The sequence below is a fragment of the Citrobacter sp. wls706 genome, from assembly GCF_005281305.1.
In the GTDB taxonomy this organism is placed as follows: Bacteria; Pseudomonadota; Gammaproteobacteria; order Enterobacterales; family Enterobacteriaceae; genus Citrobacter; species Citrobacter werkmanii.
The window spans coordinates 296666-353633 of sequence record NZ_SZXG01000040.1 but is presented as its reverse complement, the minus strand read 5'-3'; the positions used below and the strand labels follow the sequence as shown (position 1 = coordinate 353633).

Annotated in this window: 56 protein-coding genes and 1 pseudogene (2 of these 57 cut by a window edge); 16 read left to right on the top strand and 41 right to left on the bottom strand. The window is 53.6% G+C overall.

The features are described from left to right. On the top strand, nt 1–317 hold the 3' portion of the coding sequence (gene yhgN / locus FDW92_RS21775; protein ID WP_003023480.1) for an NAAT family transporter YhgN. Its footprint begins 277 nt before the window's first position; only the last 317 of its 594 coding nucleotides appear in the window; its start codon lies off the left edge, out of view; the stop codon is at nt 315–317. 98 nt (nt 318–415) lie between these two features. Here the strand turns inward: yhgN and gntU are convergent, their stop codons facing one another. The 5 genes from gntU to FDW92_RS21750 all read right to left on the bottom strand — a co-directional run bounded on the left by gntU (nt 416) and on the right by FDW92_RS21750 (nt 5409). Next, nucleotides 416–1756, bottom strand: coding sequence for a gluconate transporter (gntU, locus tag FDW92_RS21770; RefSeq protein ID WP_032940610.1), 1341 nt, complete (start codon nt 1754–1756; stop codon nt 416–418). Further along, entirely contained in the window at nt 1756–2286 is a 531-nt protein-coding gene (gene gntK, locus FDW92_RS21765; RefSeq protein WP_003023475.1) for a gluconokinase, read from the bottom strand. Before gntK ends, gntU begins: the two co-directional genes overlap by 1 nt. A gap of 141 nt (nt 2287–2427) precedes the next feature. Continuing rightward, nucleotides 2428–3423 carry a gluconate operon transcriptional repressor GntR gene (gntR, locus tag FDW92_RS21760; protein ID WP_038634949.1) on the bottom strand — a complete coding sequence of 332 codons (996 nt, stop codon included), beginning with the start codon at nt 3421–3423 and terminating at the stop codon, nt 2428–2430. Between the two features lie 129 nt (nt 3424–3552). Next, complete coding sequence (gene yhhW, locus FDW92_RS21755) at nt 3553–4248, bottom strand: quercetin 2,3-dioxygenase (protein ID WP_005121602.1); 696 nt, start codon at nt 4246–4248, stop codon at nt 3553–3555. A gap of 123 nt (nt 4249–4371) precedes the next feature. After that, complete coding sequence (locus FDW92_RS21750; RefSeq protein WP_042311868.1) at nt 4372–5409, bottom strand: oxidoreductase; 1038 nt, start codon at nt 5407–5409, stop codon at nt 4372–4374. Between the two features lie 463 nt (nt 5410–5872). On the opposite strand from FDW92_RS21750, the gene yhhY reads away from it, so the two are divergent. The 3 genes and pseudogenes from yhhY (at nt 5873) to tssD (ending at nt 8700) form a co-directional block, all read left to right on the top strand. Then, on the top strand, nt 5873–6361 hold the full coding sequence (yhhY, locus tag FDW92_RS21745; protein ID WP_006687445.1) for an N-acetyltransferase: 489 nt from the start codon (nt 5873–5875) through the stop codon (nt 6359–6361). Between the two features lie 46 nt (nt 6362–6407). Then, entirely contained in the window at nt 6408–7292 is an 885-nt protein-coding gene (locus FDW92_RS21740; RefSeq protein WP_042311863.1) for a hypothetical protein, read from the top strand. 269 nt (nt 7293–7561) lie between these two features. Further along, nucleotides 7562–8700: pseudogene (tssD, locus tag FDW92_RS21735) on the top strand (type VI secretion system tube protein TssD). A 310-nt stretch (nt 8701–9010) separates the two neighbouring features. Here the strand turns inward: tssD and ggt are convergent. Beyond that, on the bottom strand, nt 9011–10756 hold the full coding sequence (gene ggt / locus FDW92_RS21725; protein ID WP_042311859.1) for a gamma-glutamyltransferase: 1746 nt from the start codon (nt 10754–10756) through the stop codon (nt 9011–9013). Between the two features lie 117 nt (nt 10757–10873). Here ggt and FDW92_RS21720 point away from each other — a divergent pair, with 117 nt between their 5' ends. Further along, nucleotides 10874–11317, top strand: a complete 444-nt coding sequence (locus tag FDW92_RS21720; protein WP_042311856.1) for a DUF2756 family protein — start codon at nt 10874–10876, stop codon at nt 11315–11317. Here FDW92_RS21720 and ugpQ read toward each other — a convergent pair. The 12 genes from ugpQ to livK all read right to left on the bottom strand — a co-directional run bounded on the left by ugpQ (nt 11314) and on the right by livK (nt 22305). Next, entirely contained in the window at nt 11314–12057 is a 744-nt protein-coding gene (ugpQ, locus tag FDW92_RS21715; protein WP_042311855.1) for a glycerophosphodiester phosphodiesterase, read from the bottom strand. The genes FDW92_RS21720 and ugpQ overlap by 4 nt on opposite strands. Beyond that, the gene (locus FDW92_RS21710) at nt 12054–13124 is read right to left on the bottom strand and encodes a sn-glycerol-3-phosphate import ATP-binding protein UgpC (protein ID WP_042311854.1); all 1071 of its coding nucleotides are present in this window, start codon (nt 13122–13124) and stop codon (nt 12054–12056) included. Before FDW92_RS21710 ends, ugpQ begins: the two co-directional genes overlap by 4 nt. A 1-nt stretch (nt 13125) precedes the next feature. Beyond that, on the bottom strand, nt 13126–13971 hold the full coding sequence (ugpE, locus tag FDW92_RS21705; protein WP_137398403.1) for a sn-glycerol-3-phosphate ABC transporter permease UgpE: 846 nt from the start codon (nt 13969–13971) through the stop codon (nt 13126–13128). Further along, nucleotides 13968–14855 carry a sn-glycerol-3-phosphate ABC transporter permease UgpA gene (ugpA, locus tag FDW92_RS21700; protein ID WP_038634974.1) on the bottom strand — a complete coding sequence of 296 codons (888 nt, stop codon included), beginning with the start codon at nt 14853–14855 and terminating at the stop codon, nt 13968–13970. The genes ugpE and ugpA overlap by 4 nt, the downstream gene beginning before the upstream one ends. Nucleotides 14856–14956: 101 nt before the next feature. Beyond that, nucleotides 14957–16273 (bottom strand): sn-glycerol-3-phosphate ABC transporter substrate-binding protein UgpB, encoded by a 1317-nt coding sequence (gene ugpB / locus FDW92_RS21695; RefSeq protein WP_042311849.1) that lies wholly within the window; start codon nt 16271–16273, stop codon nt 14957–14959. A gap of 237 nt (nt 16274–16510) precedes the next feature. Beyond that, on the bottom strand, nt 16511–16918 hold the full coding sequence (locus tag FDW92_RS21690; protein ID WP_042311848.1) for a hypothetical protein: 408 nt from the start codon (nt 16916–16918) through the stop codon (nt 16511–16513). A 140-nt stretch (nt 16919–17058) separates the two neighbouring features. Further along, nucleotides 17059–17340 carry a hypothetical protein gene (locus tag FDW92_RS21685; protein ID WP_042311846.1) on the bottom strand — a complete coding sequence of 94 codons (282 nt, stop codon included), beginning with the start codon at nt 17338–17340 and terminating at the stop codon, nt 17059–17061. 98 nt (nt 17341–17438) lie between these two features. Next, complete coding sequence (gene livF / locus FDW92_RS21680) at nt 17439–18152, bottom strand: high-affinity branched-chain amino acid ABC transporter ATP-binding protein LivF (protein WP_087856271.1); 714 nt, start codon at nt 18150–18152, stop codon at nt 17439–17441. 17 nt (nt 18153–18169) lie between these two features. Beyond that, the gene (livG, locus tag FDW92_RS21675; RefSeq protein ID WP_003827578.1) at nt 18170–18937 is read right to left on the bottom strand and encodes a high-affinity branched-chain amino acid ABC transporter ATP-binding protein LivG; all 768 of its coding nucleotides are present in this window, start codon (nt 18935–18937) and stop codon (nt 18170–18172) included. After that, a complete protein-coding gene (gene livM / locus FDW92_RS21670; protein ID WP_042311843.1) occupies nt 18934–20211 on the bottom strand; it encodes a branched chain amino acid ABC transporter permease LivM in 1278 nt (425 codons plus the stop codon). Before livM ends, livG begins: the two co-directional genes overlap by 4 nt. Beyond that, nucleotides 20208–21134 (bottom strand): high-affinity branched-chain amino acid ABC transporter permease LivH, encoded by a 927-nt coding sequence (gene livH, locus FDW92_RS21665; protein WP_003827575.1) that lies wholly within the window; start codon nt 21132–21134, stop codon nt 20208–20210. The genes livM and livH overlap by 4 nt, the downstream gene beginning before the upstream one ends. Before the next feature lie 61 nt (nt 21135–21195). Next, the gene (livK, locus tag FDW92_RS21660; RefSeq protein ID WP_038634989.1) at nt 21196–22305 is read right to left on the bottom strand and encodes a high-affinity branched-chain amino acid ABC transporter substrate-binding protein LivK; all 1110 of its coding nucleotides are present in this window, start codon (nt 22303–22305) and stop codon (nt 21196–21198) included. A 423-nt stretch (nt 22306–22728) separates the two neighbouring features. Here livK and panM point away from each other — a divergent pair, with 423 nt between their 5' ends. After that, entirely contained in the window at nt 22729–23112 is a 384-nt protein-coding gene (panM, locus tag FDW92_RS21655) for an aspartate 1-decarboxylase autocleavage activator PanM (protein WP_038634992.1), read from the top strand. Between the two features lie 120 nt (nt 23113–23232). Here the strand turns inward: panM and livJ are convergent, their stop codons facing one another. The 5 genes from livJ to ftsY form a co-directional block, all read right to left on the bottom strand. Next, nucleotides 23233–24336: a branched chain amino acid ABC transporter substrate-binding protein LivJ gene (livJ, locus tag FDW92_RS21650; protein ID WP_139815584.1), complete on the bottom strand. Its 1104-nt coding sequence runs from the start codon at nt 24334–24336 to the stop codon at nt 23233–23235. Between the two features lie 320 nt (nt 24337–24656). After that, a complete protein-coding gene (rpoH, locus tag FDW92_RS21645) occupies nt 24657–25511 on the bottom strand; it encodes an RNA polymerase sigma factor RpoH (RefSeq protein ID WP_038634997.1) in 855 nt (284 codons plus the stop codon). 270 nt (nt 25512–25781) lie between these two features. Beyond that, nucleotides 25782–26840, bottom strand: a complete 1059-nt coding sequence (ftsX, locus tag FDW92_RS21640) for a permease-like cell division protein FtsX (RefSeq protein WP_042311999.1) — start codon at nt 26838–26840, stop codon at nt 25782–25784. Further along, nucleotides 26833–27501, bottom strand: a complete 669-nt coding sequence (ftsE, locus tag FDW92_RS21635) for a cell division ATP-binding protein FtsE (RefSeq protein ID WP_006687468.1) — start codon at nt 27499–27501, stop codon at nt 26833–26835. Before ftsE ends, ftsX begins: the two co-directional genes overlap by 8 nt. Nucleotides 27502–27503: 2 nt before the next feature. Further along, on the bottom strand, nt 27504–29027 hold the full coding sequence (gene ftsY / locus FDW92_RS21630) for a signal recognition particle-docking protein FtsY (RefSeq protein WP_042311840.1): 1524 nt from the start codon (nt 29025–29027) through the stop codon (nt 27504–27506). A gap of 151 nt (nt 29028–29178) precedes the next feature. On the opposite strand from ftsY, the gene rsmD reads away from it, so the two are divergent. Together rsmD and FDW92_RS21620 are read left to right on the top strand one after the other, a co-directional pair. Further along, entirely contained in the window at nt 29179–29775 is a 597-nt protein-coding gene (gene rsmD / locus FDW92_RS21625; protein WP_042311838.1) for a 16S rRNA (guanine(966)-N(2))-methyltransferase, read from the top strand. Continuing rightward, on the top strand, nt 29765–30040 hold the full coding sequence (locus tag FDW92_RS21620; RefSeq protein ID WP_042311836.1) for a DUF1145 family protein: 276 nt from the start codon (nt 29765–29767) through the stop codon (nt 30038–30040). Before rsmD ends, FDW92_RS21620 begins: the two co-directional genes overlap by 11 nt. A 51-nt stretch (nt 30041–30091) precedes the next feature. Here FDW92_RS21620 and FDW92_RS21615 read toward each other — a convergent pair whose 3' ends face one another. The 4 genes from FDW92_RS21615 to FDW92_RS21600 form a co-directional block, all read right to left on the bottom strand. Further along, entirely contained in the window at nt 30092–30601 is a 510-nt protein-coding gene (locus FDW92_RS21615) for a DUF1240 domain-containing protein (RefSeq protein WP_042311834.1), read from the bottom strand. Between the two features lies 1 nt (nt 30602). Further along, entirely contained in the window at nt 30603–31481 is an 879-nt protein-coding gene (locus FDW92_RS21610; RefSeq protein ID WP_042311832.1) for a hypothetical protein, read from the bottom strand. Nucleotides 31482–31490: 9 nt separating this feature from the next. Beyond that, nucleotides 31491–31970, bottom strand: a complete 480-nt coding sequence (locus FDW92_RS21605; RefSeq protein ID WP_042311830.1) for an Hcp family type VI secretion system effector — start codon at nt 31968–31970, stop codon at nt 31491–31493. Nucleotides 31971–32211: 241 nt separating this feature from the next. Further along, a complete protein-coding gene (locus FDW92_RS21600) occupies nt 32212–32571 on the bottom strand; it encodes a DUF2500 domain-containing protein (RefSeq protein ID WP_042311827.1) in 360 nt (119 codons plus the stop codon). Between the two features lie 141 nt (nt 32572–32712). Between FDW92_RS21600 and FDW92_RS21595 the strand changes: the two genes are divergently transcribed. Continuing rightward, nucleotides 32713–33339: a lysoplasmalogenase gene (locus FDW92_RS21595; protein ID WP_042311825.1), complete on the top strand. Its 627-nt coding sequence runs from the start codon at nt 32713–32715 to the stop codon at nt 33337–33339. Nucleotides 33340–33414: 75 nt separating this feature from the next. Then, nucleotides 33415–35613, top strand: a complete 2199-nt coding sequence (zntA, locus tag FDW92_RS21590; protein ID WP_137400700.1) for a Zn(II)/Cd(II)/Pb(II) translocating P-type ATPase ZntA — start codon at nt 33415–33417, stop codon at nt 35611–35613. Nucleotides 35614–35656: 43 nt separating this feature from the next. Here zntA and tusA read toward each other — a convergent pair whose 3' ends face one another. After that, on the bottom strand, nt 35657–35902 hold the full coding sequence (gene tusA / locus FDW92_RS21585; RefSeq protein WP_003827551.1) for a sulfurtransferase TusA: 246 nt from the start codon (nt 35900–35902) through the stop codon (nt 35657–35659). A gap of 168 nt (nt 35903–36070) precedes the next feature. Between tusA and FDW92_RS21580 the strand changes: the two genes are divergently transcribed. Both FDW92_RS21580 and FDW92_RS21575 read left to right on the top strand, forming a co-directional pair. Next, nucleotides 36071–36736 carry a 7-cyano-7-deazaguanine/7-aminomethyl-7-deazaguanine transporter gene (locus tag FDW92_RS21580; RefSeq protein WP_042311819.1) on the top strand — a complete coding sequence of 222 codons (666 nt, stop codon included), beginning with the start codon at nt 36071–36073 and terminating at the stop codon, nt 36734–36736. Between the two features lie 72 nt (nt 36737–36808). Further along, nucleotides 36809–37366, top strand: a complete 558-nt coding sequence (locus FDW92_RS21575; protein WP_016154847.1) for a DcrB family lipoprotein — start codon at nt 36809–36811, stop codon at nt 37364–37366. A 3-nt stretch (nt 37367–37369) separates the two neighbouring features. On the opposite strand, the gene FDW92_RS21570 is transcribed toward FDW92_RS21575, so the two are convergent. After that, nucleotides 37370–38587: an MFS transporter gene (locus FDW92_RS21570; RefSeq protein ID WP_042311817.1), complete on the bottom strand. Its 1218-nt coding sequence runs from the start codon at nt 38585–38587 to the stop codon at nt 37370–37372. Between the two features lie 133 nt (nt 38588–38720). On the opposite strand from FDW92_RS21570, the gene FDW92_RS21565 reads away from it, so the two are divergent. Both FDW92_RS21565 and acpT read left to right on the top strand, forming a co-directional pair. Next, on the top strand, nt 38721–39770 hold the full coding sequence (locus FDW92_RS21565) for an AI-2E family transporter (protein ID WP_042311816.1): 1050 nt from the start codon (nt 38721–38723) through the stop codon (nt 39768–39770). 62 nt (nt 39771–39832) lie between these two features. Then, the gene (gene acpT / locus FDW92_RS21560; RefSeq protein ID WP_042311813.1) at nt 39833–40423 is read left to right on the top strand and encodes a 4'-phosphopantetheinyl transferase AcpT; all 591 of its coding nucleotides are present in this window, start codon (nt 39833–39835) and stop codon (nt 40421–40423) included. Here acpT and FDW92_RS21555 read toward each other — a convergent pair. Then, a complete protein-coding gene (locus tag FDW92_RS21555) occupies nt 40415–40921 on the bottom strand; it encodes a phenolic acid decarboxylase (RefSeq protein WP_042311811.1) in 507 nt (168 codons plus the stop codon). The genes acpT and FDW92_RS21555 overlap by 9 nt on opposite strands. Nucleotides 40922–41020: 99 nt before the next feature. On the opposite strand from FDW92_RS21555, the gene FDW92_RS21550 reads away from it, so the two are divergent. Beyond that, the gene (locus FDW92_RS21550) at nt 41021–41881 is read left to right on the top strand and encodes a LysR family transcriptional regulator (RefSeq protein ID WP_042311810.1); all 861 of its coding nucleotides are present in this window, start codon (nt 41021–41023) and stop codon (nt 41879–41881) included. Between the two features lie 91 nt (nt 41882–41972). Continuing rightward, nucleotides 41973–42374, top strand: coding sequence for a nickel-responsive transcriptional regulator NikR (gene nikR / locus FDW92_RS21545; protein ID WP_006687486.1), 402 nt, complete (start codon nt 41973–41975; stop codon nt 42372–42374). Between the two features lie 50 nt (nt 42375–42424). On the opposite strand, the gene FDW92_RS21540 is transcribed toward nikR, so the two are convergent. The 11 genes from FDW92_RS21540 to FDW92_RS21490 form a co-directional block, all read right to left on the bottom strand. Further along, complete coding sequence (locus FDW92_RS21540) at nt 42425–43549, bottom strand: ABC transporter permease (protein ID WP_042311808.1); 1125 nt, start codon at nt 43547–43549, stop codon at nt 42425–42427. Next, nucleotides 43549–46296, bottom strand: a complete 2748-nt coding sequence (rbbA, locus tag FDW92_RS21535; protein WP_042311806.1) for a ribosome-associated ATPase/putative transporter RbbA — start codon at nt 46294–46296, stop codon at nt 43549–43551. The genes FDW92_RS21540 and rbbA overlap by 1 nt, the downstream gene beginning before the upstream one ends. Next, the gene (locus tag FDW92_RS21530) at nt 46293–47360 is read right to left on the bottom strand and encodes an HlyD family efflux transporter periplasmic adaptor subunit (RefSeq protein ID WP_137400699.1); all 1068 of its coding nucleotides are present in this window, start codon (nt 47358–47360) and stop codon (nt 46293–46295) included. The genes rbbA and FDW92_RS21530 overlap by 4 nt, the downstream gene beginning before the upstream one ends. A gap of 352 nt (nt 47361–47712) precedes the next feature. After that, a complete protein-coding gene (locus FDW92_RS21525) occupies nt 47713–48879 on the bottom strand; it encodes an iron-containing alcohol dehydrogenase (protein ID WP_042311801.1) in 1167 nt (388 codons plus the stop codon). Between the two features lie 33 nt (nt 48880–48912). Continuing rightward, entirely contained in the window at nt 48913–49227 is a 315-nt protein-coding gene (locus FDW92_RS21520) for a putative quinol monooxygenase (protein ID WP_042311800.1), read from the bottom strand. A gap of 17 nt (nt 49228–49244) precedes the next feature. Then, entirely contained in the window at nt 49245–49820 is a 576-nt protein-coding gene (locus FDW92_RS21515; protein ID WP_042311797.1) for a glycerol-3-phosphate responsive antiterminator, read from the bottom strand. Continuing rightward, nucleotides 49817–51376: an FAD-binding oxidoreductase gene (locus FDW92_RS21510; protein ID WP_042311795.1), complete on the bottom strand. Its 1560-nt coding sequence runs from the start codon at nt 51374–51376 to the stop codon at nt 49817–49819. The genes FDW92_RS21515 and FDW92_RS21510 overlap by 4 nt, the downstream gene beginning before the upstream one ends. Next, complete coding sequence (locus FDW92_RS21505; RefSeq protein WP_042311793.1) at nt 51373–53052, bottom strand: glycerol-3-phosphate dehydrogenase/oxidase; 1680 nt, start codon at nt 53050–53052, stop codon at nt 51373–51375. Before FDW92_RS21505 ends, FDW92_RS21510 begins: the two co-directional genes overlap by 4 nt. Then, nucleotides 53049–54593: an FGGY family carbohydrate kinase gene (locus FDW92_RS21500; protein WP_042311791.1), complete on the bottom strand. Its 1545-nt coding sequence runs from the start codon at nt 54591–54593 to the stop codon at nt 53049–53051. The genes FDW92_RS21505 and FDW92_RS21500 overlap by 4 nt, the downstream gene beginning before the upstream one ends. After that, nucleotides 54590–56065 carry an MFS transporter gene (locus FDW92_RS21495; protein WP_042311788.1) on the bottom strand — a complete coding sequence of 492 codons (1476 nt, stop codon included), beginning with the start codon at nt 56063–56065 and terminating at the stop codon, nt 54590–54592. The genes FDW92_RS21500 and FDW92_RS21495 overlap by 4 nt, the downstream gene beginning before the upstream one ends. 255 nt (nt 56066–56320) lie before the next feature. Beyond that, on the bottom strand, nt 56321–56968 hold the 3' portion of the coding sequence (locus FDW92_RS21490) for an NAD(P)/FAD-dependent oxidoreductase (protein WP_042311785.1). It continues 549 nt past the right edge of the window; the window shows 648 of its 1197 coding nt (coding positions 550–1197); the start codon falls outside the window, past its right edge; the stop codon is at nt 56321–56323.

The window sequence follows — 56968 nt, the reverse complement described above, 5'->3', positions numbered from 1 at the left end:
CCGGGAACAGCACTGGGCTGCCGGCAGGCGAAGAACCGTTTATCGTACCGCTGGCAATCCCTCTGGTGGCCGGGCCGACAATCCTGGCGTCGTTGATGCTGTTATCACATCAGTACCCAAATCAAATGGGGCATCTGGTGATTGCGCTGCTGATCGCCTGGGGCGGGACATTTGTAATTTTGCTGCAATCTTCGCTGTTTTTACGTCTGTTGGGCGAGAAAGGGGTGAACGCGCTGGAACGTCTGATGGGATTGATTCTGGTGATGATGGCAACCCAGATGTTCCTCGATGGCGTACGGATGTGGATGAAGGGGTAATATGCTCGCCGGGTGGCGGCCTCGCCTTACCCGGCCTATGGTGTCGATATGTGCCCGTTTCCAGGCCCGGTAAGCACAGCGCCACCGGGCAACAAGACTCAGCTCAGCAGCTGGAAAGCAATCATACCGACAATCGCGCCGACCGTGCCGAGGATAGTTTCCATCATCGTCCAGGTCTTCAGCGTTTGCGCTTCGGTCGCACCGGTGAATTTCCCGAACAGCCAGAAACCGGCGTCGTTGACGTGGCTGACGACGATTGAGCCGCCTGCGATACAGATAGACAGCGCCGCCATCTGCGCACCGGAGTAGTTCAGTTGCTCAATCACCGGCATGACCAGACCGACCGCCGTTAAGCAGGCCACGGTCGCGGACCCCTGAATGATACGTACCGCCGCCGCCAGCACGAAGCAGGTAATGGCAATGGGCAGCCCCATACCAGTTAACGCTTCCCCCAGTGCCGGGCCAACGCCGGAATCAACCAGCACCTGCTTGAACACGCCGCCCGCACCAATCACCAGCAGAATAATACCCGCCGGTTGCAGCGCGTGACCGCATATCTCCATCACCCGATCTTTTGCCATGCCCTGGCGCACTGCCAGGCCGTAAATCGCCACCAGACAGGCAACCAGAATCGCGGTAAACGGGTGACCGATAAACTCGAACCATTCGTAGGTTGAAGAACCAACTGGTACAAAGCGCGCGGCGATGGTTTTCAGGCCAACCAGTACTAACGGCAGCAGGATCAGCGCCAGACTGAAGCCAAAGGAGGGCATTTTGCCTTCGCCCAGATGCGGCTCGGTAATGTCTTCTGGCACATGCAGTTCAACGTAACGGCTGATGAAATTGCCCCACAGCGGCCCGGCAATAATCATGCCCGGAATGGCTGCACACAGGCCAATCAGGATCATCCAGCCAAAGTCAGCGTGCATTTGGGATGCCAGCAGCATCGGCGCAGGTCCCGGCAGCAGGAACGCCGCAGCTGCTGCCACCCCCGCAAACAGCGGAATGACCAGCTTCACCAGGTTCGTTCCGGTGTGGCGCGCCATTGAGAACGCCACGCTTATCAGCAGCACAATCGCCACTTCAAAGAACAGCGGTAGCGCGCAAATCAGGCCGGCCAGGCCAATCGCATAATGCGCACGGCTGTGACCGAAAGATTTCAGCATCTTGACGGCAATCTGATCGACCGCGCCGGTCTCATGCAGAATCTTGCCAAACATCGCTCCCAGCGCCACCACAATCGCCAGGAAACCGAGCGTGCCTCCCATCCCTTTTTCCATGGTCGCCGCTATTTTATCAAGCGGCATACCGGAAAAGAGACCTGCACCAATGGACACCACCATCAAAGCAACAAAGGCATGCATACGCGCCTTCATCACCAAAAACAGCAGTAATAAAACAGACCCTACTGCTGTTAAAACAAGCGTTAATGTAGTCACTACTTACTGCCCTGGTTAATCACTTCAATGGTGCTAGCTACCACACCGTCCAGCGGCTGATCGATATCAACCACCAGAACATCATTTTCATTCGCACCCGGTTCTTCCAGCGCTTCGAACTGGGTTACCAGCATTTGCGTTTTGAAGAAGTGGCCTTTACGTGCCTTCAGACGGCTTTCGATTACGTCGAAATCGCCCTTCAGGTAAATGAATGAAAGGTTCGGGTTACCGTCGCGCAGCTGATCGCGATAGACTTTTTTCAGCGCGGAACAGACGATCAGCGACACCTTATTGGTACGCTGCATCGCAAAGGCGGCGTCATTCAGCGCCTGTAACCACGGTTTACGGTCGTCATCGTTGAGTGGCTCACCGGAAGCCATTTTCATGATGTTGCTGCGCGGATGGAGAAAATCGCCATCAAGAAACGCGGCCTGCAGTTGATGCGCCACTTCACTGGCGACAGCAGATTTACCGCTGCCTGATACGCCCATCAGAACGTAAACGTGGTGATCATGATTAGTCGTGCTCAAAGCGTTGCCCCCACTGGTACAAGAATCAGGAAATTGTTACGGGTAACTGTTATCGGTAACATTGTCCAGCCGGATAAATGGAGAAGCAATATCCATTCGTGCCAGAAGTGTATAAGTGTGAGCTACTTCAAAGTTGTTGGCTTAAATAGATCCACCCGGTGACAAGGTGAAACCTAAATCTAACATTTTAGGTGTGACTGCTTCACCTCGGATACGCGCCAGCAGGCGTTCTGCGCCAATGCTGCCCATCCGTTCACGCGGCGTGAGCACACTCGCCAGACGCGGCTCCATTACCTGACCGATGTCATGACCGTGGAAACCGGCAATCGCCATATCGTCAGGAATTCTCAGCCCTAAACGCTGACATTCAAATGCCGCCCCTACCGCCAGGTCATCGTTGGTACAGAACACGCCATCAAGCTGCGGGTATTCACGTCGCGCCTGACGGATAAGTTCAATGCCGGATGAGTAAGATGAAGACTGCTCCACCATCACGCTGTACGGCACCAGATTGGCATCGCGCATAGCCTGTTCGTAGCCCCTCTGTTTGATGATAGTACGTTCATCAAGACGCGCGCCGAGATAAGCAACATGACGGTGTCCACGGGCGATGATAGCGGCGGTCATCTGACGTGCGGCCTCGAAGTTATCAAAACCGACGGCGATATCCAGACACGGGGACTGACTGTCCATCAGCTCGACGACCGGGATTCCCGCGACTTCGATCATTTTCAGCGTACGGGGTGTATGGCTACGTTCAGTGAGGATCAGACCATCGATATTCCACGACAGCATCGACTCCAGACGCTCTTGCTCCATTTCGGGCTTATAGCCGTAGTGCGCCAGCATGGTTTGATAACCATGCGCGTCGGTGACGGCCTCAATGCCGCGTAACACTTCCGCAAAAACCTGGTTGGTGAGAGACGGTAACAGCACGCCGATAGCGCGACTGGTGGCGTTAGAAAGGATATCAGGTGCGCGATTGGGAATATAACCCAGCTCATCAAGTGCAGCGGCAATTTTGCCCCGCAGCGCCACGGAGACCTGCTCCGGGTTACGCAAAAAGCGGCTGACCGTCATTTTGGTCACGCCCACGCGGTCGGCTACATCCTGAAGTACGGGTCTTTTCTTTTTCATCGTCCTGAAGCGTTAAAAAGGGATAGATTTGCCCAGTTTACCACGGACGTGCGGAATTAATGACAAACGATGAAAAGCCGGATGTCGACGCTTTCGCGTCTTATCCGGCCTACAAAGGGCTACAGCACGTTATACTGGTGGCAGGTCAAACAGTAACACTTCGCTGTCGCTATCGGCATGAATCGAAATTGCCTGCTCATCCCAGATTGCCAGACCATCGCTGGTGGTGGCTTTGGTGCCGTTAATGGTGACATTGCCTTTTACCACCTGGATCCAGACGCGGCGCTCGGCGGCAATCTGATGCACCGACTGCTCATCTTTGAGCAGTGCCCAGCGATACAGCTCCATATCCTGGTACACTTTCAGCGAACCATCACGGGCATCCGGCGACAGCACCAGCTGTTTGCCCTGCACCGCATCGAAACGGCGCTGTTCATAGCGCGGCGTAATCCCGTTTTCCTGCGGCATGATCCAGATTTGATACAGGTGCAGTTTCTCAGTATTGCTCGGGTTGTACTCCGAATGACGGATCCCCGTACCGGCGCTCATAATCTGGAATTCACCGGCCGGAACCTGCTCCTTATTGCCCATACTGTCCTGATGCTCCACCGCGCCTTCCAGCACATAAGTCAGGATTTCCATGTCTTTATGAGGGTGAGTACCAAAGCCCTGGCCTGCGTCGATCACGTCATCATTAATCACGCGCAGTGCCGAGAATCCCATAAAATTCGGGTCATAGTAGTTGGCAAAAGAAAAGGTATGCCAGGAATCGAGCCAACCATGATTAGCATGGCCACGGTCGTTAGCTTTGCGTAAATAGATCATTATGTTCACCCCCAGATGTTTTCGATGGAGTAAGTGTGGACTCAATCCGCCTGGGATCATAGAGGGTGAAAATTGACTCCTCTGTTCAAAAAATATGAACAAGCCCAGAGGAGTCTGCGCAGGCTATTTAGCGAGGGTTATCGTGGCAGGCGTTGCCTGTTCGAAGGCACGCTCTAGGATTTCCAGGTTGGTCAGAACTTCAGATTCCTTGACGTAATTAGGCGTACCGACGGTCAGCGTCTGGTACAGCGCATCATAGACGCGACCGTAGTCCCCCACTTCCGGTTTCACCTCTTCTTTCACCGTAACACCGTCATCATTGACATACTCCAGCACACCAACAGAATCGTCAGCGGCGAAACCGGGTTCACCGGGCATGATATTGGCCTTCAGGCTGGTTTCCTGCTGGTCGATGCCGTACTTCACAAACGAGCCTTTGGTGCCATGAACGATAAACTTCGGATAGTCAATTTTCACCAGATGGCTGGTTTTCACAATGGCTTTCAGGTCGCCATAGAACAATTGCGCTTCAAAGGTATCATCCGGGTTCGCTTTGTTGCGCAGACTGCGAATGTCATAGGCTACATGGTCGGGACGCCCGAAAAGGGAAATAATCTGATCCATGGTGTGTACGCCCAGACCATAGAATGCGCCGTCCTGTGGCAGGCCCGGTTTGGTTTCCGCCACGGGTCGGTAGTAGTCAAAATGGCTTTCAACTTCCACTATTTCACCCAGTTTGCCGCTCTCAATCGCTTTTTTAGCAGTGAGAAAACAGGAGTCAAAACGCCGATTCTGATACGGTGTGACGGTCAGTCCTTTGCTTTTCGCCAGTTCGAACAACACTTTTGCTTCCGCCAGCGTCGGCGTGAACGGTTTCTCAACCAGCACGCTTTTACCCGCTTCCAGCGCGCGTTTGGCGTATTCAAAATGGCTATCAGCATGCGTACAGACGATCACCAGTTTTACCTGCGGATCGCCCAACACCTCATCCAGATCGCTGGTGAAGTGAATGTGGGAATAGATCGGTGCCTGCTCTTCCGGTTTAGCGTGACGACGGAAAATATGCGCGACATGCCAGGTATCTTTACGATTCAGAACGTAAGGGAGATGGTAACGGGTGGTGCTTTTACCGAATCCAATAAATGCGCAGTGTAAGGTCATGAGACGATCCTTTTGAAGGTGATTGTCTACACCATAGCGCAAAGCGGCTGGAGACTGAATGTTGGATTCTTTACCGGATGGTGGCATTGCCTTATTCGGGCTACAAAAGCAGATGCCTCAAAATCGGCCGTCGGCGTCGCGGTCAGTTTGTTCACGGCAAGCGCGCAGGGCCCAGAGCGTACTAAATGTACATGAGGAGCACTTCCCGGGGACAAAATGGCAAGTAAGCCAGGCTGAAACAAAACGCAAAAAAAAAAGCCAGCAAAAGCTGGCTAAAGTAATACTGGAAGCAATGTGAGCAATGTCGTGCTTTCAGGTTCTCCGTAGGGGTTCCCCTGAACGCAGAGCAATAATAATCATTCTCATTCGCACTTGTCTACTTCTTTTTGCAAAAAAATGCAGTTGACGGAATTTTCTTTCTCAGCGAGTGTAAATGCTCAATTAACCCTGCAGGAGATAAGGAATGAGTGAGATAGTGATACGCCACGCTGAACCGAAAGATTACGATGCCATTCGTCAGATCCACGCCCAGCCGGAGGTGTACCACAACACGCTACAGGTTCCTCATCCTTCCATGGAGATGTGGCAAACGCGACTCGCCGATCAGCCGGGGATCAAACAGCTGGTTGCCTGCATCGATGATATCGTCGTGGGACATCTTTCCATTGCAGTTGCCCAGCGCCCGCGCCGCAGCCACGTTGCTGATTTCGGTATTTGCGTTGACGCTCGTTGGCAAAACCGCGGCGTCGCCAGCGCGCTGATCCGCACCATGATCGACATGTGTGACAACTGGCTGCGCGTTGACCGTATCGAGTTAACAGTGTTTGTTGATAACGAGCCCGCCGTAGCGGTCTATAAGAAGTACGGTTTTGAAATCGAAGGCACCGGTAAAAAATACGGCCTGCGCAACGGTGAATACGTTGATGCGTACTTTATGGCGCGCGTGAAATAAATTTAAGGGCGAGTCATATCGCCCTGATTATTGAAAGGACGCAATAGTGAAAAAGTTTCTTCCCCTGGTTTTGCTGGCCTCGCTCTCCCCTGCTTTTGCCACTACTGTACAAAATCTCGATTCCGTACCCAGTGCCATCCAACATCCGGAAGGTAAACAGATTTTCGCTGAACAAATGGCGGGAGCAACCCCTGCAAAAGGATTTGGTGAGCTTCCTCAGGGCTTATCTGAAAAGCAGTGGATTGCCTGGGTTGCACCGAATGAAGATCCTGACAACCTGATCCTGACTGGTGCTAAATCTTGGGGAAAAGACGGTAAATATATTGGCATTGCCTGTTTTGCCGATAATACGGCTGACGCCGAGCAAGCAAAAAAATACGCGGATAACACCTGCCCGGAAAACTACAGCAACGGGCGCGCTAATAAATTATATCTCGGCGTTTTTTCCTGGCAGAATCCACAGCTAACGCCGATTGCACGCTCGGAAAAACCGTTAAACCAGCTCTCAGAGTGGAATAAAGCCGCTGAAAAAGAGAGCGATGATGAGTCCGTCAGACCGCTGGCTTATTATACAAAGCTGGATCTGGCACCGTACCGGATAGCACCCGATACCCTGGCATTCGGGGTACGGGGTGGATACTCCGATGCCTACTCCGGCGGTGGCGCATTTTATGAAGTGCTGGAACTCTACACCATCAAAGACAGCAAAATAATCAACGTGTTTTCTGACCTTGTTTATTACTATTCAGACATCGCCGGAGACTGGAATAAAGACGGCACAAGGCAGCACGACATCAGCGAAAGTAAGTACATTCTCAAAATGCGCTCGGCAAAGACGCACGGGTTTTATGACTTAGAGCGCGTTAATCTACAGGATAAAAGCAGCCAAATATTCCGCTGGTCCGAATCACTGCAGCAATATGCGCCATAACCTACCAGTCAGGCCTACATCGTTCAGAATGCTGTAGGCTATCGATATGGATAAAACAATATCGACCAATACTCCATCTATAACTCCAAATTATTGAATATATAAATTCTCATCTTACACATTATTTATATTCAGATTCCCCTCAAAAAAACTCACTTAAAGTGAAACGTTTTATTTCTGCTATATACGAACGCCATCAGAAAGCGTAATTACAACAAAGAAAGAATTACCCTTTTCACGACAACACGTAATAAAAGGATAAGGATGTCATGAGTGATATCGTCTATCTGATGGTTTCTGGACAACAGCAGGGCGCTATTTCTGACGGATGTGGAACCGTTGCATCTGTGGGTAACCGCTGGCAATCAGGGCACGAAGACGAGATTTTTGCCTTTTCGCTCTCTAATAGTATAACCAGTACTGGCAGAGGTTCACATTTGCACGGACTGCGATTTTGTAAACTTATCGATAAAAGTACACCGTTGTTTGTTAATACGATTAATAACAACGAACAGTTGTATATGGAGTTTTATTTCTACCGTATCAATAGATTCGGTAGATGGGAGAAGTATTATTATATTCAACTGCGGGGAGCATTCTTATCAGGTATTCAACACCAATTCAGTGAAAATAATTTAGATACAGAAACAATAACCATCAGCTATGAATATATCCTTTGCAAACATCTTATTGCCAACACTGAGTTCAGCTACCTGGCATTGCCCGAAAACTACAACCGTCTGTTTATCCCCCGACCAAAAACCCCCGCAGACAACGGCCTCAAAACGTTAAACAGCAAAGGGGTTGGCAGACTGCTTGCCGCCGGAGGGATCTACAACGGCAATATCGACGGTTTCAGGGAAACGGCGGAAAAGCTGGGTGGCGATGCTCCTGCGGGTTACGAGCAGGTTATGGATAACAAAGGATTGCTGATTCTTGGTGCTTCAGTAGCTGCAGGCTTAACTATGGGAAGGATGAAATTTCCTGAATTAGAAGAACTGGAGCAGTTTGGAGCGAAAGGAACTTATACATCAAGGCCATTTGATCCAGATAAAGCGGGAGGCCCTGTTGAACATCTTACAACTGAAGGCGTAAATATTACCCATGAAGGAATTGCAATTGTAGAAAAACACATATCTCGCTTCGATCCAGATCCTGGTAATGAATTTATGGTAAGCCGTTAAAAAAGATAGCGAACGGTGAGTTGTTACCAGAACAAGTGGATTTAAACTACTACACTCATGAATGTCGAGAGTATCAACGTTATTGCAATTTAGGTTGGGAAACTGGCAGGCCAAGCGATAACCAAGAGGCTTATGATCTATGGAATAACACGCATACATCAACACTCGAAGATTATAGAATAACTGGTAATGACCTTTATCACCCGGATGCACCATCATGGTAAACAATACTGAACTTAACATCTTGAAATTATTAGCTTCCAGAGATGACGTAAATTGGACCTGGTATAATCTTGATCGCGCAATGACCAGTAGGAAAATGGATGGAGTTGGTAACGTAGTCAGGCTCATAAATAACCTATCTAAAGCGGGTTTAGTCGATATAGTAGCAAGGACCCCCTCAGGAATGGATTATTATCGCGTATCTGCCCAAGGCCATAAGTTGCTAATCGAAATTGACCAGCATCACCAAGACCATTCACTATAGTGAAAACTACCCGACAAGCCCTCTCCCATCGAAGAGGGCCGTTATGCTTAGTATCCCGCCGTTAAGTCATCTACGGAACGCGGGTCGGACGCGCCATACAGTGCGCCATCCGGCCCAACCATAATACTTTGGGTGCTGCCCATCGCCTCTTTCAGCGCCACTTTCTGTCCTTTTTGCTCCAGCAGTTTGATTGTATCCGGGCTGAAGCCCTTCTCAACGCGAAGCTCATCCGGCAACCACTGATGATGGAAGCGCGGCGCGTTGGTCGCTTCGGCGACGTTCATTCCGAAATCAATGCTGTTCACTACCATTTGCAGCACAGTAGTGATGATTCGACTCCCGCCAGGGCTGCCGGTCACCAGCCAGGTTTTTCCGTCTTTTACCACGATAGTCGGCGACATAGACGACAGCGGACGCTTCTTCGGACCAACCGCGTTGGCGTCGCCGCCCACCAGTCCGTATACGTTCGGCACGCCTGGCTTGGCAGAGAAATCGTCCATTTCATTATTGAGCAGAATACCGGTATTACCCGCCACAATCCCGGTGCCGAAGGTAGTATTCAGGGTATAGGTCACCGCCACGGCATTGCCGTCTTTATCCACCACCGAGAAGTGGGTGGTCTGGTTGCTTTCATACGGGGCGAGCTTGCCCGGTTTTATCTGGCTGGAAGGTTTGGCCTTGTTGATATCAATTTGATCGGCCAGCGTTTTCGCATAGGCTTTGTTGGTCAGCGCCTGCCACGGCACTTTCACAAAGTCCGGGTCACCCAGATACTCTGAACGGTCGGCATAGGCGTATTTTTCCGCTTCCGCCATGATTTGCATGGCATCGGCACTGCCAAAGCCGTACTTCTTCATGTCGAAGTTTTCAAGAATATTAAGGATCTGCACGATGTGAATACCGCCCGAGGATGGCGGCGGCATGGAGAAGACCTGATACCCGCGATAGTCACCACTGATTGGCGTACGTTCAACGGCTTTATAGCTGGCTAAATCCTCTTTGGTCATCAGACCGCCGTTCTTCTGCATTTCCCCGGCAATCTGGTCGGCAATCGCCCCTTTATAAAACGCATCCGGGCCATTTTCGGCAATCATTTCCAGGCTTTTCGCCAGATTCTTCTGGACCAGCTTATCGCCTTTTTTCAGCGGCTCACCGTCTTTCCAGAAAATGGCTTTGCTGTTCTCATGATTAGGGATCACTTCGCTGCCGTAAGTTTTTAAGTCATCGGCCAGCGCATCGTTAACCACAAAACCCTCTTCCGCCAGCTTCATCGCCGGGCGCACCACTTTGTTCAGCGGCATCGTGCCGTATTTCTCCAGCGCCAGCGAGAAACCCGCCACGGTACCCGGCGTACCGGATGCCAGATGCGACGTCAGCGACTTTTTCGCATCGGCGTTACCCTGATCGTCGAGGAACATATCACGGGTCGCGGCAGCAGGCGCCATTTCACGAAAATCAATCGCCGTCGTGTTACCGTCTTTGGTGCGCAGCAGCATAAAACCACCACCGCCCAGATTACCCGCCTGCGGATGCGTCACCGCCAGCGCATAGCCAACGGCCACGGCGGCATCGACGGCATTGCCCCCCTGTTTGAGGATATCCACCCCAACCTGGGTGGCTAATGCATCCACCGAGGCCACCATTCCCTGCTGCGCACGCACGGGATGGAACACATCTTCCTCGACACCGTAGGATACCGGTGGTGGCGCTGCCGGCGCAGCAGCAACGCTAAAACAACTTCCTGAGAGCAGAGCAGCAATGGCTACCCGGCGTAAAAACGTCGGTTTTATCATCGTTATTCTCCAGATGTATGGGGTCGGCCCCCACTAAGCCTGGTGCATAACTCTGAAATAATCATCGTAACGGCGAGAAAGGAGTAAACTTAAACGATCCCCGAGAGGAGAAAAGCGATGAAACGACTCTTACTTTTAGCCATGCTATTGCCGTTTGCAGGCTTTGCACAGCCCATCAACACCATGAATAACCCGAATCAACCGGGTTACCAGATCCCGAGCCAGCAGCGTATGCAGACCCAAATGCAAACGCAGCAAATTCAGCAAAAAGGGATGCTCAACCAGCAGTTGCAAACGCAAACCCGCATGCAGCAACAGCATATGGAAAACCAAATCAACACGAACTCCCAGCGAGTCCTTCAGTCTCAGCCGGGAGAGTTGAATACGGGTCAACAACAGATGCTGCCCAACAGCAACGGTGGCATGTTGAACGGAACTCGTAACCCGGACAGTTCGCTGAATAAACAGCAACATATGCTGTCGGAGAAAAAGAACGGCGACATGCTGAAGCCCTCCAGCACGCCGCAGCCTAACGTTCCGTTAAAAACGATCGGGCCTTAATAGGGCTGGAAATCCGGCCCTATTGTATCAATGGCATCGGTACAGATGCAGTCCACTCCCCAGCGCAGCAGCTCTGCCGCGCGCTGGGGTCGGTTGACGGTATAAACCAAAATACGTAGCCCCGCGTCGCGCAGCGCATCCACGCGCGCTTCATCCAGCAGCTTATGATTAAGATGAATCGAGACGCAGCCGAGCCGGGTAGTGAGTTCGCGCCAGTCGTCACGCCATTCATCAAGCAGTAAACCGCGCGGCAGTTCCGGAGCCGCCTGCTGCGCTGCTTCAAGCGCGTCAATTTCAAAAGACGACAACAGCGGCGGCGTCATTCCCACCCACAGTTCACGCGCAGCCAGCGCCACGACTTTGCCGGTTAACGTTCCGGTGCCGGTCGTGGGTTTAATTTCAATATTCGCCATCATGCCGTGCTGACGGCAGCGCTCAGCCACTTGCGAGAGCAGCGGCAGCGGTTCGCCTTTAAACTCGCCGCTAAACCAGCCGCCTGCGTCCACGCGTAATAGATCCTGCCAGTTCAGCTCACCCGCCACGCCCCAGCCGTTACTGGTCCGCTCGAGATTGTCGTCGTGCAGCAAAAAGATCTCGCCGTCTTTCGACAATTTAGCGTCAAATTCAATCATGGTATGCCCGTATCGCGCCCCCACGTCGATCGCCGCCAGGGTGTTTTCCGGTGCCAGCTTACCGCCGCCGCGATGGGCGGCAATGTGGGGATAAGGCCAGTTACTCATACGCGTTGTCCTGTTTCGCCATCAAAGAGATGCAAATGATTTTCTGGCAGATGCAGCCATAGCGTGCTGCCTGCCGTCGGGCGATGCTGATGCGCCAGTCGCACCACCAGTTTTTGCTCACCCCAACGTCCGTGCGCAAGGTTATCCGCGCCCAGCATTTCCAGCGTGTCGACAACCAACGGCACACCGCCATCGGCCTGCGAGCTTAACGCAATATGCTCCGGGCGGATACCCAGCGTCATGTTACGCCCAATATACTCCCGGACGTTCCTGGCGATGGGCAAGGCCATGCCGTCATCCAGTTCAAAATGCGTACCTGAAGCGCTGATGCGCCCGTCCAGCAGGTTCATCGCCGGGCTGCCGATAAAGCTCGCCACAAAACGGCTGGCAGGTTTCTCGTACACCTCAACCGGCGTACCGATCTGCTCGGCAATGCCTTTGTTCATCACCATCACCCGTTGGGCGAGGGTCATCGCTTCAACCTGGTCGTGCGTCACGTATAGCGAAGTGGTTTTCAGGCGGCGATGCAGATGTTGTAACTCCAGACGCATCTGCACGCGCAGCTTGGCATCGAGGTTAGAAAGCGGCTCATCGAACAGGAATACCGCTGGGTCGCGCACAATCGCTCGCCCCATCGCTACGCGCTGGCGCTGACCGCCAGAAAGTTCGCGCGGGCGACGTTTAAGCAATTCACCCAGTTCGAGAATACGTGCCGCCTCTTTCACTCGTTCGGCAATATGCTCCTTGCCCATTCCACGAATCTTCAATCCCCAGGCCATGTTTTCTTCCACGCTCATATGCGGGTAGAGGGCATAGTTCTGGAACACCATTGCAATGCCGCGATCTTTCGGCTCCATCTCGGTGACGCGCTTATTATCGATCCAGATATCGCCGCCGCTGACCCGCTCCAGCCCAGCCACCATCCGCAGCAGCGTAGACTTGCCGCAGCCGGATGGCCCGACCATCACGATAAACTCACCGTCCGCAACGTCCAGCGTCAGCGGTTTAATCACCTGGGTTTTGCCATCCCAGCTTTTGGTTACTGCCTGTAGTTTTAAACCAGCCATTTTATTTCTCACTGTCCACTAAACCACGCACGAAGGCACGCTGCATGGCTAACACGATGATTACCGGAGGGATGAGCGTCAGCAACATGGCTGCCATCACCTGATTCCATTGGGTGGTACCTTCGCCGGTGGCGATCATGCCTTTGATGCCCGCCACCGCAGTGCCCAGGTTGACATCGGTAATAATTAACAACGGCCACAAATACTGGTTCCAGCCGTAGATAAAGGTGATCACGAACAGCGCCGCCAGATTGGTTTTTGACAGCGGTAGCACGATATCGCGGAAAAAACGCATCGGTGACGCGCCGTCAATACGCGCCGCTTCAACCAGCTCATCCGGTAGCGTCATAAAAAACTGACGGAACAGGAAGGTCGCAGTAGCCGATGCCATCAGCGGCAACGTCAGACCCGCGTAGCTGTCGAGCATTTTCAGGTTGGCGATCACTTCCACCGTCGGGAAAATACGCACCTCAACCGGCAGCATCAGGGTGATAAAAATCATCCAGAAGAACAGGTTGCGCAGCGGAAAGCGAAACCAGACGATAGCGAACGCAGAGAGCATAGAGACGGTGATTTTCCCCACCGTAATACTGAACGCCATGATGAAACTGTTGAGCATCATCAACCAGAATGGCGCGCTGTTGACGCCCACGCCGTTGACCCAGATATATTTCATGTTTTCCAGCAACTGCGTGCCGGGAACCAGTGTCATCGGCGTTTCAAATACCGCTTTGTTGTCCAGCGTCGCCGCGACAAACGCGACATACAACGGGAACAGGATCACCATGATCCCCAGCATCAGCATGGTATGGCTGAATATTGTCAGCCCACGACGGTTCTCAATCATTGGTAACGCACCTTACTTTCCACATAGCGGAACTGCACCACCGTCAAAATAATGACCAGGAACATCAGCACCACCGACTGCGCGGCTGACGCAGAGAGATCCAGGCCGACAAAGCCTTCACGATAGATCTTATAAATCAACGTCGTGGTCGCCTGTACCGGCCCACCTGCCGTGGCAGCGTCGATCACTGGGAAGGTATCAAAGAAGGCATACACCAGATTCACCACCAGCAGGAAGAAACTGACCGGCGCAATCAGCGGTAGCGCCAGTTTAAAGAAGCGGCGAATCGGCCCCGCGCCATCAATTGCGGCGGCTTCGATCAGCGACCGGGGAATAGATTGCAGTGCGGCAAAGAAGAAAAGGAAGTTGTAACTAATCTGCTTCCAGACCGACGCGAACACCACCAGAAACATTGCCTGACCGCTGTTTTGCGCGTGGTTCCAGTCATAGCCAAACTCACCGAGAAAATGGGTAATCAGCCCGCGACCCGGGTTGAACAGGAAGATCCACAGTACGGCGGCGACGGCAGGCGCAACGGCGTAGGGGAGTAGCATTAACGTCTGGTAAAAACGGCTACCGCGCACCACGTAATTCACCAGCGCAGCAAAAAACAGCGACACCAGCAGGCCGCTTACCGTAACCAACGTACTGAACTTTATCGTCGTCCAGAACGAATCAAGGTAGTACGGGTCATGAAACAGCGCGACAAAGTTTTCCAGTCCGACAAACTGGCTGGAAAGGCCAAAAGGATCAACGCTTTGTAGCGAGTACCACAGCGCTTCACCGGCGGGCCAGATAAAGAAAATAACGGTGATAACCAACTGCGGGGCCACCAGTAAATAGGGAAGCCAGCGCGAGCGGAACACCGGACGGGATGAGGACATGAAGGTTCTTTTCCTGGAAGGTGCCGGATGGCGCTACGCTTATCCGGCCTACGCGTACTTTGTAGGCCGGGTAAGGCGAAGCCGCCACCCGGCATTTCATATTAAGATTTGGTCGATTGCTCAAAGCGGCGCAGTAACTGATTGCCACGCTCAACCGCGGCATCCAACGCCTGCTGTGGGGTTTTCTTTCCGGTCCACACGCTTTCCAGCTCTTCATCCACGATGGTACGGATCTGCGGCATGTTGCCCAGACGCAGCCCTTTAGTGAACGGTAACGGCGGTTTGTTCAGCATCTGACGGGTGGCGATATCGGCCCCGGGGTTCTTATCATAGAAGCCCTGCTCCCGAGTCAGATCGTACGCGGCAGTGGTGATCGGCAGATAGCCGGTTTTCTGGTGCCATTCGGCAGCAATCTCTGGTTTCGCGAGGAAGTTAAGGAACTGCGCTACGCCTTCGTAGGTGGCTTTGTCTTTGCCTTGCATCACCCACAGGCTGGCCCCACCGATAATCGCATTCTGCGGCGCGCCCTTCACGTCGGCATCGTACGGCATCATGCCGACGCCATAGTTGAATTTGGCGTAGTGACGGATGTCGGCCAGAGAACCAGAAGAAGCAGTGGTAATGGCGCAATCCCCATTGTAGAACTTCTCGGTGGATTCATCTTTACGTCCGAAGTAGCTGAAATCACCTTTTTTATTCAGCTCTTCCAGTAGTGCAATGTGTTTCACCTGCTCCGGTTTATTGAACTCCAGCACCGCGTCAGTACCGTCAAAACCGTTGTTTTTGGTGGCGACCGGCAGACCGTTCCAGGCGCTGAAGTTTTCGATCTGAATCCAGCCCTGCCAACCGCTGGCGTAGCCACACTTCATACCTGCGGCTTTCAGCTTCGCGGTGTATTCCGCCAGATCCTGCCAGGTTTTTGGCGGTTGCTCAGGGTCTAAACCGGCTTTTTTGAAGGCGTCTTTGTTGTAATACAGCACCGGCGTGGAGCTGTTAAACGGCTGGGAGAGCAGATGTCCGCTTTTCGAGTCAGTGTAATAACCGGAAACCGTCGGCACGAACTGAGATTCATCGAAGTTGATGCCAGCCTCTTTGAATACTTCATAGACCGGTTTAATGGCTTTTGAGGCCATCATCGTTGCCGTACCCACTTCATAAACCTGCAACAGCGCAGGGGCGTTTCCGGTACGGAAGGCGGCAATACCTGCGCTCAGGCTCTGCTCGTAGTTACCTTTGTACTGTGGAACAATTTTGTAGTCGGGGTTGGCGGCATTAAAACGTTGCGCCAGTGAATCAACTTCTTTACCCAGTTCGCCTTCCATTGAGTGCCAGAACGGGATGGTGGTAACTGCCATCGCCTGACCTGCAAATGCCAGGCTAAGTGCCAGTCCTAAAGCTGTATGTCGTAACGATATCATCGGTTATCTCTCTTGTTGTGCCGGATGCGCGATATCACGCGTTTTATGCTCGCGGGGGTAACATGACATGCTCGAATGACAGAAAAATAACTTTTTTATTACAAAAAAAAGATAGTAAGGCGACAAACAGATGGCAAGGCGGTGAAAGCGGAGTGACAGGAAAATGCGGGGTGGAGCACAACAAAGCCGGGGAGGTGCCTTACCCGGCCCATAAAAAGATTTGCCGTACAGATGAGATCACTCAGGTTGTGCGAACGTAAACTCCAGCGCCAGGCCCAGAACCTGCATACCGTGGATATTATCTTCCGGCGATATCGCCACCAGACTTTCCAGAAACTTGAGCCGTCGCGACTGGGCGTTAATGATGAGCTTTCCTCGTAACGCAGGAAGCTTCAGCGAAGTGATGGGATAAACCACACGGCCAACGACTTCAACCGGCAGCTTGCGTAACTCGACCTGCTGCAGCACACCAACAGAAGAGTACAGCAATGCAACAGGCGTAACGGCAAGCAACGGCGCGCTACTGATACTCACGAAATCCAGAAGCAGCTCGGGGCGCAGATAGTGCAGTCCATTAAAAGAGACCGTGACACCTTCTATTGCGGGCATGGGCAGCACGTCAGTTTGACGCGGTAAATCATTCATTCAATTACCATTGACTCGAGATATACATCAAGCCGTTGATTATGCAGCAAATAACCTATGCTTGCTGGGACAAGGCTCGCAATACCTGCAGATTTAGCTAGCGACGTGACCTGACACGCTGCCCATTCACTCCGGTAACGTTAATCCCGACGCCAGCGTCGTTCAAATTCATTCTGTAAACGCTGCTGTTCCCGCCGCTCACGTTCACGCTGGATATCTGATTTCTCATCTTCCCAGCCAGGGCATACCGAGCTGGTGAAGACTTCGCAGGGCGAGCTGGACTGTGCCAACGGGTTGGTTGGTTTCTCTTCCCAGATAGACGGATCGCGCGGGTCGAACGTTTGCGGTTCCAATGCCTGAGCGCCAGATGCAAACGCCAATAACAGAGTTCCAATCATCATGCAGGTACCTGAACGTATCATCCTTTCTCCATGTTCATATTATTATTGATAACCATTCTCAATAATAACATAACGCGATAAAAAGGGGCCATCAGGCCCCTTAACTCTTAAGAGAAATCTTAACCGCCCAGATAAGCGCTACGCACCGCTTCATTCGCCAGTAGCGCATCGCCGGTGTCTTCCAGTACCACATGACCGTTTTCCAGCACGTAGCCGCGGTCGGCGAGTTTCAGCGCCTGGTTGGCGTTCTGCTCGACGAGGAAGATGGTCATCCCCTGCTCGCGCAACTGCTCAATGGTGTTAAAGATCTGCTGGATGATAATCGGCGCCAACCCCAGAGAAGGTTCATCCAGCAGCAACAGGCGCGGCTGGCTCATCAGCGCGCGGCCAATCGCCAGCATCTGTTGTTCACCGCCGGACATGGTGCCCGCACGCTGAATGCGACGCTCATGCAGGCGCGGGAACAGGTCATACACCCACTTGATACGTTCCTGAAACTGGTCCTTCTCGGCAAAGAAGCCGCCCATCGCCAGGTTCTCTTCCACCGTCATACGCGAAAACACACGACGCCCTTCCGGAACGATCGCCACCGCTTCGCGCATGATTTTCGCTGTCTGCCAGTCGGTAATGTCTTTACCATCAAAGACAATTCGCCCGCTGGTCGCGCGTGGGTCGCCGCATAACGTACCGAGCAGGGTGGTTTTCCCCGCGCCGTTGGCGCCGATAAGCGTTACGATTTCACCCTGATTGATATACAGGCTAACCTCGTGCAGCGCCTGAATTTTGCCGTAGTGGGCGCTGACTTTATCGAACGATAACATCGCCTTATCCATATTATGCCTCGCCCCCATTATGCTTCACCTAAATAGGCGCGGATCACGTCCGGGTTATTACGAATCTGTTCCGGCGTCCCGTTCGCCAGCGGCGTGCCCTGGTTCACCACGTAAATACGGTCGGAAATTCCCATCACCAGTTTCATATCGTGCTCAATCAACAGAATGGTGGTGTTGTGATGGTTGCGCAGCTCGGCAATCAGCTCGTCCAGCTCTTTAGTCTCTTTCGGGTTGAGGCCAGCGGCCGGTTCGTCGAGCATCAGGATTTCCGGCTGTGTCACCATGCAGCGGGCGATCTCCAAACGACGCTGGTCACCGTAGGCGAGGTTACTGGCCTGACGGTTGGCATGCTCCAGCAAACCAATACGCGCAAGCCAGGTGGCGGCGCGATCCAGGGCTTCACTCTGCGCGCGACGGAACGACGGCGTTTTTAACAGGCCGGAAAAGACGCCGGTTTTCAATTGCTGATGTTGCGCCACCAGCAGGTTTTCAATCACCGTCATTTCACGAAACAGGCGTACATGCTGGAAAGTACGCACCACGCCCATACGCGCGATTTGCTGACCCGGCAGCCCTTCCAGATGCTGGTCGCGCAGCTTAATCGTCCCGCCCGTCGGTTTATAAAAACCGGTCAGGCAGTTAAAGACCGTGGTTTTACCCGCGCCGTTTGGCCCGATTAACGAGACGATTTCCTGCGGCCTCAGTTCCAGCTCAACGTTGTTCACCGCCAGCAGACCGCCGAAGCGCATCATCAGGCCGTTAACGGATAATAATGGCTGACTCATGCCTGCTCTCCTTTTGCTTCCCCGTTTTTCAGCTTCAACTGCGGACGGGTCATCGGCAACAAGCCCTGCGGACGCCAGATCATCATCAGTACCATCAAACCACCCAGCATTAACATGCTGTATTCATTGAAATCACGCATCAGTTCGCGTGACACGACCAGCAGGATAGCTGCGAGGATGACCGCAAACTGCGAACCCATCCCACCCAGTACCACAATCGCCAGCACAAAGGCCGACTCGGCAAAGGTGAACGATTCCGGGCTGACAAAACCCTGCCGCGCGGCAAACAGCGTGCCGGCAAAACCCGCGAACGCGGCGCTGATGGTAAAGGCGGTCAGCTTGATGCGTGTAGGATTTAAGCCCAGCGAACGGCAGGCGATTTCATCTTCACGCAGCGCTTCCCACGCACGTCCCAGCGGCATGCGCAGCAGACGGTTGATGACAAACAGCGAGAACACCACCAGCAGCAGCGCCACCAGATAGAGGAAAATCACGCGATCGGACGGGTCATACTTCACGTTAAAGAAGTTGCTGAAGGTATCCCAGCCGCCTTCACGCGCGCTGCGGCTGAACTCAAGCCCGAAAAAGGTGGGTTTCGGGATCTGGCTAATACCGTTCGGGCCGCCGGTGATTTCGGTGTTGTTGAGCAGCAGGATACGGACGATTTCGCCGAAGCCTAAGGTCACAATCGCCAGATAATCACCGCGCAGGCGCAGTACCGGGAAGCCCAGCAGGAAGCCCGCAGCAGCGGAAACCAGCCCTGCCAGCGGCAGACAGGTCCAGAAGCCGAGGCCGTAATAATGGTTCAGCAGTGCGAAGGTGTAAGCGCCGATGGCATAGAAGCCGCCGTAGCCCAGCACCAGCAGGCCGGAAAGCCCCACCACCACGTTTAAGCCGAGGCCGAGGATGATATAAATCATCGTCAGCGTGGCGATATCCACCGTTCCGCGCGACACCATAAACGGCCACACCACGGCAATCACCAGCAGCGCCACCAGGAACAGCTTCTGTTTAACGGTGGAGCCATCAATCGCCGGCAGAATAAACTTCGGCCCGGAGACACTCTTCAGGCCCTTCTGGAAGGCCGGACGCAACAGCTGGAAAAGGAACACCACGCCAGTGCCGATGAACACCCACTGCCAGCGGATATCCGCAGCGGTATCCACCACCAGTTTGGTGCCATCCAGTTCTAACTGAACGCCCATAAAGACGCCCGCCAGAATGAAGAACATGGCGGCAGAGAGCAGCGCCATTGCAAAATGCATCGGTTTCATACTTTCTCTACCTCCGGACGACCCAGAATACCGGTCGGCATCACCAGCAGTACCAGAATCAGCAGCGCGAACGACACCACGTCTTTGTATTCGGTACTCAGATAAGCAGAAGAAAGCGCTTCGGCAACGCCCAGAATCAGGCCGCCGATCATCGCGCCAGGGATGCTGCCAATGCCGCCCAGTACCGCCGCGGTAAAGGCTTTCATCCCGGCCATAAAGCCGATGTAGGGGTTAATTACGCCATAGAACTGACCGAGCAGCACGCCCGCAACCGCCGCCATTGCCGCACCGATCACAAAGGTCAGCGCAATCACGCGGTCGGTGTTAATGCCGAGCAGGCTGGCCATTTTCAGATCTTCCGCACAGGCGCGGCAAGCGCGTCCCATACGCGAATAGCGGATAAACAGCGTCAGCGCCAGCATCGCGAGGAAGGTTACAATCCAGATAACCAGCTGCATAGTGGTGATAGATGCAGAGAAGTTATCACTACTGCCGACAGTCCACTGGCCGTTAAACAGGCTGGGCAGCGCCACGTCGCGCGAACCTTCCGTCAGGCTGACGTAGTTTTGCAGGAAGATGGACATCCCGATAGCGGAAATTAGCGCGATCAAACGCTTGGAGCTGCGCACGGGCCGATACGCCACCCGTTCAATACTCCAGCCGTAGGCGCTGGCAATCACAATCGCGCCGACGAAGCCCGCCGCGACCAGTAGCCAACTGGAATCAATCCCCATCATCATTAGCGCAGCGATGATCATAAAGGAGACATAGCTGCCGATCATATACACCTCGCCATGGGCGAAGTTAATCATGCCAATAATGCCGTACACCATCGTATAACCGATGGCGATCAGCGCGTAGGTGCTTCCCAGCGTGACGCCGTTAAACATCTGCTGCAAGAAATAGAGGAACTGCTCGGACATAAGGTAACCTTTCTTAACCCGCCCGTTTTGCACGGGCGGTGGGATAACTCGTCTTCAGGTATTACTTCGCGACGGTCGATGATCCGTCGGCGTGCCACTGGAAGACACCAAACTCAAATCCCTTCAAATCGCCTTTTTCGTCCCATTTCAGCGGCCCAATCACGGTATCAGCCCCGTGTGCTTTCAGATCTTTCACTAGATCCAGCGGCTCTTTGCTTCCGCTGCGATCCATTGCGCTCGCCAGTGACTGGACGGCTGCATAAGTGATCCACACGTACGGCCCGGTTGGATCTTTCTTGTCAGCTTTGAGCGCATCGACAATCGCTTTATTCGCCGGATCCTGGTCATAGCGTTTTGGCATCGTCACCAGCATGCCTTCTGCGGCATCACCAGCAATGTTAGACAGAGAGGCATTACCCACACCCTCTGGCCCCATAAACTGAGTTTTCAGGCCAACGGAGCGCGCCTGGCGCAGCATTTGCCCCATTTCCGGGTAGTAGCCGCCGTAATAGACGAAGTCGATATTTTCTTTCTTCAGGCGGGCAATCAGCGCAGAGAAATCTTTTTCCCCGGCGGTGATGCCATCAAAGAAGACGATGTTGGCTTTGCCCGCTTTCAGGCTGTCCTGCACCGAACGCGCCAGACCTTCACCATATTGCTGTTTATCATGGATGATGGCGATGCGCTGCGGCTTCACCTTCTCCAGAATGTATTTCGCGGCCGTTGGTCCTTGGGAGGAGTCCAGACCCGCAGTACGCATAATGTGTGCGTAACCGCGCTGAGTCAGTTCCGGGTTGGTTGCCCCCGGGGAAATCATCAGGATCCCTTCGTCTTCATAGATGTCTGACGCTGGCTGAGTCGAAGATGAGCACAGGTGGCCAATAACATACTGAATACCGTCGTTGACGATTTTGTTTGCTACGGCAACAGCCTGTTTTGGATCGCAAGCATCGTCATATTCCACGGCGACCAGCTTGTCGCCTTTGATCCCACCTTTGGCATTGATATCTTTAATGGCCTGACGTGCGCCATTAAATTCCATATCACCCCACTGTGCGACCGGACCCGACATCGCCCCGACAACAGCAACCTTAATATCTTCTGCCATGACAGCATGCGACATTGCCAGTGCTATCACCCCTGCGATGATTGTTTTCGCATTCCGTTTCATTACCTGAATCCCCATTCGTGACGTAATTAATATTTTGTATTTATGTGGTTAAAAAGCAGACTGTGCTTTTTTTGAACTGCACTATTTTTACCAATCTCATTAATGGTTTAGCACAGTTTTTTAAGCAAAATCAGGCTAAAATCTCTATATTTCAGTCGATTAAGAAAAGATAATATTCTGCTTTTCACTATAGATAAACAAAAAAAAGCACGTTTGTCAGCATAAAATAACGGTACAAAGAGCGGAATAAAATGCTGCATCCCAGGGTATTATCCTGCCTGTTTTTCAATCTCTAATGTTTCAAACTGTCATTACCGTCGTCGCAAAACGATTAACCTGGTTAATCGCATAAAAAAGAGAAAGCATCCGGGTGAATTATTTCGGTACACTGCTTCCATCTTTTGTGATTTGGACATGCTGCTAATGAAGCTGACCATCGTTCGTTTAAACAACTTTAGCGCCCAGGATCTGATTGATCTGGGCAAAATCTGGCCGGAATATTCCGCCTCATCGTTAAGCGTAGATGAAACGCACCGGATCTACGCCGCGCGTTTTAACGAGCGTCTGTTAGGCGCTGTACGTGTCACCCTGAGCGGTACCCAAGGCGCTCTGGATTCATTGCGCGTACGTGAAATCACCCGTCGTCGCGGCGTCGGGCAGTATTTGATCGAAGAGGTGATCCGCGAAAACCCATCTGTGAGTTCATGGTGGATGGCAGATGTAGGCGTTGAAGACCGCAGCGTGATGGCCGCGTTTATGCAGGCATTAGGGTTTACGGCCCAGGCGGATGGCTGGGAAAAAAGATAAAAAAGCCGGATGGCGCTGACGCTTATCCGGCCTACATGCTGGGAGCAAAAAATAAAAAACCACCTCGCAATTTTCCAGGTATGTAGGCCGGGTAAGGCGAAGCCGCCACCCGGCACTCAATTACTTCGCGTCGGTCGCCGTACCATTAGCATGCCAGTCAAACACACCGAATTCGAAGCCTTTCAGATCGCCCTTCTCGTCCCAGGACAACGGCCCCATTACGGTTTCTACTGAGTTTGCTTTCAGGTACTTGGCAATTTCAGCCGGATCGTCAGACTGGTTCAGACCGGCCTGCAAGGATTGCAGCGCGGCGTAAGTGGTCCACACGAATGCGCCACTTGGATCCTGTTTCTTGGCCTTGATAGCATCCACAATCGGTTTGTTTGCAGGCACCTGATCGTAGTTCTTCGGCTTAGTTACCAGTAAGCCTTCCGCAGACTCACCCGCGATGTTAGACAGCGACACGTTCGCTACCCCTTCCGGTCCCATAAACTGGGTTTTCAGACCTGCGGCACGAGACTGACGCAGGATCTGCCCCATTTCCGGGTGATAACCACCGTAGTAAACGAAATCGATATTCTCTTTCTTCAGGCGCGCCACCAGCGTCGAGAAGTCTTTTTCACCGGCGGTAATTCCGTCAAAGAACACCACGTTGGCGTTGCCTTTCTTCAGGCCGTCCTGCACCGCACGCGCCAGACCTTCACCGTACTGCTGCTTATCGTGAATGATGGCGATACGTTGCGGCTTCACTTTTTCCAGAATGTATTTGGCGGCAGTTGGCCCCTGATCGGAATCCAGGCCGGTGGTGCGCATCACCAGCTTATAACCACGCGCGGTCAGCTCCGGCGCCGTCGCTGCCGGGGTGATCATCAGAATGCCTTCATCTTCATAGATATCTGACGCGGGCTGGGTAGAAGATGAGCACAGATGGCCGATAACGTATTTAATCCCGTCGTTGACCACTTTGTTCGCGACCGCTACCGCTTGTTTCGGGTCGCAGGCGTCGTCGTATTTCACCACGACCAGTTTGTCACCTTTCACCCCGCCCTTGGCGTTGATATCCGCAATCGCCTGCTCTGCGCCAGTAAACTCCTGATCGCCATACTGTGCTACCGGACCGGACATTGCGCCGACAACGGCCACTTTAATATCCTTAGCAAACGCCATATTGCTCAAAGACAGGGCGATACATCCTGCCAATAACGCTTTACCCTTCATATTCATCCTGACAATCCCCATTATTGTGGTTATTACGTGTGTTGTGATGTTGTTGTTCAGCACTTTATTTCGATTATTGGATAGCCACCCGTGCTTTAGCAGCATACTCTGCTAAAACATACCCGATTTTTATTATTTTGGAATAGCTAAATTTACATCCAGATAACAAATTCGTGTCTGTGGAGGGGAGGAAAGGTCGTAGGCCCGATAAGCAAAGCGCCATCGGGCAAAGGTGTTGCCGGATGGCAGCGTACACGCCTTATCCGGCCTACAAAAAACAAAACCCCCGAATTCACATTCGAGGGTTCATTGGCAATGCGCGAAGATTACGCTTCGATAGCGGCGCGAAGTTTTTTCATGGCGTTCTTTTCAAGCTGACGAACACGTTCAGCGGAAACGCCGTAGCGATCGGCCAGTTCCTGCAACGTCGACTTGTTGTCTTCGTCCAGCCAACGGGCGCGGATGATATCCTGGCTACGTTCGTCCAGACCTTCCATTGCGTGAGTCAGTTTGTTCGCGGCCTGATCTTCCCAGTTATCTTCTTCAATGCCATCGGCAAAGTTAGAGGATTTATCCTGCAGATACAGAACCGGCGCCATCGGCTGGCTGTCAGACTCGTCGTCTGAAGACATATCAAACGTCATGTCCTGCGCCGCCATACGGGATTCCATTTCACGCACGTCTTTGCTGGAAACACCCAACTCACGAGCCACCATTTCAACTTCGTCCTGGTTGAACCAGCCCAGACGCTGCTTGGTTTTACGCAGGTTAAAGAACAGCTTACGCTGTGCTTTAGTGGTCGCGACTTTCACGATACGCCAGTTACGCAGAACGTATTCATGGATCTCAGCTTTGATCCAGTGCACAGCGAAAGAAACCAGGCGCACACCCACTTCCGGGTTGAAACGGCGCACGGCTTTCATCAGGCCGATATTACCTTCCTGAATCAGATCCGCCTGCGGCAGGCCATAGCCCGCGTAGTTACGAGCAATATGAACAACAAAGCGCAGGTGAGACAGGATCAGCGTTTTAGCTGCTTCCAGATCGCCCTGGTAATGCAGCTTTTCAGCCAGTGCCCGCTCCTCGTCAGCCGACAACATCGGCCACGCGTTCGCAGCCCGGATGTAAGATTCCAGGTTACCAACAGGGGCTAAAGCTAAATTTTGCATTTCTTTGGTCATTCAAATCCTCTCAATCTTTTCATCTGGCGCGTTGGCAAAAAACTAATTAACAAAAACCAATAGCAACAACCATGCCAGAGCTTATGAGCAACGAGAATATCATTCAATCTTTTATCAGACAGTGATTTTATCCACAAGTTCCATGTCGTAATGTGTATAAATTACGCACAAAATGTGACATCACAATGAATACGCCGGGAAGAGATAACAGGGACTCTTTCCCTGCAGAGCGAACTACTCAGTGCAGGGAAAGATTATACCAGAGATTTTTTAATCGGGGGTAAAGTGGCGTAAATGTTGAACCGTGGCAAGCCAGGCTGCCACCCAGCCAATCATTGAGCACACCAGCAGCAATAACAGGCACTCGTCGAATGATAAGCCATTGATATCAAACTTTGTTCCAAAAACCTGCGCCACTTCAGTCACCGCTGACGACAAACGCATCACCAAAATTTCTGACAAAATCAGTGAAAGAAATGCGCCGGAAAAACCGAGCAGCGCGCCGCCGTAAAGGAATGGACGCAGGATAAATCCGTCCGTTGCGCCAATCAGCTTTTGCACGTTAATGGTATCGCGACGCGCAAAAATACTCAGGCGCACGCTGTTACCGATGACGAGGAAGACCGCCGCCACCATCAGCACGCCAATCATCGCGGATACGCGCCCCACGAGTCCCGTCAGCGCCGCCAGACGAGCGAACCAGCTGTCGTCCATCCGCACTTCATCAATACCGTTGATTTGTGCAATACGGTCGCGCAGGGTGTTCAGCGACTCCGTCCCCTGGAAGTCCAGTTTCGGGATCACCACCGCTACGGCAGGAAGCGGGTTCTCTTCCAGCATGTCCAGCGCACCGCCAAAACCGGACCAGTTACGGAATTCACCCAACGCATCTTCGCGGGAAAGATAATTTACTTTCTCGACGCCCTGTTCGGCCTGCAACTGACCCACCACCCGCGCGGCGGCATCGTCATCCAGCGTTTTTTGCAGATAGACGGTGATTTGTGGCGAGGGATAATACTGGCTTGCCGCCTGGTTTACGTTTTTATAAACCATGTAACACACGCTTGGCAGCGTCAGGGAGATGGCGATCACCATCACCGTCAGGAACGTCGCCAGCGGCTTACTTTTCAGGTCCTGCAACGCGCCCTGGAACGCGTAACGCACCTGCTCGTTAAAAACGTTGGTTTTACGTGAGTTCGGTTTTGGCGCGGCTTTCGCACGCTTCGGCGCATTACGACCGCCATCACCCGGCGCGCCGCCTGATTTACGAAAACGATCCAGTCGGCCACCGAACTGTTTGATTTGATTGATAGCGTCACGTCTATTCATGCGCCAGGCCTCCATGCAGGTGTCCATCACTCAGGACCAGCTGGCGGTAGGAGCGACGGGAGATCAGACCAATATCGTGCGTGGCCATTAATACCGTGACCCCGACGCGGTTAAACTCTTCGAACAGGCGAAGGATCCCTTCCGACAGCGCGTCATCCAGGTTCCCCGTCGGTTCATCCGCCAGCAGTACCGCAGGTTTATTCACCACCGCACGGGCGATGCCCACGCGCTGTTGTTCACCGCCGGAGAGCTGAATCGGGAAGTTTTTCGCTTTGTCCAACAGCCCGACCTTATCCAGTGCCGCTGACACGCGACGACGAATATCGTCCCCGCTGGCGCCCGCGATGATCAGCGGAATTGCCACGTTGTCAAACACGGTTCTGTCCATCAACAGGTGGTGATCCTGAAAAATCATGCCAATCTGACGACGCAGAAACGGCACTTCACGGTTTTTCAAACGGCTGATGTCATGCCCGCTGAAATAGATTTTTCCGGCGCTGGGCCGTTCAATTCCACAGATCAGCTTCAGCAGGGTACTTTTACCCGCACCAGAGTGGCCGGTCAGAAACGCCATCTCGCCAGGCTGCATATGGAAGGTCACTCCCTGCAGCGCTTGTCTCCCACCGAGATAGGCCTTGCTGACATGTTCAAAGCGAATCATTGTTAATCCTCTCGGGCAAAAAGTGCCTCAATAAAATCGTCCGCTTTAAACGGACGTAAATCCTCGATACGTTCGCCCACACCAATATAACGGATAGGGATGCCAAACTGATCGGCAACCGAGAAGATGACCCCACCCTTCGCCGTACCGTCCAGCTTGGTCAGGGTGATACCGGTTAAGCCCACCGCTTCATGGAACAGTTTGGCCTGGCTTATCGCATTCTGCCCGGTACTGGCGTCGATAGTCAGCATAACTTCATGCGGCGCCTCTTCGTCGAGCTTCTTCATGACACGAACGATTTTTTTCAGTTCTTCCATCAGGTGCGATTTGTTCTGCAAACGTCCTGCGGTATCAGCGATCAGCACGTCTACGTTACGTGCCTTCGCGGCCTGAATAGCATCAAAGATAACGGAGGCGGAATCCGCGCCGGTATGCTGCGCAATCACCGGGATATTGTTACGCTGACCCCAGACCTGCAACTGCTCTACCGCTGCCGCACGGAAGGTATCGCCCGCCGCCAGCATCACCGTTTTCCCCTGCTGCTCAAACTGACGCGCCAGCTTACCAATGGTAGTTGTTTTACCCACGCCGTTGACGCCAACCATCAAGATAACAAATGGCGTTTTACCCTCGACGTTCAGCGGCTCATCAACCTTCGCCAGAATCTCGCCCATCTCATCTTTCAGCAGGCCATACAGCGCTTCTGCATCTTTGAGCTGCTTGCGGCTGGCGCCTTCCGTCAGATTCGCAATAATTTTGCGGGTCGTTTCTACACCCACATCGGCGATCAGCAGTTGCTCTTCCAGCTCTTCAAACAGATCATCGTCGATCTTTTTACCGCGGAACAGACTGATAAATCCGGAACCGAGGTTTTCTTTTGTTTTCAGCAGGCTGCGTTTCAGACGCGCAAAGAAACCTTCTTTAGTTGGTTTTTCCTGCTCCTGGACCGCCTCTTCTACCGGTTCTTCAACGGCAGGTTCTTCAACCGGCACCACCATGACGGCTTCTTCCGCCGCCTCAGCGGCCAGGGCCTGCGCTTCAAGTTCTTCATCGGTCAGTTGCGGTTCGTTTTCGGCTTCTTCTTCAACCGCCTCGACGATTTCTACAGTTTCTGCTTCAGCCTGCCACTCTTCGGCAGAAACGTCTGCGGTTTTCACCTCTTCCGGCAGCGGCAATTCTTCGTGTTCGATAACCGCCGCCGCAGGGGTTTCCACTGCAGGTTCAACAGTGGATTCAGCAACCGCTTCAACTTCCGGCTGCAGTTGCTCAGCAACAGGCTCTTCTTCCGGCTGCAGTTTTTCGATTTCCGCAACCTGTTCAGTGACTTCAACAACTTCAGCAGCAAAGGCTTCCGTTTGTGCCTCGCTACGGGTTTCCTCGGCGCGCGGCTGTTCGTCAACGACGGTAGTTTCTTCAGCAACCGGTTGTTGTTCTTCGTTTTTTAGTTCTGTCTCGTTTTCCGGTGCCTGCTCTTTTTGACCAAAGCCCAGCCAGGAAAAAAAGCCACGTTTTTTCTCTTTCGCCATTTGCGACTACACTCCCCCGCTGTTGCTTCATGGCACAGCGTCAACGCTATGTACATAGCAGCTAAAAAAATGATGAAATAGTCTATCACTTAACTTAACTCACATCACCGCCTGGAATGACACGTCAGCAGCGGATTGAACAATAATTGAAATGAAAAAACCGAATCACTCTGGTAGCGGCCAGATCCGCATTATTGGCGGGCAATGGCGTGGCCGTAAACTCCCGGTTCCGGACAGTCCCGGCCTGCGCCCGACCACCGACCGCGTGCGCGAAACCTTATTTAACTGGTTGGCCCCGGTAATGGTCGATTCACATTGCCTGGACTGCTTCGCCGGCAGCGGCGCGTTGGGGCTGGAAGCCCTCTCTCGCTATGCGGCAAATGCGACGCTGCTGGAGATGGATCGCGCGGTATCGCAGCAGTTGCAAAAGAATCTTGCTACGCTGAAGGCAAATCATGCCCGCGTCGTCAACACCAATACGCTGGCGTTTCTGGCCCAACCCGGTACGCCGCATAACGTGGTGTTCGTTGACCCGCCGTTTCGCAAAGGATTACTGGAAGAAACATTAACGCTTCTGGAAACCCATGGTTGGCTGGCAGATGAAGCGTATATTTACGTTGAAAGCGAAGTCGAAAACGGCCTGCCGCCGGTTCCGGTAAACTGGTCACTATACCGTGAAAAAGTGGCAGGACAGGTCGCCTATCGCCTGTATCAACGTGAAGCACAAGGAGAGCACGATGCTGATTAATCTGGGACGTCTGTTGATGCTGTGCGTCTGGGCCTTTTTACTACTGAATATTTTTCAACCCTTTCCACGCCCGCTTAACATCTTCGTTAACGTCGCACTGATATTTATGGTGCTGATGCACGGCATGCAATTGGCGCTACTGAAAAGCACCATGCCAAAAGATGGCCCGCAGATGACCAGCGGGGAGAAAATCCGCATTTTCCTGTTCGGCGTCTTTGAGCTGCTGGTCTGGCAGAAGAAGATTAAGGACCAGTTGAAGAAGTAACTGTAGTTTTTCGCCCGGCGGCGCGTTGCGAGCCGGGTCTGCAAAACGTCATCACGGTGGTAATATACCGTCCAGTTGATCTTTCAGTTTTGGAATATCTTTACTGGCTCTTGTTTTCCGCAGGTGTTTCACCTGCTCACAAATCTCTTCGGTCCGGGTGTAATAGGTGCCAGACGTCGGGCCTGGACGCTCGCATAAAACATAGTTAGTTCCAAGCGGATAAAAAATGACAATAAAAGAGAGGATATTACCAATAACAAATCCTACCCCCGCGACGTGGAAAACAATGGTAAATGTCCTGTCGAAGAATTTTGGCGGCTTCATGCTTTTCGCAAAAGCCAGGTAGGCAATGCCCAAAGTAAAGCAGCCCGTCACCGGAATCATGAAAAACATGCAAAATGAACCCCAGAAAAAATAGACGATGCTTCTGGATTCAACGAGATCGGTGAGATCCGGTACGCTGGCAATATACTCCACCCAAGTCCCCCCCCCAAAAATGAATATACAGAGAAATAAGTTGCATCTCTTCTTAATATTCATCAGATTAATATTATGCTTCATGTCAATAATTTCCGCCGTAAAGGGAGCTTCTGTACCCCAGCCGTTGGATGTTCCACTCTTCGATTCTTTGCCGTTCTTTAAGTCCCTCACGAATACACGCTATCAGTTTGTCTGATAGCTCATATTTTTTGTCCACTTCATTCAGAGACCGGGCAATAATAAAACCTAATACAACGACACCGACAATTTCTCCCCAAACCGGAACGGCGGCGCTAGAGAACAATAGAGGTACAGCTAACTCAAGAGCACTACCCACTGATTGCGAGACAAAAATACTTACAATCACCTTCGCCACATCCATCGTCACATTCCCCAGTAGTGCGGCGACGTCATGCTCGGATTTAAACACCAGCTCAATCAACCGCCAGCATGCGGAGAACCAGATGCAGAACCTGGCGCCTGACATAATGCCATCCCGAAACCCGGCGCTGCCAATACCCACTTCAAGTACCTTAGGATGATTAATCCGGTAACGGGTTCCGTTAAGAATGCGCCGCAGAGAAGGGTAGCCCGTAATCTTCACATACAGCTTTCCCTGATAAGCATATTGCGTGGCTTTAATCCCAAGGCCTTTTAAGGTGAAGACAATCTTTCCGGCCTGCTGATAAGAAAAAAGCTTCGACAGTTTTTTAGTCGCATCAGCCGTATCTTTGATATTACCGGCATAATTCGTCGAAAAACTGACGGATTTACTACTTAGCAAATCTTCAATCACGCCCTGCGCCTCTTCAGGCGTGAGCAGTATAATGTGTTGTGTATTGCTATTCAGATTATTTTTCAGCTTTCTGATTTCGTTCTCAACGCGCTGATTACGTTGCCAGTTATTTCCTCTAAGAATATCTTCACGGTGATTTCCTATCCAGTCATAATACCTTTCCATCCTTATCCCTTAATAAATTCGCTCATCCCAAAGGCTGTATGCGCTGGTTCCCGCCATAATGTGCTCCCAGGTAATTGACTCATACGAAAGCTCAATGATTTCCTCTGGCTGCCCCGCACTGTCATCAATGGTATGAGGCACCTGTAAATGGATGCTGGATATTCTGGCATTAATAAGTTTTATCGCGTAATAACACTCATTTAAACCCGCCGGACTCGTGCGATAGAAGCTAAATTCACAGTTTAATGTTTCATTGTCAGTTATGGCTTTTCCTAATAATGGCGAGGATTTATCTACTGGCTTTATAAACGTCAAACATTGATGATTCACATTTTGTACTCGGCTCATGCCATGATTAACTGCCATTACCATTATCTGATCGCGATGGGCAGTTTGTGATTTATTTCCAATCGAATTTACCGATGCGCATCCAGCAGAAATCAATCCCTGCGCCTGCCCATGCAAGGTCAACCACATTGTATTCGCCATATAAATTCCTTAGCCATTTTAAATTACATGTTTATATGTATGCGATAACATTGAAATAATAGGGTAGTGAAAATCTGATAGCAGAATAGTGATACCATCGATATTTTAGACACACAAAAAAAAATATAATACCAACGATATTTGCACAGAAGAATAAATAATAACTATATTTTAACGATGTTATATATTTCAGTTGAATTCATTATCGGCACTGGCAAGATAAACACAGTGCCGCTCGGCGTTATTGCCCAGGCTTAAAATCCTCAAAACGCGAACCTTTATAACTCAGCGTGCCTTTGTCTCCGACAGTTAGCGCATGGTACTGCTGGGCATCCAGGCGAAACGTCAGCTCCAGACCACCGCTTTGCGGCTTAAAGCTGGCTTCATAGCGCATGCTGGTTCCTGCCGGGCTCACTTCCTGTTGACGTGATCGCCGATCGTTAAGTGGTTTTTCCCGCTTATTACTCACTACCACCTGCTTTTGCACCAGCGGTGCTGCATCGTTATCCGCTTTTTCACGCCGCTGCTGGACAAAGCGAAACGACGCAGCTACAACAATTAAGACAATGATAACAATGAAAAAAAGTGGCGGCTTGCTCATAGTATTAACCCATCAGAAAATGCGGAAATAAGCATACATTGCCTGTTATGGTGTTGTCATCTGGCAGTGTCGACCTCTACACTGAACAATAGAGCCGTAAGCACCCCGCTTACGAAAAAATAACGAATTCAAGGAACTAAGATGCTTTGGTCGTTTATCGCTGTCTGCCTTTCCGCATGGTTGTTCGTGGATGCTTCCTATCGTGGGCCCGCCTGGCAACGCTGGGTCTTTAAACCCCTAACTTTACTCCTGCTGGCGCTGCTGGCCTGGCAGGCGCCAATGTTTAACGCCATCAGCTATCTGGTGCTGGCAGGGCTGCTTGCCTCACTGCTGGGCGATGCGCTGACGCTGTTGCCGCGCCAACGTCTGCTCTACGCCGTGGGGGCATTTTTCCTCTCACACCTGCTGTATACCATCTATTTCGCCAGCCAAATGACGCTGTCGTTCTTCTGGCCTTTGCCATTGGTATTGGTGGTGTTGGGAGCACTGCTGATCGCTATCATCTGGACGAGACTGGAAGAGCTGCGTTTAGCCATCTGTACTTTTATCGGCATCACGATGATGATGGTCTGGATGGCGGGCGAACTGTGGTTCTTCCGCCCCACTGGCCCCGCGCTGTCGGCATTCCTCGGCGCCTCATTATTGTTCATCGGCAATTTTGTCTGGCTGGGTAGCCATTATCGCCGCCGCTTCCGCGCCGATAACGCCATTGCCGCCGCCTGCTACTTCGCCGGACATTTCCTGATTGTTCGTTCGTTGTATCTGTAATATCGCTTGACTCTGGAGTCGACTCCAGAGTGTATCCTTCGGTTAATACGAAATGATTATTAACCGGAGGATGCCATGTCGACGCCCGATGTCCCTGGCAAAAAAGCCCCACAATTCTCTTCTTTCAAGCCAGCACCTGCCCCACAAAAAACGGACGACTGCTGCTGTGAAGGAAGTTGCTCAACCCCATCACCCGTATCCGAAAGGGTAATTGGCACCCGTTATTCCTGGAAAGTGGCAGGAATGGACTGTGCCGCCTGCGCCCGGAAAGTGGAAAATGCGGTCCGCCAGGTGAGCGGCGTCAACCAGGTCCAGGTGCTGTTCGCCACCGAAAAACTGGTCGTCGATGCGGGTTCTGATATCCGTCAGCAAGTTGAAAGCGCGGTACAAAAGGCAGGTTATACCCTGCGCGATGAACAAGCACCGGAAGCCGCCCCCGAATCACGCTTTAGAGAGAACCTGCCGTTGATTTCGCTGATAATCATGATGGCGATTAGCTGGGGGCTGGAGCAGTTCAATCATCCTTTCGGTCAGATAGCGTTTATCGCCACCACGCTGGTGGGCCTGTATCCCATTGCCCGTCAGGCGCTACGTCTGATGAAAACCGGCAGCTACTTCGCCATTGAAACGTTGATGAGCGTGGCCGCGATTGGCGCGCTGTTTATCGGCGCGACGGCGGAAGCCGCCATGGTGCTACTGCTGTTTTTAATTGGTGAGCGTCTGGAAGGGTGGGCCGCCAGCCGCGCCCGTAAAGGGGTCAGCGCACTGATGGCACTCAAGCCGGAAACCGCCACGCGCCTGCGTAACGGCGAGCGCGAAGAGGTGGCTATCAATACCCTCCAGCCTGGCGATATTATCGAAGTTGCCGCCGGTGGGCGTTTACCTGCCGACGGTAAGTTGGTCTCCGGCTTTGCCAGCTTTGATGAAAGCGCCCTGACCGGCGAATCGATCCCGGTTGAACGCGCCACCGGCGAGAAAGTCCCGGCGGGCGCCACCAGCGTAGATCGTCTGGTTACGCTGGAAGTGCTTTCCGAGCCGGGCGCCAGCGCTATCGATCGCATTCTGAAGCTGATTGAAGAAGCGGAAGAACGCCGCGCCCCCATTGAGCGCTTTATTGACCGTTTCAGCCGAATTTATACCCCCGCTATTATGGCGGTTGCGCTGCTGGTTACCCTCGTCCCGCCGCTGCTGTTTGCCGCCTCGTGGCAGGAGTGGATTTATAAAGGACTGACGCTGTTGCTGATTGGCTGCCCGTGTGCGCTGGTTATCTCAACCCCCGCAGCGATTACCTCTGGTCTTGCCGCCGCGGCGCGTCGTGGAGCACTCATTAAAGGCGGTGCGGCACTGGAACAGTTGGGTAGAGTCACGCAGGTGGCGTTTGATAAAACCGGCACCCTGACCATCGGTAAACCGCGCGTGACGGCGATTCATTCGGCAAGCGGTATTGATGAGGCTGAACTGCTGGCGCTGGCAGCGGCGGTAGAGCAAGGTGCAACACACCCACTGGCGCAGGCGATTGTTCGGGAAGCGCAAACGCGTGAGCTGACAATTCCTGTAGCGAAAGAACAACGGGCGCTGGTTGGCTCCGGAATTGAAGCGCTGGTCAACGGCGAGCGCGTACTGATTTGCGCTGCGGGCAAACAGCCTGCCGATGCCTTTGCCGGACAGATTAGCGAGCTGGAAAGCGCGGGCCAGACGGTGGTGCTGGTGCTGCGTAACGATACCGTTCTCGGCGTACTGGCTCTACAGGACACGCTGCGCGATGACGCCCGCACGGCCATCAGCGAGCTCACTCAGATCGGCGTGAAAGGGGTAATCCTGACCGGCGATAACCCACGCGCGGCAGCAGCCATTGCCGGGGAGCTGGGTCTGGAATTCAAAGCAGGATTAATGCCGGAAGATAAGGTGCGGGCCGTTACCCATCTCAACCAACAGTCGCCGCTGGCGATGGTCGGCGACGGTATCAACGACGCTCCGGCAATGAAAGCGGCGACCATCGGCATTGCCATGGGTAGCGGGACCGACGTCGCGCTGGAAACCGCCGATGCCGCCCTGACCCACAACCGTCTGCGTGGCCTGGTGCAAATGATTCAACTGGCGCGCGCCACCCACGCTAATATTCGCCAGAACATTGCGATTGCGCTGGGTTTGAAGGGGATTTTCCTCGTCACCACGCTGCTCGGGATAACCGGACTGTGGCTGGCGGTGCTGGCTGATACGGGAGCGACGGTGCTGGTGACCGCGAACGCGCTGCGGTTGTTGCGTAAAGGGTAACCTGTAGGCCGGATAAGCGTTAGCGCCATCCGGCATAACAAGATTACTGCCCTTTGCGCACTAAATAGCGGTACGGCAGAGAGTCGGTCTCTTTGGCCACCAGTTCATGCTCCATAAAGGTACAGAAGCCGGGAATATCGCGGGTTGTCGCCGGATCGTCGGCGACAATCAGCAACGTTTCACCCGCCTGCATACCGCGCACAGTTTTACGCACCATCATTACAGGTTCCGGGCAGCGTAGTCCCTGGGCATCAAGCGTATGGTCGGGAGAGGTAAACAGATCGCTCATCGTAGTCTCATTCATGCAAAAACGGCGTTATTTTACGCTCTGTTGTGGCGTAAGCCAATCAGGTTAACGATTGCGTGAAAAACAACCATTGCAATGTGCTCTTAAAGCAGTATCATGCGACGGTTTTTTATTGGGTTCCCTCACCCCATCCAACAAAAAGGTCACAATATGACTCCGTTTACACAATCTCAGCGCGTAAAAGCGTTGTTTTGGCTATCGCTATTTCATCTGCTGGTGATCACCTCCAGCAACTATCTGGTGCAGCTACCGATCTCCATTTTTGGTTTCCATACCACATGGGGCGCTTTTAGCTTTCCGTTTATTTTCCTCGCGACCGACCTGACCGTGCGTATTTTTGGCGCGCCGTTGGCACGACGTATCATCTTTGCGGTGATGATCCCCGCGCTGCTGATCTCCTATGTTGTGTCATCACTGTTCTATATGGGGTCGTGGCAGGGGTTCAGCGCGCTGCAGCACTTTAACCTGTTTGTCGCCCGTATCGCTGCAGCCAGCTTTATGGCTTACGCGCTGGGACAAATTCTGGATGTGCATGTCTTTAACCGCCTGCGTCAGAACCGCCGCTGGTGGCTGGCGCCGACGGCTTCCACGCTGTTTGGCAACATCAGCGATACGTTGGCCTTTTTCTTTATCGCTTTCTGGCGTAGCCCGGATGCCTTTATGGCCGAGCACTGGATGGAAATCGCGCTGGTCGACTACTGCTTCAAAGTACTAATCAGCATTATTTTCTTCCTGCCGATGTACGGCGTACTGCTGAATATGTTACTGAAAAGGCTGGCAGATAAATCTGAATTATCTGCATTGCAGACGAGTTAAAGGTTCATTTTCCGAGTTGTGATAAGATGGTCGAATGAGCCGTTATGGCCGTTTATCGAAAGGAAGAAGTCAATGCGCAATCTGGTTAAATATGTCGGTATTGGCCTGCTGGTTATGGGGCTTGCGGCCTGTGATAATAGCGATACAAAAGCGCCAGCAGAAGGTGCTGCCGCAGAGAGTAGCGCCACCGGACAACCGGTCAGCCTGCTGGACGGCAAACTCAGTTTTTCCCTGCCAGCGGATATGACCGATCAGAGCGGCAAGCTGGGTACCCAGGCGAACAATATGCACGTGTATTCTGACGCAACCGGCCAGAAAGCGGTGATTGTAATTGTCGGCGACAATACCAACGAAGATCTGGCGGTGCTGGCAAAACGCCTGGAAGATCAGCAGCGTAGCCGCGACCCGCAGTTGCAGGTCGTCACCAATAAATCTATTGAGCTGAAAGGCCACACGCTGCAACAGTTAGACAGCATCATCTCGGCCAAAGGCCAGACCGCTTACTCTTCCGTGGTGCTGGGTAAAGTGGACAACCAACTGCTGACGCTGCAAATCACGCTGCCTGCTGACGATCAGCAAAAAGCGCAAACGACCGCAGAAAACATCATTAACACGCTGGTTATCCAGTAACGGTTAAGACGATGACTCGGCCTCCGGTGACACCACCTGAGGCCGTTTTTTTAGCCGCCAGGTCAGCAGTAACGCCACCGCCACCAGCCCGGCTGCCGCCAGATAGATAACCGGTACACCCGCCCACGTCATTACCAGCCCGGCCAGCGGCCCGGTAACGCCCAGCGATAAATCCATAAACACCGTATAGGTCGCCAGCGCGGCGCCCTGATTTTGCTGCGGGACGGCTTTTACCGCCACCACGCCCAGCGCCGGGAAGACCAACGAGAACCCGGCACCTGCCAGCAGAACGCCGATTTTCGCCATCCACGGCATGGAGGCCATGCCCACCAGCAGCAGACCAACAATCTCGACGCTAAAACAGATCATCGCGACATTGAGCCCACCTAACCGGTTGATACCATTTGGGAATAACAAGCGAGTGCCCACAAACGTACAGCTAAAAAGCGTCAGCGCAAAAGCTGCACCGTCCCAACCTTTAGCATCATAAAACAGCGTGATAAAGGTGGCGATCACGCCAAATCCGGCGGAGGCCAACGCCAGCGCCATGCCGTACAACCAGACGCGTCCAAGTACCGCGCGAAACGGCAACGGTTTGCCTTTGCTGGCCTTCACCGCCGGTCGGGGGAGCGCCAGCAATATTGCCAACAGCGCCACGCCCATCACGGTCAGCGCCAGCCCCTGTAAGCCACCCCAGGCATAAAACAGAACGCCCAGCGGAGCGCCTATCGCCATCGCGCCATAGGTCACGATGCCATTCCACGAAATCACCCGTCCGATGTGCATCGAGCCAACAACTCCCACGCCCCATAGCGTAGAGCCGGTCCCGGCAAAGCTTTGCCCGATGCCCAGAATCACCCGCCCGATGCATAACAGCAACAAACTTACCAGCGGCCAACCTTGGGTTGATCCCGCCAGCAGATAGCCCAAACCACTTAAAAAGCAGCCGCACAGTCCGAATACCACGATTTTTTTCGGCCCCAGCAGATCGGCATAGCGACCGGCATGAGGGCGGCTCAGCAGCGTGGCGAAATATTGCAGACTGATGACCAGTCCTGCCCAGAAGGCGCTAAATCCCATCACATCATGGACATAGCCAGGCAATACCGCGAGCGGCAGGCCGATGGTCAGATAGCTGGCGAAGTTAAACATCACCACCGAGACAATGCGCAGATTAAGGCGCAAACCGCTTAGCGTCGGTTCAGCGACGGGTTCGGGCATGGAAGGTCACCACATTTTCACAACAGTGTTTCATTTCTACCATGTTGCAGACCATAAATCAGCAGCCAGTTTAGGAATAACAGACGCAAGCCAACCGCTACACTTAATGCAAAAACGCAAACAGGAAGAAAACATGACAACCGCTCAGCCCGATAAAACGGGTATGCATATTTTGCTCAAACTGGCCGCTTTGGTGGTGATCCTCGCGGGCATCCATGCCGCGGCGGATATCATTGTGCAACTGCTATTGGCGCTCTTTTTTGCCATCGTATTGAACCCGCTGGTCACCTGGTTTATTCGCCGGGGGGTGCGTCGCCCGGTAGCCATTACGTTAGTGGTAGTAGTAATGCTGATTGTTCTTACGGCGCTGGTTGGCGTGCTTGCATCGTCGATCACTGAGTTCATGGCCATGTTGCCAAAATACAATAAGGAGTTGACGCGCAAGGTTCTGTATCTGCAAGAAATGGTCCCCTTTCTGAACCTGCATATGTCCCCGGAGCGCATGCTGCAACGGATGGACTCCGACAAACTGATGACCTTCACGACCACGCTAATGACGAGTCTTTCCGGCGCCATGGCCAGCGTCGTCCTGTTGGTAATGACGGTCGTCTTTATGCTGTTTGAAGTGCGCCACGTTCCTTATAAGCTGCGCTTCGCGTTAAACAATCCGCAGATTCACATTGCGGGGCTGCATCGGGCGCTGAAGGGCGTTTCACACTATCTGGCGCTGAAAACGTTGCTCAGCTTATGGACCGGCGCCATTGTCTGGCTGGGGCTGGCGCTGATGGGGATTCAGTTTGCTCTGATGTGGGGCGTGCTGGCATTCCTGCTAAACTACGTGCCCAACATTGGCTCGGTCATTTCCGCCGTCCCGCCCATGGTTCAGGCGCTGCTGTTCAACGGCATTTACGAATGCGTGCTGGTTGGCGCGCTGTTTCTGGTCGTGCATATGGTGATTGGTAATATTCTCGAACCCCGTATGATGGGGCACCGCCTGGGATTATCGACGCTGATCGTCTTTCTCTCCCTGTTGGTATGGGGATGGCTGCTCGGCCCGGTCGGCATGTTACTCTCCGTGCCGTTAACCAGCGTGTGTAAAATCTGGATGGAAACCACCAAAGGCGGCAGCAAACTGGCAATTTTGCTGGGACCAGGCAGACCCAAAAGTCGATTACCGGGATAAACTTGCAAATGGCACGTGAAGAATGATACACAACCCCATTATTACTAAAGGTTAGTCCTGATATGTATCAGATCGTTCTTGGGAAAGTTTCTGTTTTAAGCGCTGGCGAACTGCCTGCCGCGATGAAAGAGCAAGCGCCGCAAGGTGCTCGCCGGGCACGCTGGCTGGCTGGCCGCGTGCTGCTTTCCCATGCCCTTTCGCCATTGCCGGACATTGTCTACGGTGAACAAGGAAAACCTGCCTTTCCCGCTGATACGCCTCTGTGGTTCAATCTCAGCCATAGCGGCGATGACATCGTCCTGCTGCTCAGCGACGAAGGGGAAGTCGGCTGCGATATTGAAGTCGTGCGCCCGCGCGATAACTGGCAGACGCTGGCAAACACGGTGTTCAGTCTCGGAGAACATGCCGAAGTAGAGGCCGAACGCCCGGAGCAACAGCTGGCGGCGTTCTGGCGTATCTGGACGCGTAAAGAAGCTATTGTGAAACAGCGTGGCGGCAGCGCCTGGCAAATCGTCAGCGTCGATAGCACCGCGCTGACCTCCTCACTCTCCGTCAGCCAGTGCCAGATCGATACCCTGAGCCTGGCGGTGTGCACCCCCACGCCATTTACCCTGACCGCCGACGCCGTGCAGCGTCTGGAAGCCTTAGCGTAAATTTTCCGGGAAGTTTTTCGGCAACTCACTCGCCGCGCAGGCAATCACGTCGTCATTGTTTGCCCCGCAGTCACGCACGAAGGTGATGGTCGCGAACTCATCAATCACCTCGGTTGGATACGCCGGACCCGCATCGCGATACGACATCATCAACGGAATATGATCATTCTGGAAGCACACCGTTTTTTCCGGATTGTTAATCACCCAGCGCGGGAAAAAGATGGTGCCGTGAAAGAGTTTGTCGCCCAGGTTTACGATCAGGCTGACGTCGGTCCCGGTCGGTTCGGTCCAGGAAATTTTATAAACACTCGCCCCTACCCGCACAATATACGCCCGCTGATCTTTCACCCAACGATTACCCACAATACCGCTGTGAATGCGGTAATCCAGCGTGGTCTCATTTTTTACGTAGATCTCGTAATTCCAGCCATTATCGTAGGTATAGACCAGATGTTTGCCGACAAATTCGCTCAAATCATGTTTATCAAAAGCGCTCATATTCGTTCTCCTCTTACTTGATGCGAAGATCTTAACGCTTCAAAAATTGGATGAATAACGCTATGTTTACATCATATTCATTCAATTTTTAGATGAGTTATGCACAAAACAACCCTCGAACAATGGGCCCTGCTGGAGAAAGTGGTGGAACTGGGCAGCTTTGCGAAAGCCGCGGAAGAGACCAACCGTAGCCAGTCATCGGTAAGCTACAATCTGGCGCTACTGCAGGAGCGACTCGGCGTGCCGCTGCTGACGCCGGAAGGCCGCAGGGCGGTTTTAACCCCGGCGGGCGAGTTGTTGCTAGCTCAGGTCAAACCGTTACTGAAGGCCTTTTTATGGGTGGAGACCCGGGCAGCAACGTTGCAAAACGGCACGCGAACACGGCTGGATTTGCTGGTGGATAGTATCTTCCCACGCAAACGCCTGTTCGCGATCCTCAAGCAGTTTCAGCTGGCGTGGCCGCAAACGCAGGTGCGGCTGACCGAGGTACTGGAAAATGCAGACGACAGGCTGGCAGCGCATGCCGATGCGGACGTAATGGTCCTGACCCGGCGTCAGGATGTTACCGGGCGTGGTGAATGGCTGATGAACATTGACTTCGTGGCCGTTGCCCATCGCGATCACCCGCTCTGCACTCTTGATGCACCGCTGGATGAAGACGCATTACGCGCATGGCCACTGATTCGCATTGCCGATCGCGACAACCCGCAGCAACCGGTGCGCGATGCCTGGACCTTCTCTACCATTGATGCCGCGATTGATGCTGTCATGTATCAGGTCGGTTACGGCTGGCTGCCTGAGGAGCGTATTCAGACGCAACTGGCCCAGGGGCTTTTACGTCCGCTGCCGTTAAGCCATGGCGCTCGCCGCGCCACGCCGCTGCATCTGATCGTTAAAGATACGCTCGCCCCGCTGGATGAACAGGTCAGTACCCTGCTGCGTTTATTGCGGGAGCATTAACCTTTTCCCCGGATGCCTGACGTATGTTACAAAATACGCTATTCCCTTTATTCCCTGTGCGCCAACGCGCCACATGAAAGGTTAATTGCAGATGCAACGAGTCACCATTACCCTCGATGACGATTTACTGGAAACGCTCGACGGCCTGAGCCAGCGCCGTGGCTACAACAACCGTTCCGAAGCGATCCGCGATATTCTGCGCGGCGCACTGGCGCAAGAAACCACCCAGGAGCACGGCACCCAAGGCTTCGCGGTACTCTCATATGTTTATGAGCATGAGAAACGCGACCTGGCGAGCCGTATTGTTTCCACCCAGCACCACCACCATGATTTATCGGTCGCCACATTACATGTGCATATCAACCATGACGACTGCCTGGAAATCGCTGTGCTGAAAGGTGACATGGGCGATGTGCAGCATTTTGCCGATGACGTCATTTCCCAGCGCGGCGTACGCCACGGTCATTTGCAGTGCCTGCCGAAAGAAGAGTGATTGCCTGTTTCGTTGCCGGATGGCGGCTGCGCCTTATCCGGCAATAATGTTTACGCCATCGTGCCAATCGTCTTGCGAAAACGCAGCAGCGCTATCAGGAAGAACGCCCCGCCAATCGCCAGCAGCGTCAGGAACTGCGGCCAGACGATGTTAAACCCGGCCCCGCGATAAAGTATCGCCTGCGCGAGACTGACAAAGTGGGTGGTCGGCATGGTCAGCATAATGTCCTGCACCGCCTGTGGCATGCTTTCACGCGGCGTGGAGCCGCCGGAGAGCATCTGTAACGGCAGCAGCACCAGAATCATCAACAGCCCCAGTTGCGGCATGGAGCGCGCCAGCGTCCCCATAAAAATGCCGATCGAGGTGGTGGCAAACAGGCTCAGCGCCACCCCCAGCATAAACAGCGGAATGGAACCTTCAATTGGCACCCCGAGTACGCCTTTTACCATCAGCATCAGCGACAGACCGGAAACCACCAGCACCACCAGTCCCATCGACCAGATTTTCGCCATCATTATCTCAAACGGTGTCACCGGCATCACCAGCAGGTGCTCAATGGTCCCATGTTCGCGCTCGCGGATCAGCGCCGACCCGGTAAGCACAATCGCCAGCATGGTAATGTTATTGATAATTGCCATTACCGCGCCAAAGCGGGCAGGCTCCAGGTTGGGGTTGAAGCGCATGCGCATTTCCAGCGCCACCGGCGGCTCATTATTATCGCGGTAACGCGCCACAAAACTGTTCACTTCACCACTAATGATATTCTGGATATAGCTGTTGCCGGTGAAGGCCTGGCTCATCCGCGTGGCATCGACGTTGACCTGGATATCTGGCTGTCGCCCGGCCAGCACATCACGCTGAAAATCAGGCGGAATGTTCACGGCGAAGGTGTAGCGACCGGCATCCAGCCCGGCATCCATCTCATCGGCGGTGATCATCTCCGGCGGTAAAAACCACGGGCGATAAAAGCTGTTCACAATCCGGTTCGACAACTGCGACTGGTCCATATCCGCGATGGCAATCGGCGCCAGATGTAGCGACCCCGGCAGGACAGTTGCGGAGGAGTAAACCGAAATCGTGAAGGCGAAAACGATCAGCGTCAGCATCGCTTTGTCACCCAGCAGACTGCGTAACTCTTTGATGCCAAGGTTATAAATATTGCGTAATCGGCGCATCACCCCTCCTGTTTTTTCAGCAGTAATACGCTCAGACCAACCACTACCGGAATAGCGATTGCCAGCGGGATAAATAGCTGCCAAAGATCCGCCAGATCCAGCGCTTTAGAGAACGTCCCGCGCGCAATGGTCAGAAAATGGCTGGTCGGATAAATTTCACCAATCCAGCGTCCCGGCCCTTCCAACGAGGCCACCGGATCGATCATCCCGGAAAACTGCGTCGCCGGGATCAGCGTAATAATCGCCGTACCAAAAATGGCGGCGATCTGGCTTTTCATAAACGTAGAGATTAACAAGCCCAGTCCGGTAGCAATGGTAACGTACAGCAGCGCGGCCAGCGTCAGTGTTAAAAAGCTACCCTTATGCGGGACGCCGAAAACAAACACCGACAGCGCACATAGCAGCAGGAAGTTCAGCATTCCCAGCACGATGTAAGGCAACTGTTTGCCGAGCAAAAACTCGCTGCGGGTGGTGGGCGTAACGTACAGGTTGATAATCGACCCCAGCTCTTTTTCGCGCACCACACTGAGTGCGCTGAGCATGGAGGGAATCATCATCAACAGCAGCGGGATAACCGCCGGAACAATCGCCGGCAGGCTCTTCACATCCGGGTTGTAACGATAGCGCGTCTCGATGGTCATCAGCCCGTTTTGCCCGCTGGCATTGGGCTGACGGGCCATCACATCCTGCAGCCAGGTCTGGTGCATCGCCTGTACATAGCCTCTGACCGTTTCTGCGCGGCTCGGCATCGCCCCATCAACCCAGACGCCAATCTTCACCGGCGTTCCACGCGCGATATCGCGGCCAAAATTGGGCGGGATTTCAATGGCTACCGCCACCTCGCCCGAACGCATCCGTTTGTCCAGTTCGTCATAACTGGTGAGCGGCGGCTGCTCGATAAAATAGCGCGACCCCGCCAGATTCAACGTCCACGCCTGGCTACTGACGGTCTGGTCACGATCGAGCACCGAAAAACGCAGGTTTTCCACATCCATACTGATGCCGTAGCCCATAATCAGCATCAGGATCACCGTCCCCATCAGCGCCAGCGTGGAGCGCACCGGATCGCGCCGCAATTCCAACGCTTCACGCCGACTGTAGCTGAACAAACGCCGCAGGCTAAAGCCCTGGCGTGGCGGCTGATTATTTTCATGCACCACCGGCGTATCCGCTTGCGAAAGCGTAGTCTCCGGCGCCGGACCAGCCGCTTCCTGTAACCAGGAGATAAACGCCTCTTCCAGACTGGCGGCACCGCGTTGCTTCACCAGTTCCTGCGGCGTGCCGCTGGCCAGCACTTTTCCGGCATGCATCAGCGACATGCGATCGCAGCGCTCCGCTTCGTTCATAAAGTGGGTGGAGATAAAAATGGTCACTTTATCCTGGCGCGACAAATCAACCATCAGTTGCCAGAACATGTCCCTCGCCACCGGATCGACCCCGGAGGTCGGCTCATCAAGGATGAGCATTTCCGGGCGATGAATCACTGCCACCGCCAGCGACAGGCGTTGACGGATCCCCAACGGCAGAGCGCCGGGCAACGCGTCTTCGACATCGGCCAGGCTAAAGCGCTCGCTCATCTCTTGTACGCGTTGAGGGATTTCTGCCTCGGGGATATGGAACAGCCGCGCGTGGAGTTCGAGGTTTTGCCGCACGGTCAGCTCGCTGTAGAGCGAAAACGCCTGTGACATATAGCCTACCCGGCGGCGGGTATCGATATTCTTCGGGTCAACCGCTTGCCCAAACAGCCATGCCTCGCCTTCGCTTGCGGGCAGCAGTCCGGTGAGCATCTTCATGGTGGTAGATTTGCCGCAGCCATTGGAGCCGAGAAAACCGAAGATTTCCCCGCGCGGAATGCGAAAGTTAACGTGGTCAACGGCGACGAACTTGCCGAAGCGCATGGTCAAATCTTTCGCCTCAATGGCAATCTCTTCCCGCTCAGCGTGATACGGCGGGATCACCACCGGTTTGTGTGCCTGACGCTGGGCTTCGGGTAACAGCGCGATAAACGCCTGCTCCAGCGTGTCGCTGGCGGTTTGTTCCCGTAGCTGTTGCGCGCTCCCGGTGGCTAACACCTCCCCGGCGTTCATCGCCACCAGCCAGTCAAAGCGCTCGGCTTCTTCCATGTAGGCGGTCGCAACCAGCACGCTCATGTTGGTCTGGCGCTGGCGAATACTGTCAATCAGATCCCAGAACTGAGCGCGGGACAGGGGGTCGACCCCGGTGGTGGGTTCATCGAGAATTAATAGCTCTGGGTCGTGGATCAACGCGCAGCACAGCCCCAGCTTTTGTTTCATCCCCCCCGAGAGTTTCCCGGCAGGACGATCGCGAAACGGCGCCAGGCCGGTACTATTCAGCAGCTCGGTAATCCGCGCTTCGCGCTCCGCTTTATCATGACCAAACAGGCGGGCAAAGAAATCGACGTTCTCATACACCGATAGCGTGTGATACAGGTTTTTCCCCAGCCCCTGCGGCATCCAGGCAATGCGCGGGCAGACATCCCGGCGGTGCTGCGGGTCGTGCATATCGCCGCCCAGCACCATCACGTTGCCGTGTTCAATGACCCGCGCGCCGGAGATGAGTGACAACAAGCTCGATTTCCCAACGCCATCCGGGCCAATCAACCCCACCATGCAACGGGCGGGAATATCCAGCGTGATATTGTTCAGCGCGACCGTTTTCCCGTAATGCTGACTCACGCCGTCAAGGTGCGCCACGGGAGGAACGGGAACCAGCGCCAGATGCGTCATTGCGGCAACCTCACCATCAGATCCTCAGGCCAGGCGCGATTTTCATCGACACGCACCCACGCCATGCCCGGCAAACCGGTTTTCACGTACTCGAGGTGCTGCTGCAACAGCTCTGGCGGGATACGCGCTTTGACGCGGAACATCAGCTTCAGCCGTTCATCACTGGTTTCCACCGTTTTCGGCGTGAACTGCGCGACGCTGGCCACAAAGCTGATGGTCGCCGGAATACGCAGATCCGGCGCGGCATCCAGCACCAGTCGCGCTTCGCCGCCAATCTTCAGTAAGCCCGCCTGTTCAGTAGGTAAGAAGAACGTCATGTAGACATCGCTGAGATCGACCATATTCAGCACGCGCCCACCCGCGGAAAGCACCTCGCCCGGTTCGGCTACGCGATACTGTACGCGACCATCGCGCGGAGCTTTCAGCTCACTGTCATCAATATCAGCGGCAATGCGACGTTCGGTAGCCTGTGCGGCTTCTACGCGGGTCTGCGCCTGAATGATGCTGGTACGAGCGGCTTCAATTGCCGCTTTGGCCGCAGAGACCTGCGCCTTTGCCGACTCCAGCGCGGCACGTGCACTTTCCGCCGCGGCCCGATCGTCATCCAGTTGTTGCTCGGACACCGCCCCTCGCTGGGATAGCGAACGGGAACGCACATGACGTTTAGAGACCGACTGCAGTTCCGCCTCACGCTGTTTTACCACCGACTGCGCGGCGCGCATTTCACTTTGCCGCTGTTCCAGCAACGCTCGCGCCGCCGCCACCGCGCTTTCTGCTTCTTTGATTTGCGCGATCGCCTCCAGCCGCTGCTCCTGCAGCACGCGGGTATCCATTTTCGCCAGCACCTCGCCCTGACGAACAAATTGCCCTTCCGAAACGAGGATGGTATCAATACGCTCGGCGATCTTAGTGGCAATATCCACTTCGGTGGCTTCAATTCTGCCGTTGCTGGCTGCAAACCCCTCCGGTATTCCCGCAGGGCGCAGCATCCACCAGGCTGTCGCGGCCACCACCACAAGAACACCCGCTCCCCACCACATCAGATAACGCTTAAACTTATCCATATTCGACCCGCCGTAATCCCTGTTATCAAACGTTGCGTGTCACAAAGCCCACTGAATAGCTATTCAGCGGGAGATTCCATCCGGGATGAGAAGGAATGAAAAACAATGGCCATTGAGCGAGCAGGCGTTAAGGCAACGCGCGCCACGAAGGAAGTGAATGACGAAAATGCTGTGAAATCGGGTAGTAATGTTGTCATCATCAGCGTTCCTGGCCGGAAATGAAACACGCATACTCATAACTGCTGTCTATTGAATACTAACACCTGGATTCAATATGTCTATTCGGTTGTAGTGGGTATATCGCCGCCGATAAAGCGTGTCTGGTGATCCACTCACCGGACACGTTCAGGGTTTAATAAGCCTGCTGGTAAAGCCGCAACGCATCGTCTTCATTAAGCGTAACAGGATTATTGCCCAGCAAGCGGGTCTGCTGCATGGCATCCTGCGCCAATATCGCCAGACCGTCTGCGGGAACACCAATGTCACGTAGCCTGTTCGGCGCCCCGGTTGCCGCAATAATGCTTACCATCCCGGCAATAAACGACTGGGCATCGATATCCACATTTCCTGTCACCTGCGCCCCAATGACGGGAGCCAGCTCGGCATAAAGTGGGGCAGTTACCGCCACGTTAAACTGCAGTACCGGAACCAACATTAGCGCATTCGACAAGCCGTGCGGGATATGGTGTCTGCCTCCCAAGGGATAAGCCAGTGCATGCACCGCCGCCACCGGAGAGTTAGCGAAAGCCTGTCCCGCCAGCATCGCGCCCAGCAGCACATTTTCTCGCGCTTCACGGTTGTGCCCGTCACGACATGCGGTCACCAGATGGCGACTGATTAAACGTAACGCTTCGCGGGCCAGCGCGTCCGAGAGTGGGTTTTTCTTATGCTTGCCGGTATAGGCCTCAATCGCATGCACCATCGCATCTATCCCGGCGGCGGCAGTATGGACAGGAGGAAGTCCCAGGGTCAGTTGCGCATCCAATAGCACCAAATCGCCATACAGTTGCGGGGAGACAATGCCCATTTTGCTGTCATCGTTGGTCGTCAAAATTGCAATATTGGTGACTTCAGACCCGGTGCCGGCGGTGGTGGGAATGTTAACCAGCGGTAGACGTTTCCCGGCGACCTTGTCGATGCCGTAAAGCTCCGGCAGGTCTTGTTCAGAGTTGATTAATACAGCCACCAGCTTTGCGACATCGAGCGAGGAGCCGCCGCCCAGACCAATAACCATTTCGCAGTTACCATCGCGGGCAACCTGTAAAGCTTCGCGAACGAGGCGCTCGTGTGGATCGGGTTGGACCCGATCATACAGCGTCACCTGAAACCCTGCGTTGCGCAGACTGTGCAGAACCGGTGGCAAAACCCCAGCCTTGACCAGACCGGGATCGGTCACCAGCAATACACGACGTGCGCTAAACCGTGGCTGAAGGATCTCTCCTAACCGTGACGCCCCCGCCCACTCGACGATGATTTCCGCTACCGTGGTAAACGCAAAATCCTTCATGACATTTTTCATTGGGGTATTCCTTGCAGTGAAAATGGACAGCTTTTAGCAATGCGGTTCATCGGGATGAATGTGAAAGCTTTTCACCTCTTTACGCGCCAGCATCGGGGCAATAATGCCAGTGCCAATACGTTGGAAATGCTCCGTTTGCCGATGAAGTTCCAGCCCCTCTGCACAACGATAAGTTTCAAGAATCACAAAGCGATCGCCATCTTCCGTGGAGCGGAAAAACTCATACGATATATTTTCAGGCTCCTGACGCGTTGCCTCTGCCAGCATTTTGAGCGCGTCGTTAACCTTGTCACCCATCGTCGGTTGGGCAAAATAATGTGCAACGACAAACAGCTGCGTGTTTTCCATTTTTGGCTCCCGGTGGTTTAACGTAGCAAATTCACATCCCATAACGCGCTGTCGCTGCTTGATACAGCTATCGCGCCGTGCAACAGCGCCGTCCGGGCATGTTCCTCATTGCAGACAAACCCGGAGGCCACAATCGGCGGCAACACATTACGATCGGCCTGCGGCAGCAACGGCAGCATCTGCGCAGGCATCAGTTGCACATAATCGGGTTCGCTTTGCTCCACGGCTTTCAGGCTGCGTAGCCAGGTGGAGCGGTCGGTGACGAAGATTTTCTGCATGGTGATCAGCCCGCATTTTTTCGCGCGCTGTACGGTTTGCAGACGCGTGGAAAGCAACCCCATCGCCCCCGTTTCGGCCACATAATCAATGCCGCCTTTATCCTGAGACAGCCCATTACAACTGTCGATATTCACGATGACGTACTTTCCCGCCTTCGACAGCAGTTCGATCACCGGCTGGAGCTTGATCAGATCGATATTGGCAATAATGCAGACTTCAGCTTTGCTGGACAGTGCGGTTTTCAGTTGCTCAATACCGTAAATCGCCATGATGACGGGCTGGCGTGCCAGAAGCACGCCAAGGTTTTTTATCATGATTGACCTGCCTGATGTGCGTAAAGCTGAGCGCTTAAGCCCAGCTTGCCCGGGTTAAGGATATTCTGCGGATCCAGCGCTTTTTTAATATCAGCCAGAACCGACAGCGATTCGCCTAAAGAAGCCTGCATGTAGGGGGAACGGAGCAGCCCGACGCCATGGTGATGGCTAAGGGAAGTCTTGTGTTTAATCAGTACCGCATTTGCCGCATCCCATGCCGCACGATACCAGGCCGCACGCTGCTCGACGGGCACATCGCCACGCAGCGAGAAGTAAAGACATGCGCCGTCGACGTAGGCATGGGACTGATGCGCAGACCCCGCCAGCGTGCCCGGTACGGCGTTAATCGCAGCCACCACATCATCATAAACCGCACTGAGATCGCGCCAACGCCCCACCATTTCCAGCGTATCCGCCACCAGGCCGGGGCTTTTCTTAAAGCCTTCGGCGCTTTTTCCCGTCAGATACCGGGTATCCAGCCAGCGCTCAAAGATGGATTCACCGTCAAGTTCTTCTCCGCTCTGCTGACAAATACGTTCACTGATCGCCAACACCGCGTCGACAATGTCAGGTTCTCCCTCATCCGCAATCAACAGGACATTGGTCTCGGGCAGGCCAAACTGCACGCCGCTTTCCAGGTTATCGTACAAGCGCAGTGCCGCTGGATTAGCGCCATGCTGTAAGATTTCGCGACACGCCTCCAGCCCGCTGGCGAAACTGGAAAAACCCCAGGCGATAGCACGGCCATAATCCGGCAGACGATGTAGCTTCAAACGCACACGTACTATCACGCCCAGCGTGCCTTCCGAACCGATAAACATTTGCTGTAAATCAGGTCCGATAGCGCTGCGGGCATAACCGCCAACGGTGATTAAGCGCCCATCAGCCAGCACCACATCCATGCCAAAAACCATATCTTCAATTTTTCCGTAGCGTGTAGATAGCTGTCCCGCACCGCGACAGGCAACCCAACCGCCGACAGTACTGATCCCAAACGATGACGGCCAGTGCCCCATGGTCATGCCATACTCTTTTTGAATAGTTTTCTCGAAAATATCGCCAAACATGCCGGCTTCTACCTCAACAATCTGGCTTCGCGGGTCATAATCGAGCAATTTGTTGAGTTCGCAAACGTCGAGCACAATCCCCCCGCGCAACGGCAATGCGGCTCCGGTAACGTTACTGCGCCCGGCAGAAACTGTGACCGGAATAGCGGATTCACTGGCGAGGCGCATTACGTCCTGAATCTGTTCTACGGTAGAAACGCGTACAATCACGCCTTTTGAGGTGGCGGGCGCGCCCTGGGTTTCCGCAATCATCGAACCGGCCCACCAGTCGCGGGTCCAAGTAATCACATCGGACTCCGACGTCAGCACCTCATCAGCAATCACCCGCAGCCGGTCACACGTCGCTTCGCTAACCGCAACGGGATCTACCTGCATTCCTTTTGCGCCATTGCTGCGGGTGATATCCGTTGCCCATGCGGGGCGAGTATGTGCGCCAACGGTATAGTTTCCACGGTTGTAACCACGTTTAATCGCTTCTTTACTGATCATTCTGATGTCCCCATAAGCATTGATTTTTCATGTTTAATTGCGGCCTGATAGCTGGCTACCTGTTTTGCAACCTGTTCAGGCTGTAACCGGAGTTCTTGTTGCAGTATCTCCCCAACGCGTTCAGCGGCAGCGGCTGACGCATCGCGTGCCATCAGACGCGCGCGAATTCGACGCGACAGCACATCATCAACGGTGCTGGCAAGCTCATGGCGTACGGCATACACCACTTCCGCTTCGGTGTAGGGAAGCCCTTCCACAATAGGTTTAACCAGCGAGGAATCGGCCTGAATAATGTCACTGACAAAATGCGCTTCGGTGCCATAGCGCTCGCCCAGATGCGCAGACAGGCCGCCAGAGGCCAGAATGGCCTGTGGGTCATAGCCAGCCGCGCCCAGCAAATACGCAGTTTTCGTTGAGCAGGCTTTTTTACGGCCCAGTATTTTGCTGGCCGCATCAATGGTTTCTTCCGCCATGTGGCGTGATGTCGTCAGTTTGCCGCCGACAATGGTAATCAGTCCGTCCGCTGCAACCCTGATCTCATGGTTACGCTTCATCTCAACGGTTTTACCGCCCGCGGTACCGACAAGCGGGCGGCAACCAGCAATACTTCCCACCACATCTTCCGGACGCAGATCCGTTTTCAGCGCCGAGTTTGCGCCTTCCAGCAGAAAGTCCAGTTCAGTGCGATTGCAGTGAACATCGTTCAAATCACCCTGATAGTCTTCATCCGTGGTGCCCAGATAGGAGACGTTGCCCCAGCGCGTAATGGTCGCGCGCCGACTGCGTCCGGCCACCGGAATGGTCACCGTGCAATCATTGCGAATTTTCATCCACGGGATGGCGACATGAACCCCCTTCGCCGGACGGATATTCAGCGGCGATGATTCCCCTTTTTTCAGCCCACTCCAGTCACGCAACCAGACGCCCGTCGCCATAATGACCACCCGCGCTTTGACCCGGATTTCCCTGCCATCGGCATACACGATGCCCCCATTGACCTTGCCATGCTGGTCTCGTGTGGTTTCGATGACTTCGGCATGATTTGTCACCGTCGCCCCATGAAACGCCGCCGTCCGCACCAGGGCCAGCGTTAACCTGGCGTCATCAACGCGGGCATCGAAATACATAAAGCCACCGGAGAGTTGCTCTTCTTTCAGCGTTGGGCAGTGCGATAACACTTCCGCCGGAGTTAATTTTTGGTGAAGAATACCTTCCCGCCATCCCCCGGCGAGATCGTAGGTCCAGAGCAGACTTTCAAACGCAGAGGACATGCGTTTATCAAACACGCCATTCTTATCGAGTACCGGAAATAAAAAGGGCAGCCGCTGCACCAGATGGCGAGCATTGCGGCGCATGCGCTGGCGTTCGAGCAAAGAATGACGTACCAGTCCGAGGTTCCCTTGCTCGATGTAACGCAGGCCGCCGTGCACCATTTTTGATGACTTCGATGACGTCCCCGAGGCAAAATCACTCTTCTCAATTAACGCCACCCGATAGCCGCGCAGGCTGGCATCCAGCGCCGCATAGGCTCCCGTCACTCCGCCGCCGACAATCAGAATGTCGTAGGTTTCGCTTTCCAGCCGGTCCAGTTGCTCAGGACGCTGAAGACGCAACGGCTCGGCGCCGTACATATCACTGCGTGTTTTGTTTGGCTTTCGCGAAGGGAAAAACTTCATGAGTCGGCGTGCTCCTGATTAGCGGTAGTGAGGCTGCTGGCGGTTTCCATTTCGAGCGCAATACGCATCTCCCAGCGGTTGATTTTTTGTTCGCGAAGGTCATGACTGATTTTGGGTTCAAACAGACGCGCCGTTTTCAGCGTGGCGCAGGCATCAGACAACGAATCCCACAGCAGCCCATCGGCTCCCGCCAGAAACGCCGCGCCGCGTAAGCTGGCCCTCGCCGTTTCGGCCATCCGTCGTACGGGGATCCCGCTAACATCGGCCTGGATTTGCAATAACGTGTCGCTATTGGACAACCCGCCGCCTACCACCAGCTCTTGCGTTGCGATGCCGGTTGCCGCTTCATTCGCGCGCATACAGGCGGCTACCGAATGCGCAATGCCTTCCAGAATGGCGTAGGCCACCTGCGGGCGCGTGGTCGAGATTGAAATACCGTTAAGCGAGGCGCGGGCATGCGGCTGCAAATGAGGAACACGCAGCCCCGTTAATGCTGGAATGAAACTCACGCCGCCAGAATCATTGGCCTGCGCAGCCAGCTCGCTGATTTGCTCGGGTGAGTCGAACCAACGCAGCTTTTCGCACACCCAGTTCAGGGCCGAGCCGGTCGTCGGGACGAATGTTTCTACAGAGAAGTGTGAGCGTCCTTTTTGTCGGCGCGCGGTCATGGTGAGCGTACTTTCACAGCTTTTTTTCAATGTCGGCACCGTCGGCCCCATCATTAAATCAACAAAGCTGCCGGTCCCATGCATACACAACGCCTGCCCGCGCTCAGTGCAACCCAGCCCAATAGCCCCCGCAAACTGATCCCCGGCGCAAGCCCGGATCGGGACGCTGATCCCGAGGATATCTTCACGTGTAGAGCCAAAATCATCGGTATCATCGTGCAATTCAGGCAGCAATGACGTCGGGAACCTCAGAGTCTGCAGCCATGGCAAATGGTACTGATGCTCGTTGAGGCAATACGCGCCCGCAGAGGTGGCGTTGGTGGGGGTGGTGACACATTTTTTTTCTTCCGCCAGATGCCAGAGCAACCAACTGTCAACGGTGCCAAAAACCAGGGTTCCGGCCTGGTGCGCCCTCTTCACTGCCGGTGTATTGGCGATATGGTATGACGCCCAGAGGTAAGGTGAACGTATCCCAACCGGTCGTCCAATTACTGGCAGCAGTTTCGTATCCCATTCGGGAGCCAGTCGCGCCAGTTCATCCGTAAAACGTGCATCCTGCCAGACCATCGCAGGTGCCAGCGCCTTGCCAGTGTCTGCATCCCAGAGCACCGCCGTTGAACGTTGCGTCGCAATCGCCAGCGCCACAATACGCATCTTGCTGTGCTGCGCATTAGCAATCGCTGTACGACATACCGCAATAGTGGCCTGCAAAATTTCATCAGCATCTTGTTCAACAACGCCATGGCGCTGGCTACTGACCTGAAGCGGTTGGTATTCAAGGCAGTGGACCTGGCTATTTCGCCCCACCACTGCCGCACGCGTACCAGATGTACCTTCATCAATAGCCAGAATGACATCTTCATATTCAATCATTTCGTACTCCTGTTTGATTCTGGGGCCATCGACTCGGGATAGGATGAATGGGATGATTCGAACTGCGGGGCGCCAGGCTCGTTATCCGGCTGAATCGTGGTGCGAGTGGGATCCCATGGGATCACAAAGCAGACGATGCTGGCGAACAACGGCACGGCGGACATGATCAGGAAGGTCGTTTGCAAGCCGTAGAGATCACGGAAAACGGGGAAGATAAACAGACCGAGCGCCGCACCTATTGCCCCGAGCGCACCGACCACGCCATTCGCGCCCGCCCGCAGTTCACTGCGAAAAGAGAGGGATGAAAGGCTTTTCCCGTTTGCACCGGGTCCACCTGAGTGACAAAGAATAAACAACGCGGGAACCAGCAAAGAGGCCCACAGCGGCATACTGTCGCTGAACAGTCCCAGCGTGAGCAGTACGAGAAAAGCCACGGCAAAACCGATCGCCGAAGAGCGGCGCAAGCCCAGACGACGACCGATTGCAGGAGACAAGAAACCACCAACAATACCAAATACGTTAAAAAATAGTGAACACAAGGTTGCGTACACAAAGTTTTTACCGAACATCGCGGCGCTAATAACCGGCAAATACCAGCCGACACCAAAATATTGGATTGACTGGCAGATCTGAACCGTAGAAGCCAGAATCGTACGCGGTAAATATACGCCACGGAATATTAGCAGTACATTTCTCGCCCCTTTTTCTGCTTGCCCAATGACAGGTTTTTGCTCCGCTTTTGGCGCCAGAATAAAATTATCACCGTATATTTTATTCATAGCGATCACAGCATCAGAAAGCCGTGATTTTCTCGCCAACCATACCGGACTTTCTACTAAATAACGGAACTGGAAAAAAAGTACGATGAGTCCACATAACGCTGTCACGGCAATAGAATAACGCCAGATAGCATCCCCAACATCCCAGGAATAAAACATCAGCGCTAATGCCAGATTTAAACAAACCGCAACATACCAAACCCCTTGCCAGGTGTTTAAACGGCTTTTTAGTTTCACTGGCGTGAACTCTGCCAGCATCGCCATGGCCACGGCAAAATCCATCCCATAAGACACGCCAACAAAGAAGCGGCCCACGATTATGGTGCTGAAACTGGAGGATGACATCACCAACAGCGCACCAATCACCGCCATTACTTTGGCGATAATCAGCGGTGGTACACGCCCCCAGCGATCGGCAATCCAGCCGCCAATGGGATTAAATAATATGGCAACCCACGATGAAAATGAGGTAAGTAACGCAACTTCAGTTGCGCTCAGATTTAAATTGCGGGTCATTGGATTTAATCCAGCACTCAGAGCTGAATTTGAAAAAGCATCAAGAAACAGGCCGCCTAATGCTAACCACCAAATAATACCGGCTCTGCCACTTATTTTTCCGCGAGAATCGATGCAATTGATAACGTCATCAACGCCACGGATTTTTATCGGATTTGAGAATGAGCATGCGGACATGGCTTTCCCCTTCATAATATTCGGAAGAAGGTCGCCATTAGCTAAAAAAATGCAATAAGAGACCATCTTAATTTCACAGATAGTCTCTTATCTAAAATCTGTATTTTTCCACTCTAGAAGGTAAGGCAAAGCGTGTCAAAGCGACTTTTTAAGCTGGCTTTAATTTTGTGATATGTAGCACAATTGTTAATCAAGCATTTAAAAAAAGTTAGGCGACAGGCGTTTATACCCGCCACCTGCGTCGGAGGTATTAAGTTAGTTTTTTTCGATCAAATCCTGCGCGCACGCCCAGGCGCTCGACCATGCCCACTGGAAGTTGTATCCACCCAGCCAGCCGGTGACGTCCATCACTTCACCGATAAAATAGAGTCCTGGCACTTTGCGGGCTTCCATTGTGCGCGATGACAGCTCGTTGGTATCCACGCCGCCCAGCGTGACTTCAGCGGTACGATACCCTTCCGTACCGTTCGGCTGCACCCGCCATTCGGTCAGGGTCTCCACCAGCGTTTGCTGATCGCGCACGTTCAGTTGTTTCAGCGAGACATCCGGGATTTGCCCTAACTGCTGTAAACATTCCACCAGGCGTTTTGGCAACTGCATAGCAAGCGTATTCTTTAAGCTCTGATTAGGGTGGGCGCTGCGCTGTTCATCAAGGAAGCTCGCAAGGTCAACATCCGGCAACAAATTAATGCTGACAAATTCACCTGGCTGCCAAAAACTGGAAATCTGCAGCACGGCCGGACCAGAAAGCCCGCGATGCGTAAAGAGCAGGTTTTCACGAAAGACCGTACCGTCCTCGGCGGTGATAACGGAGGAAACGGATACGCCAGAGAGCACCTGAAGCTGCTCCAGCAGCGGCTTGTGCAAAGTAAAGGGCACCAGACCTGCGCGCGTCGGCAACAC

What these genes read in the sequence shown, in the direction of transcription:
- gntR (WP_038634949.1), bottom strand. Translation starts at nt 3,423, where the DNA reads ATGAAAAAGAAAAGACCCGTACTTCAGGATGTAGCCGACCGCGTGGGC.
- yhhW (WP_005121602.1), bottom strand. Translation starts at nt 4,248, where the DNA reads ATGATCTATTTACGCAAAGCTAACGACCGTGGCCATGCTAATCATGGT.
- FDW92_RS21750 (WP_042311868.1), bottom strand. Translation starts at nt 5,409, where the DNA reads ATGACCTTACACTGCGCATTTATTGGATTCGGTAAAAGCACCACCCGT.
- yhhY (WP_006687445.1), top strand. Translation starts at nt 5,873, where the DNA reads ATGAGTGAGATAGTGATACGCCACGCTGAACCGAAAGATTACGATGCC.
- ggt (WP_042311859.1), bottom strand. Translation starts at nt 10,756, where the DNA reads ATGATAAAACCGACGTTTTTACGCCGGGTAGCCATTGCTGCTCTGCTC.
- FDW92_RS21720 (WP_042311856.1), top strand. Translation starts at nt 10,874, where the DNA reads ATGAAACGACTCTTACTTTTAGCCATGCTATTGCCGTTTGCAGGCTTT.
- ugpQ (WP_042311855.1), bottom strand. Translation starts at nt 12,057, where the DNA reads ATGAGTAACTGGCCTTATCCCCACATTGCCGCCCATCGCGGCGGCGGT.
- FDW92_RS21710 (WP_042311854.1), bottom strand. Translation starts at nt 13,124, where the DNA reads ATGGCTGGTTTAAAACTACAGGCAGTAACCAAAAGCTGGGATGGCAAA.
- ugpE (WP_137398403.1), bottom strand. Translation starts at nt 13,971, where the DNA reads ATGATTGAGAACCGTCGTGGGCTGACAATATTCAGCCATACCATGCTG.
- ugpA (WP_038634974.1), bottom strand. Translation starts at nt 14,855, where the DNA reads ATGTCCTCATCCCGTCCGGTGTTCCGCTCGCGCTGGCTTCCCTATTTA.
- ugpB (WP_042311849.1), bottom strand. Translation starts at nt 16,273, where the DNA reads ATGATATCGTTACGACATACAGCTTTAGGACTGGCACTTAGCCTGGCA.
- FDW92_RS21690 (WP_042311848.1), bottom strand. Translation starts at nt 16,918, where the DNA reads ATGAATGATTTACCGCGTCAAACTGACGTGCTGCCCATGCCCGCAATA.
- FDW92_RS21685 (WP_042311846.1), bottom strand. Translation starts at nt 17,340, where the DNA reads ATGATACGTTCAGGTACCTGCATGATGATTGGAACTCTGTTATTGGCG.
- livF (WP_087856271.1), bottom strand. Translation starts at nt 18,152, where the DNA reads ATGGATAAGGCGATGTTATCGTTCGATAAAGTCAGCGCCCACTACGGC.
- livG (WP_003827578.1), bottom strand. Translation starts at nt 18,937, where the DNA reads ATGAGTCAGCCATTATTATCCGTTAACGGCCTGATGATGCGCTTCGGC.
- livM (WP_042311843.1), bottom strand. Translation starts at nt 20,211, where the DNA reads ATGAAACCGATGCATTTTGCAATGGCGCTGCTCTCTGCCGCCATGTTC.
- livH (WP_003827575.1), bottom strand. Translation starts at nt 21,134, where the DNA reads ATGTCCGAGCAGTTCCTCTATTTCTTGCAGCAGATGTTTAACGGCGTC.
- livK (WP_038634989.1), bottom strand. Translation starts at nt 22,305, where the DNA reads ATGAAACGGAATGCGAAAACAATCATCGCAGGGGTGATAGCACTGGCA.
- panM (WP_038634992.1), top strand. Translation starts at nt 22,729, where the DNA reads ATGAAGCTGACCATCGTTCGTTTAAACAACTTTAGCGCCCAGGATCTG.
- livJ (WP_139815584.1), bottom strand. Translation starts at nt 24,336, where the DNA reads ATGAATATGAAGGGTAAAGCGTTATTGGCAGGATGTATCGCCCTGTCT.
- rpoH (WP_038634997.1), bottom strand. Translation starts at nt 25,511, where the DNA reads ATGACCAAAGAAATGCAAAATTTAGCTTTAGCCCCTGTTGGTAACCTG.
- ftsX (WP_042311999.1), bottom strand. Translation starts at nt 26,840, where the DNA reads ATGAATAGACGTGACGCTATCAATCAAATCAAACAGTTCGGTGGCCGA.
- ftsE (WP_006687468.1), bottom strand. Translation starts at nt 27,501, where the DNA reads ATGATTCGCTTTGAACATGTCAGCAAGGCCTATCTCGGTGGGAGACAA.
- ftsY (WP_042311840.1), bottom strand. Translation starts at nt 29,027, where the DNA reads ATGGCGAAAGAGAAAAAACGTGGCTTTTTTTCCTGGCTGGGCTTTGGT.
- rsmD (WP_042311838.1), top strand. Translation starts at nt 29,179, where the DNA reads ATGAAAAAACCGAATCACTCTGGTAGCGGCCAGATCCGCATTATTGGC.
- FDW92_RS21620 (WP_042311836.1), top strand. Translation starts at nt 29,765, where the DNA reads ATGCTGATTAATCTGGGACGTCTGTTGATGCTGTGCGTCTGGGCCTTT.
- FDW92_RS21615 (WP_042311834.1), bottom strand. Translation starts at nt 30,601, where the DNA reads ATGAAGCATAATATTAATCTGATGAATATTAAGAAGAGATGCAACTTA.
- FDW92_RS21610 (WP_042311832.1), bottom strand. Translation starts at nt 31,481, where the DNA reads ATGGAAAGGTATTATGACTGGATAGGAAATCACCGTGAAGATATTCTT.
- FDW92_RS21605 (WP_042311830.1), bottom strand. Translation starts at nt 31,970, where the DNA reads ATGGCGAATACAATGTGGTTGACCTTGCATGGGCAGGCGCAGGGATTG.
- FDW92_RS21600 (WP_042311827.1), bottom strand. Translation starts at nt 32,571, where the DNA reads ATGAGCAAGCCGCCACTTTTTTTCATTGTTATCATTGTCTTAATTGTT.
- FDW92_RS21595 (WP_042311825.1), top strand. Translation starts at nt 32,713, where the DNA reads ATGCTTTGGTCGTTTATCGCTGTCTGCCTTTCCGCATGGTTGTTCGTG.
- zntA (WP_137400700.1), top strand. Translation starts at nt 33,415, where the DNA reads ATGTCGACGCCCGATGTCCCTGGCAAAAAAGCCCCACAATTCTCTTCT.
- tusA (WP_003827551.1), bottom strand. Translation starts at nt 35,902, where the DNA reads ATGAGCGATCTGTTTACCTCTCCCGACCATACGCTTGATGCCCAGGGA.
- FDW92_RS21580 (WP_042311819.1), top strand. Translation starts at nt 36,071, where the DNA reads ATGACTCCGTTTACACAATCTCAGCGCGTAAAAGCGTTGTTTTGGCTA.
- FDW92_RS21575 (WP_016154847.1), top strand. Translation starts at nt 36,809, where the DNA reads ATGCGCAATCTGGTTAAATATGTCGGTATTGGCCTGCTGGTTATGGGG.
- FDW92_RS21570 (WP_042311817.1), bottom strand. Translation starts at nt 38,587, where the DNA reads ATGCCCGAACCCGTCGCTGAACCGACGCTAAGCGGTTTGCGCCTTAAT.
- FDW92_RS21565 (WP_042311816.1), top strand. Translation starts at nt 38,721, where the DNA reads ATGACAACCGCTCAGCCCGATAAAACGGGTATGCATATTTTGCTCAAA.
- acpT (WP_042311813.1), top strand. Translation starts at nt 39,833, where the DNA reads ATGTATCAGATCGTTCTTGGGAAAGTTTCTGTTTTAAGCGCTGGCGAA.
- FDW92_RS21555 (WP_042311811.1), bottom strand. Translation starts at nt 40,921, where the DNA reads ATGAGCGCTTTTGATAAACATGATTTGAGCGAATTTGTCGGCAAACAT.
- FDW92_RS21550 (WP_042311810.1), top strand. Translation starts at nt 41,021, where the DNA reads ATGCACAAAACAACCCTCGAACAATGGGCCCTGCTGGAGAAAGTGGTG.
- nikR (WP_006687486.1), top strand. Translation starts at nt 41,973, where the DNA reads ATGCAACGAGTCACCATTACCCTCGATGACGATTTACTGGAAACGCTC.
- FDW92_RS21540 (WP_042311808.1), bottom strand. Translation starts at nt 43,549, where the DNA reads ATGCGCCGATTACGCAATATTTATAACCTTGGCATCAAAGAGTTACGC.
- rbbA (WP_042311806.1), bottom strand. Translation starts at nt 46,296, where the DNA reads ATGACGCATCTGGCGCTGGTTCCCGTTCCTCCCGTGGCGCACCTTGAC.
- FDW92_RS21530 (WP_137400699.1), bottom strand. Translation starts at nt 47,360, where the DNA reads ATGGATAAGTTTAAGCGTTATCTGATGTGGTGGGGAGCGGGTGTTCTT.
- FDW92_RS21525 (WP_042311801.1), bottom strand. Translation starts at nt 48,879, where the DNA reads ATGAAAAATGTCATGAAGGATTTTGCGTTTACCACGGTAGCGGAAATC.
- FDW92_RS21520 (WP_042311800.1), bottom strand. Translation starts at nt 49,227, where the DNA reads ATGGAAAACACGCAGCTGTTTGTCGTTGCACATTATTTTGCCCAACCG.
- FDW92_RS21515 (WP_042311797.1), bottom strand. Translation starts at nt 49,820, where the DNA reads ATGATAAAAAACCTTGGCGTGCTTCTGGCACGCCAGCCCGTCATCATG.
- FDW92_RS21510 (WP_042311795.1), bottom strand. Translation starts at nt 51,376, where the DNA reads ATGATCAGTAAAGAAGCGATTAAACGTGGTTACAACCGTGGAAACTAT.
- FDW92_RS21505 (WP_042311793.1), bottom strand. Translation starts at nt 53,052, where the DNA reads ATGAAGTTTTTCCCTTCGCGAAAGCCAAACAAAACACGCAGTGATATG.
- FDW92_RS21500 (WP_042311791.1), bottom strand. Translation starts at nt 54,593, where the DNA reads ATGATTGAATATGAAGATGTCATTCTGGCTATTGATGAAGGTACATCT.
- FDW92_RS21495 (WP_042311788.1), bottom strand. Translation starts at nt 56,065, where the DNA reads ATGTCCGCATGCTCATTCTCAAATCCGATAAAAATCCGTGGCGTTGAT.